The following is a 54,327-nucleotide window of genomic DNA, read 5'->3' as shown; positions in this document are numbered from 1 at the left end:
TGTTGGGCGACCAGATGCCGATGCGGTCGCCGCGGCGCAGGCCCAGCGCGAGCAGGCCGGCGGCGACGTCGTCCGCCGCGCGGTCGAACGCGGCATAGGTGAAGCGCTCGCCGCTTTCGCGCACCACCAGCGCCTCGCGGTCGGGTGGCGGCGGGCGGCCTCCGCCAGGGCGGCGCCGATGGTGATTCCGAGGCGCGGCGTGTCGCCCGGTCCCTGGACGTAGCTGGTGCTCGTCATGATTCGTTGTCTCCCTGCGGCCGAGCGTAATGCAGCCGCCGGACGGCGCAAGGGGGCGGGTGGCCGCGCGGCTGGAGCCGCTCTATAACGGGGCGATGGTTTTTCCCCCGCCGGACCGCGCCTGATGCACGCCCGCCCCAGCGCCACGATCGAACGCCGGCTGGACGAGGCCGCCGCCGCCTGTGCCGCCGCCGGCCGGCAGCTCACGCGGCAGCGCCGCGCCGTGCTCGGCCTGATCCTCGCCGCCGAGGGGCCGCTGACCGCCTACGAACTGCTCGACCGGCTGCGGCAGAGCCATCGCGGCGCCACGCCGGCGACGATCTATCGCGCGCTCGAATTCCTCATCGCTGCGGATCTCGTGCACAAGGTGGAGAGCCTGAGCGCCTATGTCTCCTGCGCCGACCCGGCGGGCGAGGCGCAGGGCCATACCCATGCGGCGCAGTTCTTCATCTGCCGCCAGTGCGGCGCGGTGGCCGAGCTGGAGGACGAGGCGGTGGCCGCCGCGCTGGAAGCCGCCGCGGCGCGGATCGGCTTCGCCCCGGGGGGCGCGATCGTCGAGGTCGGCGGGCTCTGCGCCGCCTGCGCCGCCGGCTAGTGTCCCGAATCTGAAATCCGATGGATTTCAGATGCAGGGCAGAGCACTCTATGACCCGCGCGGGGGCGTGCCGGCGCGGGCGATGGGGGCGACGAATTGCGGCTCGGTGTCCCAGGGGAACAGAATCCAGGTGTCCTGCGAGACCTCGGTGATGAAGGTATCGACCAGCGCCTTGCCGGCCGGCTTGGCGTAGACGGTGGCGAAATGGGCGCGGGGGAGCAGCTGGCGCACCTCGCGCGCGGTGGTGCCGGTATCGACCAGATCGTCGATGATGAGGAAGCCCGCGCCGTCGCCGGCGGCGGTGGGCGGCTTGGTGATGGTCGGCTTGCCGATCCGCTCCTCGTCATAGGTGACGATGCTGACGGTCTCGATCAGGCGGCATTCCAGCTCGCGGGCGACGATGGCGGCCGGGATGAGGCCGCCGCGGGTGATCGCGACGATGCCATCGAAGGGCGCCAGCGCGTTGAGCCGCCAGGCCAGCGCCTTGGAGTCGCGGTGAAGCTGGTCCCACGAGACGGTGTAGTAATGCGCGGCCATCAGAACAGGCGTCCTCCGTCGGGCACGGTGAAATCGGGGCGGATCAGCACGACCTCGCCGTTTTCGTCCGGCAGGCCGAGGGTGAGCACCTCGGACATGAAGGGGCCGATCTGGCGGGGCGGGAAATTGACCACGGCGCAGACCTGCCGGCCGATCAGCCGGTCCGGCGCGTAATGCACGGTGATCTGCGCCGAGGAGCGCTTCACGCCGAGCGCGTCGCCGAAATCGATCCACAGGCGGATGGCGGGCTTGCGGGCCTCGGGGAAGGGTTTCGCATCGACGATGGTGCCGACGCGGATGTCGATCCGGGCGAAATCGTCGTAGGTGATGGTCTGGGACGTGTTCTCGGCCATGAGGCTGCATTGGCCAGCGCGGGCGCATTGTCAATCCGGCGGCGGAATGCGATTGGATCGGCAAACCGTTACAGGAGTGTCCAGAGAATGCGCGATTTCGACTTTCCGGGCCGCAGCGCCGTCTATGCCGGGCGGGCGATGGCCGCGACCTCGATGCCGGCGGCGACCCTCGCCGCGCTCGACGCGCTGCGGGCGGGCGGCAACGCGCTCGATGCGGCGGTGACCGCGGCGGCGGTGCTCGGCGTGATCGAGCCGCACTCGACCGGCATCGGCGGCGATTGTTTCTGCCTCTACAAGAAGGCCGGCAGCCCCGAGGTGATCGCGATGAACGGCTCGGGCCGGGCGCCGGCGGGGGCGACGATCGACTATTTCGAGCGGCAGGGGATCGCCCAGCTCGACAATATCTCGCCGCACGCCGTGACCGTGCCGGGCGCGGTTTCCGCCTGGGAGACGCTGCTCGCGGCGCATGGCAGGCGCGGGCTCGACGCAGCCCTGGCGCCGGCGATCCGCTATGCCGAGGAGGGGCATCCGGTGCATCCGCGCGTCGCGTTCGACTGGAAGCTGGTCGAGGGCAAGCTGCGCCGCAGCGGCGCCGCCGCCCTGCTGCCGGGCGGGGCCGCGCCGGAAGCGGGGACGATGTTCCGCCAGCCCGAGCTTGCGCGCACGCTGAGGGCGATCGCGAAGGACGGGGCGAAGGGGTTCTACGAGGGGCCGGTCGCCGCCGGCATCGTCGCGGAGCTGCGGGCGCGCGGCGGCGTGCATACCGAGGCGGATTTCGCCGCCGGGCGGACCGCGGCGAAATTCGTCACCCCGATCCAGCGGGATTTCGACGGGCTGACGATCTGGGAATGCCCGCCGAACGGCTCGGGCCTGCTGGCGCTGATGCTGCTCGGCATTCTCGAAGGGTTCGGCCCGGCGCCGGACGGGCCGATGGGGCCGATCCGGCTGCACCGGCATATCGAGGCGGCGCGCCTCGTCTATCGCGATCGCGACGCGCTGCTCGCCGACCCGGACCAGGCGGAGGTGCCGGTCGCGCATCTGCTCAGCGACGACTATCTCGGCGGGCTGCGGGCGCTGATCCGCGACGACCGGGCGATGGTGGACCTGCCGCGCGCCGGCGAGACGGCGCTGCCGCTGCACCGCGACACCGTCTATCTCTGCGTGGTGGACGAGGACGGCAACGCCTGCTCGTTCATCAACTCGACCTATGAGAGCTTCGGCTCGGGGATTCTCGCCGGCGATACCGGCGTGGTGCTGCACAATCGCGGCATGGGCTTCCGCATCCAGCGCGGCCATCCGAACTGCATCGCGCCGGGCAAGCGGCCGATGCACACGATCATCCCCGGCATGGCGACGCAGGGCGGCGAGGCGGTGATGCCGTTCGGCGTGATGGGCGGGCACTACCAGCCGATGGGCCAGTCCTGGCTGGTGACCAACATGCGCCAGTACGGGCTCGACGTGCAGGAGGCGCTCGACCTGCCGCGGGTGTTTCCCTTCGCCGGACAGGTGGAGCTGGAGCGCTCGGTGCCGGCGGCGAGCCTCGAAGGGCTGGTCGCGCGCGGGCACAAGGTGGTGCGCGAGGACCGGCCGGACGCGCGGCCGCATGGCGGCGGCCAGGCGATCTGGATCGATCGCGGGCGCGGCGTGCTGATCGGCGGCTCCGACCCGCGCAAGGACGGCTGCGCGCTCGGCTATTGATCCCGCGCCGCGCCGCGCCGTGCCGCCCGTCCCGCGCGCGCGGGCGGGCGGGGCGGCGAAATTCGGGGGGTGAAAATTTCCGGTTCAAATCCGGGCGAAAAAGGCGAATACTGTCTCCCGTCGGGAGAGCAAGGCCATGGAAGACCCCGCCCACGCAGCGGCCCCGCACGGGCCGCGCGCCGTCGCCCTGGTAGGTCCGCAGGGCAGTGGCAAGAGCGCGCTGTTCGCAGCGCTGATCGACGCGGCCGGCGGCGGCGCCGCCGCGCGGCGCGGCGGGCGAGGGCGAAGTTCCACGCATGACATGCAGGTCGGCCACTGCGATTTCCTGGGCGAGCGCTGGGCGCTGCTGGATTGTCCCGGATCGGTGGAGTTCGTCCACGAGGCGGCGGCGGCGCTGGCGGTGGCGGATATCGCGGTGGTGGTGGCCGAGCCTGACCCTGCGCGGGCGATCGCGCTCAGGCCGGTGTTCCGCATGCTGGAGGACGCCGGCGTGCCGTTCCTCGTTTTCGTCAACAAGGTGGACACGCTGAGCGCGCCGGCCGAGGCGCTGGTGGCGGCGATGCAGGCGGAGACCGCGGTGCAGCTGGTGCCGCGGCAGATGCCGCTCCGCGAGGGCGAGCGGGTCATCGGCTATGTCGACCTGCTCTCGGAGCGGGCGTTCCGCTACCGGCCGGATGCGGCCTCGGAGCGGATCGGGCTGCCGGCGGGTGTGGCCGCCACCGAGCAGGCGGCGCATGACGCGCTCATCGACAGCCTGGCGGACCGGGACGACGAGCTGCTCGAACAGGTGATCGAGGGGGCGACACCCACGCCCGCCGAGCTTTACGGCCATTTCCGCAAGGACACGGAGGCGCGCAGCCTGGCCGGGGTGATGTTCGGCGCGGCCGAGCATGCGCATGGGGTGCTGCGGCTGTGGAAGGCGCTGCGGCACGACGCGCCGGAGGTGGGCGCGACGGCGGCGCGGCATGGGGTGGCGCCCGACGGGCCGGCGCTGGCGCAGGTGTTCCGCACGAGCTGGCGCGGGGCGGCGGGCAAGCTTTCATTCGCCAGGGTCTGGCGCGGGGCGCTGCGCGACGGGACGAGCCATGGCGGCGTGCGGATCGGCGGGATGATGCGCTTCGCCGAGGGCGAGTTGCAGCGCGTGGCCGAGGCGGAGGCGGGCGATGTGGTGGCACTCGGCCGGCTCGACGGGGTGGGCACCGGCGGCACGCTGGGCGAGGCGGCGCCGGCGATGGCCTTTCCCGCGCCGCCGCCGCCGCTGCACGAGGTCGCGATCGCCGCGGCGGAGCGGCGCGACGACGTGAAGCTCGCCAGCGGGCTGGACAAGCTGCTGGAGGAGGACCCGGCGCTGCGCCTCGCGCGCGACGCCGACAGCGGCGAGACGCGGTTGGCCGGGCTGGGCGAGATTCATCTCGGCGGCGCGGTGGAGCGGCTGGAGCTGCTTTCCGGCGTCGCGGTGCGGACGGCGCGGCCGCGCGTGGCCTTTCGCGAGACGATCCGCCGCCCGGTGCGCGAGCATGCGCGGCTGAAGCGGCAGACCGGCGGGCATGGCCAGTTCGCCGATGTGACGCTGGAGATCGCGCCGCGCGGGCGGGGCGAGGGATTCGCCTTTGCCGACCGCATCACGGGCGGCGCGGTGCCGAAACAGTATATCGCGGCGGTGGCCGACGCCGCCGAGGAGGCGACGCGGCGCGGGCCGTTCGGCCACCAGGTGGTGGATGTCGCGGTGACGCTGGTCGATGGCGGGTTTCACGCGGTGGACAGTTCGGACATGGCGTTCCGCGCGGCGACGCGGGCGGGCATGGCGGAGGGGCTGGCGAAGGCCGAGCCGGTGCTGCTGGAGCCGATCCACCGCATCACGATCAGCGCGCCGAACGCCTTCACCGCCGGAGTGCAGCGGCTGCTGAGCGGACGGCGCGGGCAGATTCTGGGCTATGCCGAGCGCGCCGGCTGGCCGGGCTGGGACGATACCGAGGCGCTGCTGCCGGCGGCGGAGCTGCACGGGCTCGCGGTCGAGCTGCGGTCGCAGACCGCGGGGCTTGGCAGCTTCGTCCACAGTTTCGCGCATCTGTCGGAAGCGCCGCCGCGGCTGGCCGAGAAGGTGGCGCAGGCGGCGGGCAGCTGATTTTACAGGCAAGGAGACGAGATGGACACGCAGGTTTCCGGCACGCTGGCCGCGCCGTTGCTGATCGGGCGGGATTCGCGGGGCGTGGTCACGCTCACGCTCAACCGGCCGGCGAGTTTCAACGCGCTGTCGGACGAATTGCTCGCCGCCCTCGATGCGGCGATCGGCGCGATCGCGGCGGATGCGGATGCGCGGGTGGTGGTGCTGGCGGCGGCGGGGCGGGCGTTCTGCGCCGGGCACGATTTGCGGGAGATGATCGCGCGCGAGGACGAGGCGGCGCATCGCGACCTCTTCGCCCGCTGCACCCGGGTGATGCTCGGCTTGCAGCACCTGAAGGTGCCGGTGATCGCGCGGGTGCAGGGGTGGCGACGGCGGCGGGCTGCCAGCTGGTGGCGAGCTGCGACCTCGCGGTGGCGGCGGCGAGCGCGCGCTTCGCGGTTTCGGGCATCAATCTCGGCCTGTTCTGCTCGACGCCGAGTGTGGCCCTCGCCCGCGCGGTGCCGCGCAAGGCGGCGCTGGAGATGCTGTTCACCGGCGCGATGATCGATGCCGAGGAGGCGGCGCGGCGCTTCCTGATCAACGAGGTCGCGCCGGATGACGGGCTGGATGACGCGGTGGCGCGGCTCGTGGAGCAGATTCTCGCCAAGCCGCGCGCCGCCCTTGCCATCGGCAAGGCGCAGTTCTACCGCCAGATCGAGCTGGGCATTGCCGAAGCGTATGACGTGGCGGGCGAGGCGATGGCCTGCAACATGCAGGACGCGGCGGCGCGGGAGGGGATTTCACGCTTTCTCGACCGTAGGAAATAATTCCAAACGGCGAGACATCATTCAGTAGGAAACAATTCAGTAGGATGAAATTCCCATCCGGCCCCGGAGGAAAAACCGGGGCCGGAGCAGAACGTCAGTACATGTGCTGGCCGCCGTTGATCGACAGGGTCGAGCCGGTGATGAAATCGGCCTCGTCGGCGGTGAGGAAAACGACGCCGCGGGCGATGTCCTCGGCGTGGCCGAGGCGGCCGACGGGGATTTTCGCGATGATCTTTTCAAGCACTTCCGGCGGCACGGCGCGCACCATGTCGGTATCGACATAGCCGGGGGCGATGGCGTTGACGGTGATGCCGAAGCGGGCACCTTCCTGCGCCAGCGCCTTGGTGAAGCCGTGGATGCCGGATTTCGCGGCGGCGTAGTTCACCTGGCCGTACTGGCCGGCCTGGCCATTGATCGAGCCGATGTTGACGATGCGGCCGAACTTGCGCTCCTTCATCCCATCGAAGGTCGCCTTGCAGAGATTGAAGCAGGAGCCGAGATTGGTGTCGATCACCGCGTCCCACATGTCGCGGGTCATGCGCGCGAGGGTGGCGTCGCGGGTGATGCCGGCATTGTTGACGAGGATCTCGATCGGGCCGAGGCGGCTGGTGAGGCGGGCGATCGCCTCGATGGTCTGCTCGAAATCGCCGACGTCGAATTTCACCGTCTCGATGCCGTGGACGGCGGTGAAATTCTCCGCCGCCGCCTGGTTGCCGGCATAGGTGGCGACGACGGTGCGGCCAGCGGCCTTCAGCGCGACGCTGATGGCCGCGCCGATGCCGCGCGTGCCGCCGGTGACGAGTGCGATTCGAGACATCCTGTTCTCCTCCCGTTTGATCTGGCGTCCGCCGATCAGTTTCGTCGGACAATCTGGACTGGATTGGCGAGTCTGTCCATGATCGAAATCAATCAGTTAGCGATGTTTCATGTCCGGAAGGCGGCGAGGCCGCGGCGCTGGCGGCCGGCCTGATCGAAATTGTCGGGCGCGAGCCATGCGGTGAGCGCCGCCCGCCGGTCGGGCCATTCGGAATCGAGGAGGGAGAACCAGGCGGTGTCGCGGTTGCGGCCCTGGGTGACGGCGTTCTGGCGGAAGACGCCCTCGAAGGTGAAGCCGAGGCGCAGGGCGGCGGCGCGGGAGGGCAGGTTCAGGCTGTTGCACTGCCATTCCACCCGCCGGTAGCCAAGGTCGTCGAAGGCGTGGCGGAGCATCAGGAACAGCGCCTCGGTGCCGGCGCGGTGGCGCCTGAGACGCGGGGTGAAGTTGATCGAGCCGAGTTCGAGCGCGCCGTTCGCCGCGGCGATGTTCATGAAGGCGGCGTGGCCGGCGGGTTCGCCGCTATCCGCCTCGATGATGGCGTAGGCCACGCGGCCGGGGGCGCTGGCCACGGACTCGACATAGGCGTGGAACGCGGGTTCGTCGGCCGGGCGGGCGGTACGCCACCAGGTCCAGTCCCGGTCGTCCGGCGCGGCGCGGAATCCGGCGATGAGGCCGGCGCCGTGGCGTGCGGGGTCGAGACGTTCCAGCCGGCAATAGCGCCCCGCGAAGCCGGCGGCGTCGGGGAGCGGGCGAGGCGTCCAGCCGGGGACGGGCGCGCCGACGATCTGGCCATAGGCGTTGGTTTCGGTCATGCGGTGCGGATCTCGGGTTCGTGGCGGACCGGGAAGTTCATCGACCGGGCGATGAAGCATTTTGCTCCGGCATCGCGGTGCAGGGCGGCGGCGCGGGCGGCGTCGTTGCCTGGCGCGATGGTGACGACGGGCCGCAGGATGGCCTCGATGAACTGGCCAGCGCCGGAGGCTTCCTCCTCCATCACCGCCTCGGCGCGATCCTCGTAGGCCAGCACGGCGATCCCGGCCTCGGCGCAGAGATGCAGATACCAGAGCTGGTGGCAGGAGGAGAGCGAGGCGAGCAGCAGCAGTTCGGGGTTCCAGCGCGCGGGATCGCCGCGGAAGGCGGGATCGGATGTCAGCGCGAGGTCCGGCCGGCCGTCGGCTTCCACCTCGTGGTCGCGGCCATAGGCGGCGTAGGCGCTGGTGCCGGCGCCGCGGTTGCCGGTCCAGCGCAGGGTGGTGGCGTAGCGGTGCAGCCGGCTCAAGCCTGTGTCCCTATTCGCTGTAGGCGCAGGATTCGCCTTCGGAATCGCGGAAGACGGCGACGCGGGCGAGGCCCGGGCAGGCAGGGGCGAGATGCGCCCAGATGAAGCAAGCGAGGTTTTCCAGCGTCGCCGGGCCGAGCCCCTCCACCTCGTCGAGGAAGCGGTGGTCGAGCGCCTCGCGCAGGGCGGCGAGGTGCTGGCCGAGCCTGCCGAAATCCATCAGCATGCCGCTCGCATCCGGCGTGCCGCGCAGCGTGACGGTGGCGCGGTAGGAATGGCCGTGGATGCGGCGGCTCGCCTCGGCGGCGATCTGGCGTTGCAGCGTGTGGGCCGCCTCGAAGCGGAATTCCTTGGTGATTTCGTGCATGGTCAGGGGATGCCGAGATATTTGTGGGTCTGCATCGACAGGCGCCATTGCGGATGGGCGAGGCAGTATTCGATGGCGGCGCGCGTGTTGGCCGCGCGGTCCGGCCCGTCCATCGGCTGGAGCAGGAAATGCGCGAAGTCGAGCCCGGCGAAGCGCTCGGGCGCGGCCTCCGGCTGCGGATAGACCAGCTTCAGCTCCGAACCCTGACGCACCACCAGCTCGGCCCCTTCCTTCGGGCTGACGCAGAGCCAGTCGATGCCCGGCGGCGGTTCGATCGTGCCGTTGGTCTCGACCGCGATCTCGAAGCCCGCTTCATGCACCGCTTCGATCAGCGGCGCATCGAGCTGGAGCAGGGGTTCGCCGCCGGTGAAGACGACGAGGGCATCGCGCGTGGTGGCGGCGGACCAGGTGGCGGCGATGGCGCGGGCGAGGCCGGCGGCATCGGCGAAGCGGCCGCCGCCCGGACCGTCGGTGCCGATGAAATCGGTGTCGCAGAAGCGGCAGGTCGCCGTTGCGCGGTCTTCTTCCCGGCCGGACCACAGGTTGCAGCCGGCGAAGCGGCAGAACACCGCGGCGCGGCCGGCGTTGCGCCCCTCGCCCTGCAGGGTGGGAAAGATTTCCTTTACACTATAGGCCATGATGGCGTGACCTACCGCAAAACGGCGCCGCTGGCGACGGGGGCGGCTTCATTGCCGCCATCCCGCGGCGGCGCGGCTTGATCGGACGGCGCAGTCCCGGCACGATCATGTGCATGAGCGAAACGAACCCGCCGAAACATCATCTGCTGATCGCCGGCACCGGGCGGAGCGGCACGTCCTTTCTCGTGCGTTGGCTGGCGGAGCTGGGGATGGAGACGCATTTCTCCCGCTTCGGCGAACACGCCGCGTGGAACGAGGAGGCCAATGCCGGGGCCGAGAACCTGCCGCTGCCGGCGCTGGACGCGGACATGCCCTATGTCGTCAAATCGCCGTGGGTGACGGAATTCATCGACCAGGTGCTGGCCGATCCGGGGATCGTGCTCGATGGCGTGATCGTGCCGATGCGCAACCTTGCCGACGCCGCCGCGAGCCGGACGATCAACGAGCTGCGGCAGGTGGCGGCCGAGCCCGACTGGCCGCTGGCGATGGAAAAGCCCTGGGCGCATCGGGGGGTGACGCCGGGCGGGGTGGTGTATTCGCTGCATCCGCTCGACCAGGCGCGGGTGCTGGCGCTCGGCTTTCATCATCTGCTGGAGCGGCTGGTGGCGGCGGAGGTGAAGGTGGTGATGGTGTCGTTCCCGCGGCTGATCGAGGATGCGGCCTATCTCTACCGGACGCTGGCGCCGCTGCTGCCGCCGGAGCTGGACGAGGCGGCGGCGGCGGCGGCGCATGCGCGCATCGCCGATCCGGCGAAGGTGCGGGTGGGCGCGGGCGGGCATGACGCGACGCTGGAACGGCTCGACCGGGTGGCGCTGAACCGCGAGATCGGCCGGTTGCGGCGCGAGATGGCGGCGCTGGAGGACCGGGCGGCGGCGGACGAGACGGCGGCGGCGGCGCGGCGCCATGCCGAGACGATCGAGCGCAGCCGGATGTGGCGCGCGCTCGGGCCGCTGCGGCGGGCGCTGCACGGGCTGCGCGGCGGCGGGCGATGACAGCGCTTTCTTTTTCGTGAGAACTGCCCCATATTGTAAAGAGAATGTTACACAACGCGTCCGCCGCACGGAACGGCGGGGGCAGAACAGGGGTTTCGCGCAGATGCGGGGCAGGCTTGTGCCGGACGATCGGGAGGCCTGCGTCCTTCATCCCGGATCCATTTACGGAACATTGATCTTTTCGGCGCCAGAGTGGCGTGACGAGAAAGGCGGTTTGCGCCCATGATGTATGATATCTACCAGACCCAGGACGATTTCCTGGCCCCGTTCAGGATGGCGGCGCGCACCATGCTGCCGCTGTTCGAGCTGATGGAGCCGCCCTTCGGCGTTCCCACCCTGCCGGTGGCCGCCCGCGCGGCGCTGGAGATTTTCGGCAATAGCGGCATTTCCCACAAGCGGCCGGAATTCGGCATCGGCCGCGTGCGCTCGGGCGGGCGGGATGTCGCCGTCAGCGAGACGGTGGTGACCGGCACGCCGTTCGGCGACCTGCTGCATTTCCGCAAGGACATGGCCGAACCCGGCCCGCGCGTGCTGGTCGCCGCCCCGCTCTCGGGCCATTTCGCGACATTGCTGCGCAACACCGTCGAGGTGATGCTCCAGGACCACGACGTGTACATCACCGACTGGAAGAACGCACGCGACGTGCCGGTGAGCGCCGGGCGCTTCGGCTTCGATGACTATGTGGCGCATATCATGGATTTCCTGCGCGAGCTGGGGCCGGGCGCGCATGTGGTCGCGGTGTGCCAGCCGGCGGTGGCGGTGTTCGCCGCGACCGCGCTGATGGCCGAGGCCGGCGATCCGGCGGCGCCGCGCAGCATGACGCTGATGGGCGGGCCGATCGACACCAGGCGCAACCCCTCGAAGGTCAACGACCTCGCCAAGACGCGCGACATCGCCTGGTTCCGCAAGAACCTGATCACCACCGTGCCGGGCCGCTTCGCCGGGGCGGGCCGCGCCGTCTATCCCGGGTTCGTGCAGCTCGCCTCGTTCGTGTCGATGAATCTCGACCGGCATATCGGCGCGCATCTGCGCCAGTTCCGCGCCATCGTCACCGAGGATGACGCGAGCGAGGCGGCGCACCGCAAGTTCTACGACGAATACCAGTCGGTGATGGATCTGACGGCGGAATTCTATCTCGAAACCGTCGAGCGCGTGTTCCAGCGGCACGACCTGCCGCGCGGCCAGCTGAGCTGGCGCGGCCAGATGGTGCGGCCGGCGGCGATCGGCCAGACATCGGTCTTCACCGTCGAGGGCGAGCGGGACGATATCTGCCCGCCCGGCCAGTCGGTCGCGGCGCTCGATCTGTGCACCGGGCTGAAACCGGCGCAGAAGCGCAACCATCTTCAGCTCGGCGTCGGCCATTACGGCGTGTTCTCCGGCTCGCGCTGGGCGAACGAGATCTATCCGCGGCTGCGCGAGGTGATCGCCGCCGCCGGCTGACCGGCGGCGGGCGCAAGGCGGGCGGCTGGCGGAAACACATGCGCCGCCATCAGCCGCCGCACCGCGCGCAGCGTGTGATGGCGCGACAGGCCGGTGGCGATCACCGCATCGGCGCGGCGGCGTTTTTCGGTATCCGGCATCTGCAGGGCGATGATCCGCTCGATCTCGGCGCGGGGCAGGCCGCGGCGCAGCACCCGCGCGATTTGCACCGCGCGCGGGGCGGAGACGGTGAGCGCGAGATCGACCCGCGCCTCGCCGCCGGTTTCGAACAGCAGCGGAATGTCGAGCAGCACGGCGCGGGCGCCGCGCCTTCGGGCGGCGGCGAGGAATTTTGTCTCCGCCGCCCGCACCATGCGGTGCATGATCGCTTCCAGACGGCGCCGCGCGACGGGATCGGCGAGAACTTGTGCGCGCAGGGCGGCGCGGTCGAGCACGCCGGCGCGCACCACGCCGGGGAACGACGCGGCGAGTATGGGAATCGCCGCCCCGCCCGGCGCCTGCAGCGCGCGCACCGTGGCATCGGCATCGAACACCGGCACGTGGCGGCGGCGGAAGATCCCGGCGACGGTGGATTTTCCCATGCCGATCCCGCCGGTGAGGCCGATGATCTTCATCCCATGAGGTCGGCCGCGACGGCGCGGTAGAGCGCATCGTCCACCGCCGGGGTGACGCCGAACCACGCGGCGAAGCCCGGCACCGCCTGGTGCAGCAGCATCCCCAGCCCCTCGACCGCGACGAGGCCGCGCGCCCGGGCCTCGGCCAGCAGCCCGGTTTCCAGCGGGACATAGACGATGTCCGCCACCGCCATACCGGGGGCGGCGCGGGCGAGATCGAGATCGAGCGACTGATGCCCGGCCATGCCGAGCGAGGTGGTGTTGACCACCAGCGCGTGATCCGCCAGCGCGTCCGCCCGCGCCTCCCACGGGATGTGGGCGAGGCCGAAATCCCGCGCCAGCGCCGCCGCGCGCGCGGGCGAGCGGTTGCAGAGGGTGACCTGAGCGCCGGCATCCTGCAACGCGGTGGCGATGGCCCGCGCGGCCCCTCCGGCGCCGAGCACCAGCGCGGGGCCGGCTGCGGGATCGACGCCATGGGCGCGCAGATTGGCGAGAAAGCCCGATCCGTCGGTGTTCGCGCCCTCGATCCCCGTCGGCGTGAAGACGAGCGTGTTCACCGCGCCGGCGCGCCGCGCGCTGTCGGCCACGCGGTCGCACACGGCGAAGGCGGCCTCCTTGTGCGGGATCGTCACGTTGGCGCCGGCGAAGCCCATTTTCGCCAGCGCTGCGACGCAGGCGGCGAAATCGTCCGGGGCGATGGCGAGCGGGAGATAGGCGCCGTCGATCCCGTGGCGTTCCAGCCAGGTGCCGTGCAGGCGGGGCGAGCGGGAATGGGCGACCGGATAGCCGATCACCCCGGCGAGGCGTGCGTGGCCGGAAAGGATCATGACCTGTTTCGATCATGAAGCGGCGCCGGCGGCAAGGGGCGGTTTCGCGCCGGCGGTTCCGCGCCATATCCACGACAGAGCGGAGGGATGTCATGGACGGAACGGGACGGGATGACGTGGCGGTGGTGTTCGGCGCGGGCGGCGGCATCGGCGGCGCGCTGGTGGCAGCACTTGCGGGCGATCCGCGCTTCGCCGCGGTGGTCGGGCTCGGGCGGGGCAGCGCGCCGCGCTTCGACCTGCTCGATGAGGCCAGCATTGCCGACGCGGTGCGGGCGGTGGCGGCGCGGGGCGCCATTCGCCTCGCGATCGATGCGACCGGCTTCCTGCACGATGCGGCACAGATGCCGGAGAAGAGCCTGCGCGAGCTGGATGCGGGCCGCCTCGCCCGCAGTTTCGCGCTGAACGCGATCGGCCCGGCGCTGCTGATGAAGCATCTGCTGCCGGCCTTGCCGCGCGAGGGGCGGGCGGTGTTCGCCACGCTGTCGGCGCGGGTCGGCAGTATCGGCGATAACCGGCTCGGCGGGTGGTATGGCTATCGCGCGTCGAAGGCGGCGCTGAACCAGTTCGTGCGGACGGCCGCGGTGGAGCTGGCGCGGCGGTCGCAGGCGGCGATCTGCGTCGCGCTGCATCCGGGCACGGTGGCGACGGGGCTTTCGTCCCCTTTCGCCGCCACCGGGCTCGACGTGCAGGCGCCGGAGGTGGCGGCGGCGCGGCTGCTCGCGGTGATCGACCGGCTTACCCCAGCCGAGAGCGGCGGGTTTTTCGACCATCGCGGCGAGGCGGTGCCGTGGTAGATGACGGCACCGGCATTTCAGGCGGTGCCGTGGTAGATCAGGCCGTATAGGCCGCGCGGCGGGTGGCCAGCGCGTCGTCCAGCAGGTCGAGCCGGTCCTGGCCCCAGAACAGCTCGCCGTTCAGGATGTAGGAGGGCGCGCCGAACACGCCGGCGGCCTCGGCCATCTCGCGGTTGCGCTGATAGGCGGCTTCGATCTCGGGCGCGGCGGCGCGGGCCTGGAGGTCGGGCGCGATGCCGGATGCGGCGGCGAGATCGGCGATGGTCGCGGGATCGGCGAGGTTGCGCTCCTCGGCCCAGACCGCGGCGAAGACGCGGCGGAGGAACGGGTCGGGGTCGCCGCCGGCGTCCACGATGGCGATCGCCAGACGATCCGCCAGCGCCGGGTCCACCGGGAAGAATCGCGGATGCAAATTGAGCGCGAGGCCGCGGCGGGCGCGCCAGCGTTGCAGCTCGACCAGACGGTAGTGCTGGCGGACCGGGTGGCGTTTGGCCAGCGGCTGGCCGCCGGTTTCGGCGAAGATCGCGCCGAGCGGCACCGGGCGGTACTCGACCGCGGCGCCGTGGCGGCGGGCGATGTCGAGAAAGGCGGCGTGGCCGAGATAGGTCCAGGGCGAGTGGCTGGTGAAGACATAGGTGATGGTGGCGGCCATGGGCGATTTCCTCCGCGCTGCTTGCGTGCTGCGCCCATGTTGATAGGGAAGGAGCGTGCCGGCGCCAAGGGCGGCCCGGCGGCGACCACCGCACTCCGGAGAGACCGAACCGCATGAGTTCCATCCTGACCCTTTCCTGCCGCAACCGGCCCGGCATTGTCGGCGCCGTCGGCCATTTCCTGCACGCGCACGGGCAGGACATCCGCGAGGCGCAGCAATTCGACGACCGGGCGAGCGGGCGCTTCTTCATGCGTGTGGTTTTCGCGCCGGTGGGCGACGCGCCTTCCTCCGGGCTGGAGGCGGAATTCGCCGCGGTGGGACGCGAATTCGGGATGGAGTGGGAAATCATTCCCAGCGGGCACCGGATGCGGACGATGATCCTGGTTTCGCGCTTCGATCACTGCCTGGTCGACCTGGTCTATCGCCAGCGGATCGGCGAGCTGCCGATGGACATTGTCGGCGTGATCGCCAACCATCCGCGCGAGAGCTACGCCCATCTCGATCTCGACGGGATTCCCTTCCACCATCTGCCGATCGCGCCGGACACCAAGATGGAGCAGGAGGCCGAGGTGTGGCGGCTGATGCGCGAGAGCGGCACCGAACTCGCCATCCTCGCGCGCTACATGCAGGTGCTGTCGGACGGGCTGGTGGCGAAGCTGGCCGGGCGCTGCATCAACATCCACCATTCCTTCCTGCCCGGCTTCAAGGGGGCGAAGCCCTATCATCAGGCCTATGCGCGCGGGGTGAAGCTGATCGGCGCGACGGCGCATTACGTCACCACCGCGCTCGACGAGGGGCCGATCATCGAGCAGGATGTCGAGCGCATCTCGCATGGCGACACGCCGGAGGCGCTGGTGCGCAAGGGGCGCGACATCGAGCGCCGGGTGCTGGCGCGCGCCGTGCTCGGGCATCTGGAGCGGCGGGTGTTCATCAGCGGCAGCAAGACGGTGGTGTTCGCCGGCTAGAGCACGTTCCGATCCTTTCGGATCGGATGTCGTGCTTCATCTTGTTGATGCTCTGGAGCCAAAAAGGGGGCGGCGATGTCGCGCGCGGTGCTGTTCGATACGGAAACGACGGGGCTGGAGCCGCTGGGCGGCGACCGGGTGATCGAGGTCGCGGCGATCGAGCTGTGGAACGACCTGCCGACGGGCAGGGTGTTTCACACGCTGATCGACCCCGAGCGCGACATTCCCGCCGAGGCGAGCCGGGTGCATGGCATGACCGGCGCGGATGTCGCCGGCAAGCCGAAATTCGCCGAGATCGCCGCCGAGTTGCTGGAGTTCTTCGCTGGAGATCCGCTGGTCGCGCATAACGCGCCGTTCGATTTCGGCTTTCTCGACGCCGAGTTCGCCCGCATCGGCCAGGCGGCGCTGGACCGGGCGCGGATGATCGACACGCTGGCGCTGGCCAAGCAGCGGTTTCCGGGCATGCCCAACTCGCTCGACGCGCTGTGCCGGCGCTTCGGCATCGACCTGTCCGCCCGCACCACGCATAACGCGCTGCTCGACTGCAAGCTGCTCGCGGAGGTTTACGTCGAGCTGACCGGCGGGCGGCAACGCGGGCTCGACCTCGCCGCCGAGAGCGCGATCCGGCTCGTGGAATATCGCAGCGAGGGGCCGCGCACGCCGCGCCCGATCGCGGTGAGTGCTGAGGAGATGGCGGCGCACGAGGCGTTCATCGACAAGCTGAAGGAGCCGGTCTGGCGGCTGGAGCGGTAGCCGATCCTTTCGGATCGGATGATGCTCTGAATCAGGCGGCGCCGATCGTCCCCGCGCGGCTCACGCCGCGACCGACCAGAGCGCGAAGGCGTAGTTCAGCGCGGTCTGTTTCAGCGCGTCGAACCGGCCGGCGGCGCCGGCATGGCCGGCCTCCATGTCGATTTTCAGCAGTGCCGGCGCGGGGCCGGTGGCAAGCGCGCGCAGCCGGGCGACGAATTTCGCCGGCTCCCAGTAGGTCACCCGCGGGTCGGACAGGCCGCCGGTGCACAGGATCGGCGGATAGGCGCGCGCCGCCAGATTGTCGTAGGGCGAGTAGGCGGCGATGGTGTCGTAGGCGGCGGGGTCGGTGATCGGGTTGCCCCATTCCGGCCATTCCGGCGGGGTGAGGGGCAGGGTATCGTCGGAGATGGTGTTCAGCACGTCGACGAAGGGCACCTCGGCGATCACCCCGGCCCAGAGATCCGGCCGCAGGGTGAAGGCGGCGCCGACCAGCAGCCCGCCGGCCGAGCCGCCCTGGGCGACGATGTTGCCGGCGCGCGCATAGCCGCCGCCGATCAGCGCCTCGGCGGCGGCGATGAAATCGGTGAAGCTGTTCATCTTGTGCGCGGCGCGGCCGCCGAGGAACCAGTTCCACCCCTTCTCGGTGCCGCCGCGGACATGGGCGATGGCGAAGATCCAGCCGCGATCGACCAGCGAGAGGATCGAGGTGCGGAACCACGGCTCCATCGGGATGCCATAGGCGCCGTAGCCATAGAGCAGCAGCGGAGCCGCGCCGTCCAGTGCCTGGAAGCGGCGCATCAGCACCGTCACCGGGACCGACGCGCCATCGGCCGCCATGGCGTCGATGCGCCGTGTTTCGTAGCGCGCGGGGTCGTGGCCGGAGGGGATGTCCTGGGTCTTGCGCAGGATCGCCGTGCGGGTGGCCAGATCGTAGTCGAAGGTCTGGCGCGGGGTGGTGGGCGAGGAATAGACGTAGCGGATCGTCCCGCTGTCGTATTCGAGGCCGGGCTCGGCGCGCAGCACATAGGCCGGCTCGTCCTGCGCGATCTCCCATGCGGCGCCGCCATCGCGCGGGGCGACGATGATGCGGGTGTTCGCCTCGATGCGTTCGAGCCGGACGATGTGGTGTTTCAGCGCGAAGGCGCCGACGAGGTAGCGGCCCGGCCGGTGCGGCACGAGGTCGCGCCAGTAGGCGCGGCCCGGGGCATCGAGCGGCGCCTCGACCAGCTTGAAATCCACCGCGCCGTCGGCATTGGTGCGGATGACCAGACGGTCGCCGGCGTCCTCGACATCGTAGCGCAGGCCCGGCTCGCGCGGGGCGATGAGCGCGGGCGGCGCGGTCGGGTCGTTGCCGGGGATGCGCCAGACCTCGCTGGAGTCCTGGTTGCCGGCGGAGACGAAAATGGAGCCGCCGGACAGGCTGGTCTCGACGCCGAGGAAGAAGCCGGGATCGGGCTCGGCATAGACCAGCGTGTCGCTGCCATCGGCGAGGGCGCGGCGGAACACCTTGGTCGGCCGGCCGTGATCGTCGCGGAACACCCAGAAGATGAAGCGCGCGCAGGGCGAGAAGGTGAAATCGCCGCTGCAGGATTCGATCGGCGGGGTCGTCTCGGCGCCGGTTTCGATCTCGCGGACATGGATGCAATAGACTTCCGACCCTTGCGTGTCTTCCGCCCAGGCGAGCAGGCGGTGATCGGCGCTATGCGCGACTGCCGGGGCGGAGAAGAAGGCGTGGCCCTTCGCGCGCGCCGGCAGGTCGAGCAGGATTTGTTCGGCACCGCCGGCACGCGGCGTGCGGGCAATGACCGGGTGCTCGGCGCCGGGATCGTAGCGGCGGTAATAGGCGTACGCGCCGTGCGGCGCGGGGACGGTGGAGTCGTCGTCGCGGATCCGGCCCTTCATTTCGGCGAGCAGCGTCGCCTGCAGGTCCCTGGTGCCGGCGAGCACGGCGTCGGTATAGGCGTTCTCGGCGAGGAGATGGGCGCGGATCTCGGGATCGAGGGCGGCGGGGTCGCGCAGCACCGCCTGCCAGTTGGCATCGCGCAGCCAGGCGTAGTCATCGGTCCGCACCCGGCCGAGCTGCTCGATGCGGACCGGCTTGCGCGTGGCGGCTGGCGGGGTGGGGTGGGGCGCGTTCTGCTCGTTCATGGGGGCGCTATGCTCTGGTTATCAACAAGATGGAGCACGACATCCGATCCTGATGGATCGGAACATGCTCTAGAAAAGCCCGTGGATCGCGCCATCGGGGTCGAGCCCGATCGCCTCGGCGGCGGGGATGCGCGGCAGGCCGGGCATGGTCATGATGTCGCCGGCGAGCGCGACCACGAAGCCGGCGCCGGCCGAGAGGCGGGCGTCGCGCACCGGCAGGGTGAAGCCGGTGGGCGCGCCGCGACGGTCGGGGTCGGCGGTGAAGCTGTATTGCGTCTTGGCGACGCAGACCGGCAGGTGGCCGTATCCCTGCGCCTCGAACCGGGCCAGGCGCTTGGCCGCCAGCGGCGACAGTTCGATGTCGTCGGCGCCGTAGATGCGCTGGGCGATGGTGCGCAGCTTGTGCGGCAGCTTCATGTCGTCCGGGTAGAGCGGCGCGAAGCGGGCGGATTTCGCCGCGATTGCCTCCATCACCGCCTGGGCGAGATCGGCCGCGCCGGCGCTGCCATCGGCCCAATGGGTGCAGAAGCAGACCCGCGCGCCGCCATCCTCGTCGAGGGCGGTGCGCAGGGCCTCGCGCTCGGCCTCGGTATCGGTGACGAAGCCGTTGATCGCGACGATCACCGGCAGGCCGAAGGCGCGCATGGCGGCGACGTGGCGGCGCAGATTGGCCGCACCGCGGGCGACCGCGCCGGGATTCTCGGCGCCGAGATCGGCCTTGGCCACGCCGGCATGCATTTTCAGCGCCCGGATCGTCGCGACGACGACGGCGCAGGAGGGGGCGAGCCCGGCCTGCCGGCACTTGATGTCGAGGAATTTCTCGCCGCCGAGATCGGCGCCGAACCCGGCCTCGGTCACCACGATGTCCGCCAGCTTGAGCGCGGTGCGGGTGGCGATGACCGAGTTGCAGCCATGGGCGATGTTGGCGAAGGGCCCGCCATGGACCAGCGCGGGCGTGCCTTCCAGCGTTTGTACCAGGTTGGGTTGCAGCGCGTCGCGCAGCAGGGCGGCCATCGCGCCCACCGCCTTGAGATCGGCCGGGGTGACGGCCGAGCCGTCCCGCCGCTCGGCGACGACGATGCGGGCGAGGCGGCGTTGCAGGTCGTCGAGATCGCGGGCGAGGCAGAAGATCGCCATCACCTCGGAGGCGACGGTGATGTCGAATTTCTGCTCGCGGGCGGCGCCGTTCGCGCCGTCGCCGAGGCCGAGAACGGTCTGGCGCAGCGCGCGGTCGTTCATGTCGATGGCGCGGCGGAAGGCGATCCGGCGGGGGTCGATGCCCAGCTCGTTGCCCCAGTAGACATGGTTGTCGAGCAGGGCGGCGAGCAGGTTGTTGGCGCTGGTGATGGCGTGGAAATCGCCGGTGAAATGCAGGTTGATCTCCTCCATCGGCCCGATCTGGGCGCGGCCGCCGCCGGTCGCCCCGCCCTTCTGGCCGAAGCATGGGCCGAGCGAGGGTTCGCGCAGCGCGATCATCGTGCGCGCGCCCGCGGCGCGCAGCGCATCGCCGAGGCCGATCGAGGTCGTCGTCTTGCCCTCGCCCGCCGGTGTCGGGCTGATGCCGGCGACGAGGACCAGCGCGCCGTCCGGCCGGTCTTCGAGCGAGCGGATGAAGCCGGCATCCACCTTGCCCTTGTGGCGGCCATAGGGGATGAGCGCCTCCGCCGGAATGCCGGCGGCGGCGGCGATGTCGCCGATCGGGCGCAGGCTTGCAGCGCGCGCGATGTCCAGATCCGAGGCCATGAACCCTCCCGTTTTGTAATCTTCAGTTATGTCCGCGCGGCGGGGGGCAGGCAAGGCTCCCGCCGCGCGCCGCGGCAAGGCTTTCACCCCGCGGCACGCGGCAAGGCTTGCGAGCAGGGGGCAGGCGCCGGTAAATAGCGGCCATGACATTGCCGTTCTCCCTGCCGGCCTGGATGCCGTCCTGGCTCGGGCTCGTGCTGCTGCTGGTCGGCCTGCTCTATGCGCTGGCGATGCTGGCCATGCCGTTCTCGGTGTTCGGCGTGAAATCGCGGCTGGAGGCGATCGAGGAGCAGCTTGAGCAGGTGCAGGAGGAGCTGCGCATCCTGACCATGCGCCTGCCCGAGCCGCTGCGCGGCGTCACGGTGGACGAGGGGCTCTACGATCCGCTGCCGCGCGCCGCCGCCGGCCAGGAGCGCGTGGCGCGCCGCCCGACCGCCGCCGCGCCGCCGCCCGAGACGGTGCGGCCGGCGCCGCGCGCGCCGATCGGGCGTGAGATTCCGCCGCCGCCGCGCGCCGCCGCGCCGCGCGGCACCCCGCCACGGCGGATCGAACCGCGGCTCGACTAGGCCGCGAGCCGGCTGCTAGCCTCCGCCCATGAGCCAGTTTCAGGGCGGCGACGCGCCGACATTCGCGACTTTTCCCACCTTTCTCGGAACCGGGCGCCGCGCGCCTGACGCGGCCCATGTGGTGGCGGGGATTCCGCTCGATCTCGGCGTGACCAACCGGGCCGGCGCGCGGTCCGGCCCGGCGGCCATCCGTGTCGCCTCGCGCATGCTGGCGGGGAACCATCATCCGCACTACCGCGTCATGGTCGATGAGATGGACCTTGCCGATGCCGGGGATTTCGCCATCGCCCTCGGCGACCTGAAGGAAAGCCTCGCGCTGATCGAGGCGCAGGCGGCGGGGATCGGCCATCTGATCGCGCTCGGCGGCGAGCACGGCATCACCCTGCCGCTGCTGCGCGCGCTGGCGACGGCGCGCGGCGGACCCGTCGGGCTCGTGCATTTCGACGCCCATGCCGATACCTGGGCGGAGAATTTCGGCCAGGCCTACAGCCACGGCTCGGTGTTCTACCACGCGCTGAGGGAGGGGCTGGTCGATCCGCGGCGGATGATCCAGATCGGCATCCGCTCGCCCCTGCTCAACGAGGCGCAGGACTGGACGCTGGCGCAGGGGGTGACGGTCCTTTCGGCGCAGGACGTGCACGAGCAGGGGGTGGAGCGCGTCGCCGAACGCATCCGCGCGGTGGCGGGGACGGGGGCGACCTATCTCAGCTTCGATATCGACTGCCTCGATCCCGCTTTCGCGCCGGGCACCGGCACGCCGGAAATCGGCGGGCTGGCGTCGTGGCAGGCGCAGGCGCTGCTGCGCCGGCTCGGCGGGATCGATTTCGTCGGCATGGATCTCGTCGAGGTCGCGCCGGCCCATGACGTCAGCGAGATCACCGCGCTCGCCGGGGCGACGATGGTGTGGGAGTATCTCGCGCTGCTCGCCTCCCAGGGGCGCTGAGGCGAAAGGCCCGGCATCGGGCGATGCCGGGCCTGGAAGGTCGGGCGTTCAGACGCGCGGGACTACCAGTTGTTGTCGGGGTCGAAATCGCCGCCGCCGGCATCGCCGCCGTCCCAGCCGGGATTGCCGAGCAGGCCGTCGTCACGATCCGGCGGCATGCCGCCCGGATCGCCGCCATTGGGGTCGATCATCGGCGCGCCGCCATGGCCGCCGGCCAGACCGTCGATGATGCGTTCGCCGGCGGCGAAGCCGGCGCCGGCGGCAAGGCCGGTCATCAGCGAGCTGCCGAGTCCGCCGCCGCCGAAGCCGCCGCCCATGCCGCCACCGGGTGCGCCATAGGGCGGGGCACCGTTCGGCGGCATGCCGCCGGGTCCATAGCCGGGCGCGCCGGGCCACGGGGCCTGCATCGCGCGGCGGCGGCTGTTGCCGAGCCAGCGGACCAGCAGGAACAGCACCACCAGCCCGCCGATCACCAGCACCGCCGGATGGATATGCGCGCCGCCGCGCACGGCGGCGGGCGCGGCCGGGGCGGCGGCGAGATGCGCCTTCAGCGCGGCGACGCGGCCGGGATCGGCGAAGGGCAGGCCGGGCGCGTAGGTTTCGGCGCGGGCGAGCGAGGCGCGCGCGGCGGCGATGCGGCCGGTCGCGTCCTCCGCCTCGGCCTTCAGATACCAGGCGACGCCGCTTTGCGGGTGGGCGCGCAGCGCGCCGCGCAGGTCGGCCAGCGCCGTGTCGGCATGGCCGCCGGCGATCAGCGCCTGGATTTGCTGCGGCGTGGGCGATGCGGCATGCGCCGGGGCGAGGGACAGGCCAGTGCCCGCGAACAGGAGCGCGGCGAGCAGGATGGTGCGAACGATCTTCAACCCCTTCATAGGGACCTCCGCGGGCCGGTGGTGATGGAGGAGATGCGCCAGCCCGTATGGCCGATATAGGCAAAGGCGGCGGCGAATCACAGATCCGTGCGCCGGCTCTCGACAGCGCCGCGGCGGGCGGCGAGACTGGCGCCGACCCGCAGAGGAGAGCCGACCCCGATGACCGACCACGCGCCAGCCCCGCCCACGCTCGACACGCTCGCCCGCGACCTCGCGGCGGGGCGCACCACCGCTGCCGCCCTGGTCGAGGACTGCCTCGCCGCGATCGCCGATCCGGCGGGGGACGGGGCGCTGGCGTTCATTTCGGTCGATGCGGCGGGGGCGCGGGCGGCGGCTTCGGCGTTCGACGCGATGCGCGGCACCGGCATGGCGCCCTCGCCCTGGGCCGGCATCCCGATCGCGGTGAAGGACCTGTTCGACGTCGAAGGCCAGGAGACCCGCGCCGGCTCGAAGGTGCTGGCCGGAAGCGGGCCGGCGGCGCGGGATGCGCCGGCCATCGCCCGGCTGCGGCGGATGGGGTTCGTGCCGATCGGCCGCACCAACATGACCGAGTTCGCCTATTCCGGCATCGGCACCAACCCGCATCACGGCACGCCGTCGGCGCGCTGGCGGCGCGAGGGGAAGCGGATTCCGGGCGGCTCGTCCTCGGGCTCGGCGGTCGCGGTGGCGGCGGGGATGGCGCATGCCGGCATCGGCACCGATACTGGCGGGTCGTGCCGGATTCCGGCCGTGTTCAACGATCTCGTCGGGTTCAAGCCGACGGCGCGGCGGATTCCGCGCGAGGGGGTGGTGCCGCTGTCCTCCTCGCTCGATTCGGTGGGGCCGCTGGCGCGCTCGGTGGGCTGCTGCGCGCTGCTCGATTCGATCATGGCGGGCGCGCCGGAGGCCCCGCCGGCGCCGGCGTCGTTGGCCGGGCTGCGGCTCGCTGTGCCGGGCGATGTCGCGCTCGATGCGCTGGACGATGTGGTCGCCGCCGGGTTCGACGCGGCGCTGCGCCGGCTTTCGGCGGCCGGGGCGCGGATCGAGACCATCGCGATGCCGGAATTCGCCGAGGTCGCGACGCTGAATGCGCGCGGCGGGCTGACGGCGGCCGAAAGCCATGCCTGGCACCGCGCGCTGCTGGAGCGCGGGGCGGATGCGTATGACCCGAGGGTGCTGGCGCGGCTGCGCCGGGGGGCGGAGCTTTCGGCGGCGGATTACATCGACCTGCTTTCCGGCCGCGCCGATCTGGTGGCGCGGGCGCGGGCGCGGCTCGCCCCGCATGACGCGCTGCTGATGCCGACCGTCGCCATCCTGCCGCCGACGATCGCGGAGATGGACGACGATGCGGCCTTCACCGCCGCCAATCTGCGGGTGTTGCGCAACCCGACGCTGATCAACATGATCGATGGCTGCGCGATCTCGCTGCCGCTCAACGCGCCGGGTGAGGCGCCGGTGGGGCTGATGGTCTGCGGCGCGGCGGAGACCGACCGGCGGATTTTCGCCATCGCCGCCGCGATCGAGGCGCTCGGCCTGAACCAGCAATAAGACGGGAACCATGGGGGAGATGACGAGGATGACCGACGCGATCCGTGTGGATGACGTGCTGCCCGAGGATGCCGGGCGGGCGACCCTTGCCGGCCGCGCCTTTCTGCCCGGCGCGGGGCCGGTGGTGGTGGCGGTGCGCGGCGCCGAGCTGGTCGACATCACCAGCCGCGCGGTGCCGACCGCCTCGGCGCTGTTCGCGCTCGACGATCCCGCCGGGCACGCAAGCGCCGCGGCGGGGCGGACGATCGGGCGGGTGGATGAAATTCTCGCCAACAGCGACGAGGCGCGGCGCGATCCGTCACGCCCCTGGTTGCTCGCGCCGGTTGATTTGCAGGCGGTCAAGGCGGCGGGGGTGACGTTCGTGGTCAGCCTGCTGGAGCGGGTGATCGAGGAACAGGCGCGCGGCGCGCCGGAGAAGGCGCGGGAGATCCGCGCCGATCTCGACCGGCTGATCGGCGCCGACCTGCGCGCGCTGCGCCCTGGCTCGGCGCAGGCGATGGCGGTGAAGGCGGCGCTGATCGAGCGCGGCCTGTGGTCGCAATATCTGGAGGTCGGCATCGGGCCGGACGCCGAGATCTTTACCAAGGGCCAGCCGATGAGCGCGGTGGGGTTCGGCGCGCATGTCGGCGTCCATCCGCGTTCCACGTGGAACAATCCGGAGCCGGAGGTCGTCGTCGCGGTGTCGCCAGCGGGGCGGATCGTGGGGGCGGCGCTCGGCAACGACGTCAATCTGCGCGATTTCGAGGGCCGCTCGGCGCTGCTGCTCGGCAAGGCGAAGGACAACAACGCGAGCTGTGGCCTCGGCCCGTTCGTGCGGCTGTTCGATGACGGGTTCACGATCGAGGATGTCCGCCGCGCCCGGCTCGACCTGACGGTGGAGGGGGCGGACGGGTTCCGGCTCGAGGGGATGAGCTCGATGACCGAGATCAGCCGCGACCCGGTCGAGCTGGTCGAGGCCGCCGCCGGGCCGCATCACCAGTATCCGGACGGGTTCGTGCTGATGCTGGGGACGATGTTCGCGCCGATCCAGGACCGCGACCGGCCGGGCGAGGGCTTCACCCACAAGGATGGCGATCTCGTCACCATCGCCTCTTCCCGGCTGGGGCGGCTGCGCAACCGGGTGCGGCCGTGCCCGGACTGCGCCCCCTGGAGCTTCGGCGCGCTTGAGCTGATGCGCAGCCTCGCCGCCCGCGGGCTGCTCTGATCGGCGCCAGGCGGCCGGTTCAGCGCGGCCGGTTCAGCGGCCGAAGCGGCGGTCGCGGCGCTGGAAGGCGCGGATCGCCCGCAGGTAGTCGATCCGGCGGAAGGCGGGCCAGGTGGCGTCGCAGAAATGCAGCTCGCTGTGAACGCTCTGCCAGAGCATGAAGCCGGAGAGGCGGATCTCGCCGCTGGTGCGGATGATGAGGTCGGGGTCGGGCATGCCGGCGAGGTAGAGATGGCGGCGGATCGCCTCCGGGCTCACGGCGGCGGCGGCCTCGGCGCAGCCCATCCCGGCGGCGGCGCATTCGGCGAGCAGGGCGCGCACCGCGTCGGCGATTTCCTCCCGCCCGCCATAGCCGATGGCGAGGGTGACCGTCATGCCGTCATTGCCGCTGGTCGCATCCTCGGCGGCGTCGATCGCTTCGAGCAGGGCGGGGGCAGGATGTCGCGCCGGCCGATCGCGGCGAGGCGGACGCCGCGGCGGCTGATGTGCGGATCGGCGACGAGGGCGCGCATCTTGGCCTCGACGGCGCCGAGAATGCCGCCCACCTCGGCCTCCGGCCGGCCGAGATTGGCCGGGGAGAACACCCAGAGCGTGATCATCGGAATGCCCAGCTCGGCGCTCCAGGCGAGGATTTCGTCGAGCTTGGCCGCACCCCGGCGATAGATCTCGCCGGGATCGTTCAGCCCGGCGCGGCGGGCGTGGCGGCGGTTGCCATCGAGGATGATGCCGACATGGCGCGGCAGCGCGCCGGCGGCGACCTCGCGGGTGAGCCGCGCCTCGTACAGCCGGTAGACAAGGCCCCAGCCGAGCCGCCGCATCGCCCCGGTCAGCCTGGCGCGGCGGCGGGCGGATGGCCCCGGCGCTCCGGCCCGATCGTCTGACATGCGGGGTTTGTGGGCCGGGCGGGGGCGGAATGCAAGCGCTCGGGACGGCACCGCAACGAAACGCCCGGCCCGGCGGTTGACATTTCCGGCGGGAGCGGGAAGCTGCCGCGACCTTCACGCACAGGATCGACCATGACCGGGATGCAGACCAGGCCGCGCCACCAGGGCGTCTTTCCCGTGGTGCCGACGATTTTCGACGCGGCCGGCCGGCTCGATCTCGAAGGCCAGTGCCGCGCGGTGGATTTCATGATCGACGCCGGCGCGGACGGGTTGTGCCTGCTCGCCAATTTCTCCGAGCAGTTCGTCCTCGCCGACGAGGAGCGCGAGATCCTGATGCGGCGGATGCTCGAACATGTCGCCGGACGGGTGCCGGTGATCGTGACGACGAGCCATTTCAGCACCGATCTCTGCATCGAGCGCAGCCGCCGCGCCGAGGCGATGGGGGCGGCGATGGTGATGGTGATGCCGCCCTATCATGGCGCGACCATCCGCGTCGGCGCCGCCGGGTTGTGGGAATTCTTCCAGCGCCTGTCGGATGCGATCCGGATTCCGGTGATGATCCAGGACGCGCCGGTGGCCGGCACGCCGCTGCCGGCCGAGCTGCTCGCCGAGATGGCGCGCGAGATCGCGCAGATCGCCTATTTCAAGATCGAGACGCCGCAGGCGGCGGCGAAGCTGCGCCGGCTGATCGAGCTGGGCGGCGCCGCGATCGAGGGGCCGTGGGACGGTGAGGAGGCGATCACCCTGCTCGCCGATCTCGACGCGGGGGCCACCGGGGCGATGACCGGGGGCGGCTATCCCGACCTGATCGGCCCGATCGTGCATGCCTATCTGGCCGGGCGGCGCGGCGAGGCGGTGGCCGGCTACGAGCGCATCCTGCCGCTGATCAATTACGAGAACCGCCAGTGCGGGCTGATCGCGGCGAAGGCGCTGATGCGCGAGGGCGGGGTGATCCGCAGCGAGGCGGTGCGCCATCCGCTGGCAGCGCTGCACCCGGCGACGCGCGAGGGGCTGCTGGAGGTCGCCCGCCGGCTCGATCCGCTGGTGTTGCGTTGGGGGTGAAGGCCGGGGCGGCTTCGCGCCCGGCTGGCGGTTGTGCGGGTGGCGGGCGGTGGCGCGGGCTTGCCGGGGCGGCGCTGCTGCTCGCGCTGGCGGGCTGCGCGCCCTATCGTCCGGCGCCGATCGACCCGGCGGTGACGGCGACGGCGCTGACCGCGCGGCGGCTGGACCAGACGGGGCTGCTGCGCTTTCTCCGCGCCATGGGCGCGCGGCCGGAGCGCGGGTTCGGGCTGCGGGCGCTGACGCTGGTCGCGGTTTATGAACGCCCGGCGCTGAAGCTCGCCACCGCCGAGGCCGGCGCGGCCGCGGCGGGCGTGGTGCTGGCGCGGCAGGTGCCGAACCCGACCCTGTCGCTGTCGCCGACTCTCAACGCGACGCAGGCCAGCCCCTCGCCGATCCGGATCGGGCCCGCAATCAGCTTTCTGGTGGCGAATTTCGGCGCCCGGCAGGCCGGCATCGCCGCCGCCGAGGCGCGGGTGGCCGCCGCGCGCGACATGATCGCCGCCACCGCCTGGCAGGAGCGCGGCGCGGTGCGCGCGGCGCTGCTCGCCCTGTTCATCGATCGCCGCGCCCTGCGGCTCAGCCGGCGGCTGGCCGGTGCGGCGGGGGAGATCGAGACGGTGATCGCCGGGCGGGCGGCGCGCGGGATGTTGGCGGCGAGCGCTCTCGCCGGCGCCGCGCAGGCGGCGGACCAGGCGCGGCTCGCGGTGGCGCGGGACGAGGCGCGTCTTGACGCCGACCGCGCCCGGCTCGCCGCCGCGATCGGCATGCCGGCGGCGGCGCTGCGCCATGCGCGCCTGTCCTTCGCCGCCTTCGCCCATCCGGTCGCGCCGCGCGATCTGCCGGCGCTGGTCCGTCGCGCGCTGATCGCGCGGCCCGAGATCGAAGCCGCGCTGGCCCGCTATCGCGCCGCCGACGCCGCGCTGCGCCAGGCGGTGGACAGCCGCTTCCCCGGGCTGCGGATCGGGCCGGGGTATGAATACGACCAGGGGGACAACAAGTTCGCGCTCTCGCTGTCGCTGCCGCTGCCGGTGTTCAACCAGCACCAGGGGCAGATCGCGGTGGCGCGGGCGCGGCGCCGCGTGGCCGCCGCCGCGTTCGAGCGGGCGCAGGCGCGGGCGCTGGGGCGGATCGACGCCGCCGCCGCCGTGTGGCGGGGCAGCCGCGCGGTGCTGCGGGCGGCGCGGCGGCTGGAGGCGGTGGCCGAGCGGCGGGCGGCGCAGGCGGCGGCGGCCTATCGGCTCGGCGCCACCGGGCGGCTGCGGCTGGTCGAGGCGCGGCGCGCGGCGCTGCTCGCCCGCAGCCAGCGCCTTGCCGCCGAGGCGGCGGCGCTGCGCGCCCTCGCCGGGCTTGGCGATGCGCTGGAGATGCCGGTTTTCAGGGAGACGCCCGCATGAGGCAGGGACGATATCGCGCGGCGGTGGCGTTGGCGGCGGCGTTGGCGGCGGCGCTGCTGCCGCCGCTGGCCGGCGGCGCCGCGCGCGCGGCGGGTGTGACGGTCGGCAAGGCGACGCTGGCGAGCGGGCTGATCGGCACGATGACGCCGAAGCTGCGCACCGAGGCGCCGCAGCTTCATGCCGAGGGGCGGGTGCTCGACCCGGCCCCGGCGATCGCCCTGCACGGCCGGATCGTGGCGGCGCAGGTGGCGGCGACGCTGGATGCCGCCACGCTCGCGCGCACCCGCAGCCTCTATCATGCGGCGGGCAATGTGTCGCGGGCCAGTCTCGAACAGGCCGAGGCGGCGGCGCGCGGCAGTGCCGCGCGGCTCGCGACCTTGCGGGCGGAGGCGATCGCGCGGTTTGGCGTGAAGCTCGGCCGCGCCATCGCGCAGGATGGGCCCGCGTTCCGCGCCATCGCCGCCGGCGGCGCGCTGGTGCTGGCGGTGCGGGCGGGGCCCGCGCTGAAGCCGGCGCCCGCCCGCGCCACGGCGCGGCTGCCCGACGGGACGGCGGCGGCGCTGCGGGCCATCGGGCCGGCGGGGGTTCTGCCGCCGGGGCTGGTGGGCCAGGCGCTGCTGTTCACCGGCCCGTCGCTGCCGGTGGGCACGCCGCTCGACGTGTCGCTGCCGGCGGGGCGGAAGATCGCGGGATATGACGTGCCGGCGGCCGCGCTGGTCTGGCATCGCGGCCGGGCCTTCGTGTTCGTGCGGACGGCGCCGGGGCGGTTCGCCGCGATCGCGGTCGGCGGCGCGTCATCGGCGGCGGCCGGCGGTGCTGCCACGCGGTTCGTGCCGGCGCAGGCGCTGCCGCCCGCGCCGGCGATCGTCGTTCGCGGCGCCGGGCTGCTGAATTCGATGCTGGCCGGCGGTGGCGATGCCGCCGATCAGGATTGAGACAGCCCGCATGCTCCCCGCCATCGTCCGCATCGCGCTGCGCTATCGTCTCGTCGTCGTGCTCGTGGTCGCGGGGCTCGCCGCGATCCAGATCGCGCGGCTGCCGGGGGCGCGGTATGACGTGTTTCCCGAATTCACCGCGCCGACCGTTCTGATCGAGTCGGCGACGCCGGGGTTCAGCGCGGTGCAGACCGAGCAGCTGGTGACCGACCGGCTGGAGCGGCGGCTGACCGGCCTGCCGGGCCTCGCGCGGATGCGCTCGACCTCGGAGGCCGGGCTGTCGGTGGTGCATCTGGTGTTTCACGGCGGCACCGACCCCTATGCCGACCGCCAGCGCGTCGCCGGGCGGCTCGCCGAGCTGGGCGCGATCCTGCCCGCCGGGGTCGTGCCGCGTCTCGCGCCGATGCAGTCCTCGACCGGGACGGCGCTGGAGATCGGGCTGTATCCGCGGGCCGGCATGTCGCTCGAACGGCTGACGGCGATCGCCGAGACCGAGCTGCGCCCGGCGCTGCTGGCGGTGCCGGGGGTGGCGAAGATCGTGATATTCGGCGCCCGGCCGCCGCAATTCGACATCGCGCTGCGGCCGGGGCGGCTGCTGGCGACCGGATTCACCGCCGCCGACGTGGCGCGGGCGGCGCATGCGGCGAGTGCGGTGATCGGCGCCGGGTTCATCGATACCGGCGCGCAGCGCCTGGTGCTGGCGCCGGAAGGCCAGGCGCGCGACGCGGCGGCGCTGGCGCAGAGCTGGCTCGGGACGCGGGGCGGCCTGCCGGTGAGCATCGGCGATGTCGCCCGGGTGCGGGTCGGCGCGCCGCCGGGCTTCGGGGCGGCGCTGATTCATGACCGGCCGGGGCTGCTGCTGCTGGTCTCATCGCTCTACGGCGCCAACACGCTGAAGGTCGCCGACCAGGCGGGGCGGGTGGTGGCCCGGCTCACGCCGGGGCTGCTGGCGCAGGGCGTCGGCGTCGATCCGCGCGCCTTCACCCCGGCGGCGTTCATCCGCATCGCGCTGCTCGATCTCGGCCATGTGCTGCTGATCGGCGCGGGGCTGATCCTGCTGGTGCTGCTCGCCGCCCTGCGCGACTGGCGGGCGGCGCTGATCTCGTTCATCGCCATTCCGGTTTCGCTGCTGGCGGCGGTGGGGGTGATCACGGCGCTCGGCGTCACGCTCAACACCATGGCGCTGGCGGGGCTGGCGATCGCGCTCGGCGAGCTGGTGGACGACGCGGTGGTGGATGTCGAGAACATCACCCGGCGGCTGCGGGAGAACCGGGCGCGGGCGGCGCCGGAGCCGATGCTGCCCGTCATCCTGCGCGCCTCGCTGGAGGTGCGCAGCGCGATCGTCTTCGCCAGCGCCGCGGTGATCGCCGCCTTCACCCCGGTGATCATGCTCGGCGGCGTGGCCGGGCGGCTCTTCGCGCCGCTCGGTATCGCCTATATTGCGGCGATCGCCGCCTCGCTCGCGGTGGCGCTGGTGGTGACGCCGGCGCTGGCGGCGCTGCTGCTCGGGCGCGGCGGCGGGCGGGCGCGGACCCCGCCGATCGTGCTGCTGCAACCGGCCTATCAGCGGCTGCTGGCCGGGCTGGAGCGCGCGGGCGGGATGGCGGCGGCGCTGGCGCTGGTGGCCGTGCTGGCGGCCGCGGCGAGCGTGCCGCTGCTCCAGGCGCGCTTCCTGCCGCGGTTTCGCGAGAACGACGTGATCGTTCACTATCTCGCCGCCCCCGGCATGTCGGTCGATGCGATGCTGGCGATCGGCCGGCAGGTGGTCGGCACGATCGACCGCCTGCCCGAGGTGGCCAACGCGGTGATGCATATCGGCCGCGCCTCGATGAGCAACGGCCATGCCGGGGTGAACAAGGCCGAGATCGACATCACGCTGAGCCGGCGCGGGAACCGGCACGCGGCGCGCTCGGCGCGGCGAATCCTCGATGCGGTGCGCGGCATCGAGGGCCTGTCGTGGTGGAGCCGGACATTCCTCTCCGAGCGAATTGATGAAAGCGTGTCCGGCGATACCGCGCCGGTGACGGTGGCGGTGTTCGGGCCGGATCTCGCGCGGATCGACGCGGCGGCGCGGCGCATCGCCGCCGTGGCGCGGCGCCTGCCCGGCGTGAGCGCCGCAGCACCGGTGGCGAGCGCCGCCGAGCCGACCCTCGCCATCACGCTCGACCGCGCGGCGATGCTGCGCTTCGGCGTCAGCGCGCGGGCGGCGCTCGACGCGCTGCGGCTGGCCTATGCGGGGCAGATTGTCGGGCATGTCTATCTCGGCACGCTGGTTCAGCCGGTGGTGGTGACGCTGCCGCGCGCGCTGCGCCGGGCGCCGGACGGGGTGGGCGACCTGCCGGTGGCGGCGGCGGGCGGCCGGGTGGTGACGCTAGGGATGATCGCGGCGATCCGGCAGACGCGCTCGCCGGCGCAGATCCTGCACGAGGAGGGACGGCGGGTGCAGGTCGTCGCGGTGCAGACCCGGCACGGCGGGGCGGCCGCGGCGATCGCGGCGCTGCGCCGGCGGCTCGGGCGGATGCGGCTGGGGGCGGGCGTTTACGTGGAGTATGGCGGCACGGCGGTGGCCGGCGGGGCGGCGCGGCGCGCGCTCATCGCCGATGCGGGGATCGCGCTCGCGGTCATTCTCGCGCTGATCGCGCTGGCGCTGCGCGACGCGCGGGCGGTGGCGCTGGTGGTGGGCATCCTGCCGGTCGCCTTCGCCGGCGGGGTGGCGACGGTGTGGATTTTTCTCGCCGGCCATCTCGGCCTCGGCGCGATGGTGGGGCTGGCGACGCTGTTCGGCCTGACGCTGCGCAACGGGCTGCTGTTGCTGATCCACATGCGCCGGCTGGCGACCGAGGAGGGGCTGGCGTGGTCGGCGGCGACGGCGCGGATGGCGGCGGCGGACCGGCTGCCGGCGATCGTGATCACCGCCATCGTCACCGCGCTGGGGCTGCTGCCGCTCGCCATCGCCTCCGGCTCGCCGGGCGATGCGATCGAGGGGCCGATGGCGATCGTGATCCTGGGCGGGCTGCTGACGGCGACGCTGCTGTCGTTGTTCGTGCTGCCGGTGCTCGCGCCGCGCCTCGCCCGGTTTCGCCCGCGCCGGGACGACGGGCTGGGCTGACGCCCCGATATGCGGCGGCTTCCCGCGGGCAAGAAAAATCCCGGCGCATGGGGATGCGCCGGGATGTCTGGCCCCTGGCGCATATGGATGCGCCGGGATTGCTGGCCTTGGCGTGATCAGGGAGTCGGGTTGGTGCTCGGCAGCGGGTTGAAGTCGGCCGGGATCGTGGTGGCGATGCCCTTGGCGACGTCGGTCGGCACGATGTGGTCGGCCCGGCAGCCATTGCCGCCATAGTGCGGCAGCGACATGATCACCTTGTTGGGGATCATCGCGTAGCTGGCCGGCAGCGGCGCCGCCCGGCCGGTGAGGCGGGCCGGATCGAAAGCGCCCATCAGGTCGCCGACATAGGGGGTCAGCGCGTCGGACGGGCCGATATTCGCCTCGCCGAACTCGCTCTCGCCATCGGCGCGGCCCTTCAGCTCATCCGGCAGCAAGGCGAGCGGCGTCAGGCCGAACACCTCGTCGACGAACTTCACCACCGAGGACTGGCTGCCGTCCTGGTGATCGACCTGATGCGTCTTCGCATAGGGCGAGATCAGGATCATCGGCACGCGCGGGCCGAACTTGAAGACCTCCTTGTCCGGGCCGTTGACGATGACCGGCGGCGGCACATGGTCGTAATCGCCCTCGGAATCGTCCCAGGTGATGATGATCGCGGCGTGCTTCCAGTATTTGCTGCTGGCGATCGCGTTCACCGCCTTGGCCACCATCGCCTCGCTGATCTGCGCATCCGAGTAGGCGGGGTGGTCGTCATCGCCGAGGAAGTTGGTCTGCGCCTTGGCGACCGGGTTGACCGGCTTCAGGCCGAAGATGTTCTGAAATCCGCCCTTGACGTAGAACACGCCGCCGGCGGCCGGCAGGGTGCCGCCCTTGAGCGCCGTGAACAGGTCGCCGAGCCCGTGCAGGTTGGCGCGCTCGTCGGGGTTGTTGGCGACATAGCCGAAATATTGCGGGCCGTTATGGTGGGTGATGTAGGAGGCGTGGGTGCCGTTGGCATCGACCGGGTTGGCCGGGTCGGTCGGCTCGTGGTCGTAGCCTTCCTCGTACCAGCCCCAGTTGACCTGCTTGTGGCCGGACTGGGTGAGGTAGGCGATGTCGTCGTTGATGTCGGCGAGGTCGCCGGCGGCGTCGCTGTCGTGCTGCGTGATCGCGGCGGCGTTGCGGCCCATCGTGTTGATCGCGATGGAGGCGTAGGTCTGGTTGAGCTGCACGCCGTAGGTGAAGGCGGAGCCGCCGAAATCGCCCGGATTGACCGGCACGTTGGCGTTCTTGCTGGGGTCGAGCGGCGAGCCCCAGAAGGGATCGTTGTCGTCCATCACCGGCTCGCCGGCGCCGGATTCGCTCACCTTGAGGCCGTACGGGTTGGTCGCGGTCGGCCCGGTCGTCGGGTCGAAGGTGTTGAACGCCTCGTTCGGGTGCAGTGCCCACTGGGTCAGGCCGGTCTGGGCGGCGAAGATCGACAGGTTGCCCGGCGTCGAGGGGCCGGTGATGTTCTGGAAGACATGGTCGAACAACACGAAGCGGCTGGCGTAGCGCCACAGGAAGGGCACCGTTTCGCAATCCTCGTAGGCCATCGCGAGTTCGCCGAACTGCTTCGCCTTGAGCGAGGGATTGCCGGACGGCGAGTATTTCAGCTCCTCGGTGACGGCGAACTTGTCCATCAGCGGCTTGCCGGCGACGACATCCATCTTGGCGGCGATGCGGGCGTGGGAATGGTCGATGTCGTCGGTATCCCAGGCATATTGCTTCGGCCCGATGCGGAAGGGCGAGATCGTCGTCGTGCTGCCATCGGTGTTGACCAGCTCCTGCACGAAGCCGGGGGTCTTGGCGGCCGGCTGCGAATAGAGCCCGTCCGCGCCGGGGAAGGTGCCGAAATAGGAGTCGAACGAGCGGTTCTCCTGATACAGCACGAAGACGTATTTGATCTTCTGGCGCACGAGCTGGACGAGCTGCGCGTGGGTGAGATGGAAGCGGTGGTGCCGGTGTTCGCCGTGTTCGCCCTGCTCCCAGCCGCCATTGTGCCAGGCCTCGCGGTCCATCAGCCCGGCGACGAAGGCATGGGCGTCGTCCGGACGGTTGAAGGCAAGGCGCCCATCCTGCTCGGCCAGCGCCGGTTGAATGGTCATGCTCAGCGCGCAGAGCGCTGAACAAGCCATTGCCAAAGCTCGTCTCATGATTGTCTCCAAAATTAATTATTAACCTAGGTTAAAAATATACAGATCAAATTTCCTTGTGCTGTGATGTTTCCGTTGCAAAACTGTGAAATTATTTGACACGAAACATCCGGCTGGCCATGGCCAGGGCGCGCGCGCGATAGGCGGCGTTGAGTGCCGGGGTGGCCGAATGATAGTCGCCGATGCCGCGCATCAGCGTGCCGGCGCGGTCGATATCGGCGCGCAGGATGAAGGCGGCGGCGGCGATGCTGAAACACGGATCGTCGATCAGGCGGCGCCGCGTCTCGCCCCGGCCGAGGCGGGCGCGGCGGGCGATGGCGTCGAGCCAGACGCTGTTGACCTGCATCAGCCCGTAATCGGCGGTGCCGTTGGAATCCGGCCGGACCAGCCCGGGATGCCCGCCCTCCAGCCGGGCGATGACCGGCAGCACCCGCGGCGGCAGGTGATAGACCGCGGCGGCGAGGAGCATGCAGCGCAGCAAGCCGGTCATCGTGACGTCTCCGTGAAATCGCGCGCGGGGGGAAAGCCGGCGCTGGCGCCGCGGCCGGCGGGTCGGATATCCAGTGAGGCATGTGTGAAACCAAAGCTCAGGCGCGGCGCGACGCGGGCTATACGCTGCTCGAATTGCTGGTCGTCATCGTCATTCTCGGCCTGCTGATCGCCCTGGTCGGGCCGGCGCTGCTCAGCCAGCTCGGGCGGGCCAAGGCGAGCATCGCCGAGCAGTCGATCGAGCGGATCGGCTCGGTGCTCGACCTGTTCAAGCTCGATGTCGGCAGCTACCCGACGACGGATGAAGGCTTGCAGGCGCTCATCAGCAAGCCCGCCGGGGTGAGCGGCTGGCACGGGCCGTATCTCAAGCAGACCACGCTGCCGCGCGACCCGTGGGGGCATGGGTTCGTCTATCAGGCGCCCTCGGCGCGGCCGGGGCTTGCCTATGATCTGTGCTCCAAAGGGCCGAAGGACGTGACCGCGGCGCCGGGAGCGCCGGGGATGATCTGCAACCGCTGAGGGTGGCGGGTTACTCGCAGCGCGCATCCGACCAGTCCAGCACGATATAGGGCGCATCGACATTGGCCGGTGTCAGGCGGATGGTCGCGCAGCGCGCCGCGCGGGCCACGCCCGGCCCGGTGGCGATGGCCTCGATCCGCATCACCGGCGGGCCGCCGACATGCCCGCCCGGCAGGTCTATCCGCCCGGCCAGCCCCACCGCCGCGCGCACCGCCGCATCCGCCGCCGCGAGGTTGGGCAAGGCGGGGGCGTAGAGCGAGAGATGCGGGCGCAGCCAGGCGAGCAGGCCGGGAATCATGCCCGGCAGGCTGGCGAGGTCGGCCAGGCTGCGGAACGGCGCCTGCGGCGGGCCATAGGCGCTGCCGGCGGCGCGGTAGCGGGCGCGGAGAGCGGCGAGGCGGGCTGGCGCAAGCGCCGGGTCGCGCGCCTCGGTCAGGGTTTCGGCAAGGCTTTGCGCGGGTGCTGCGGCCATGCCGCCGACGCGGAACAGCGCGGCCAGCAGGGGGGCGGGGGCGGTGTCGGGGTTGATCCGCCCGGCGACGAAGCTGGTGGTGAGCCGGACATGCGAGGCACCCATCCGCACCTCTGCCGGCGCCACGCCGCCGGCATCGAGCCGGGCGACGGCGAGCCACACGCCGCCCTCGGCCGCCGCCGCCGCCACCGCGGCGTCGCGCAGGTTGCCGGCGATCGCCATCTGCTGGCGGGCGGCGACCAGCAGCCGGGTGACGAGGAAGCCGAACAGCACCAGCACCGCCAGCACGATCAGCAGCGCGAAGCCCCGCTCGTCGCGCCGGCGGGGCCGCGCCATGCTCAGTGCAGCCCGAGATGCCGGCGCAGCGCCGCTTGCGGATCGGCCGATCCGTCCATCGGCAGGCCGTTCAGCTCGGCCGGCACATTGGCGGCGTTGGGCAGCGCCTGTTCGAGGTCGCTTGTCAGCGCCGCGGCGTCGGTCGCGTCGTGGACGACATGCGGGGTGATCAGCACCAGCAGCTCCTGGCGCGCGCGGTTGTTGTCCTGCGTGCCGAAGAGCGGGCCGAGCAACGGCACGTCCTTGAGGAAGGGCAGGCCGGAATTGCCGCGCTGGACATTGTCGGTGATCAGGCCGGCGAGGCCGATCGTCTGCCCGTCATGCACGACGACGCTGGAGGAGACGGCGCGCTCGGAGAAGGTGGGCGAGTTGAGCCCCTGGGTGGTGACCGAGGGGGCGACGTTGCTCACCTGCTGCGAGACCGTGAGCGCCACCAGACCGTCGCTGGAGATATGCGGGGTGATTTGCAGGATCACGCCGGTTTCCTGGTAGTTCACCGAGTTGATGACCGGCGCGCCGGTGGTCAGCGTGCTCTGCGAGGTCTGCGAGAGATAGGGCACGAGGTTGCCGACCAGCAGGTTCGCGGTGCGGCCGTTCTGCACGAGGAGCTGCGGCGAGGAGAGCACCTGCACCTGGGTCACCGATTGCAGCGCCGAGATCGCGAGCGGCGCGCCGTCGCTGCCATGGCCGGCGAGGACAAAGCCGGGGAAGCTCTGGTTCAGCGCGGCACTGGTGCCGGTGCTCAGCACCGCGTTGATGCCGCCGGACTTGAAGAAGAACTGGGTGCCGTATTTGAGCGCGCCGTTGAGATCGACCTCGGCGATCGTCGCGTCGATCTCGACTTCCAGCGGCTCGATGTCGAGCTTGCGGAGCATCGCCTCGACCGAGGCGTTTTCCGAGGCGTCCGCCCGCACCAGGATCGCGTTCTGCCGGGAATCGGCGAGGATGCGCAGGCCGCTGGAATCGCCGCCGCCGCCCGCGCCGCCGCCGAGCGGGCCGAGCAGCGGATTGCTCGCCGCCGCGTGGTCCGATGCGGGGGCTGCGGCCGGTGCCGCGGCGGGAGTGGCGAGGCCGGCGCCGAGCCCGGAGGCGGTGCCGGTGCCGGTGCCCGTGCCGCTGCCGGGGGGGGCGCCGAGCCCGCCGGTGGCGCCGCCGGCCGCGTTGCCCACCAGCCCGCCCGAGCCCATCAGCGTCTGCGCCGAGACGCCGGGGGCGGTGTTGCCGGTGGTGTCGGGCCCGGAGGGCTGGGCCGTCACGTCGTTGGGGGTGAAGGCTTCCTGCAACACCTGGGCGACGTCCTCGGCGCGGCTGTTGCGCAGGTAATAGACGTGCCAGGCGCGGCGCGTCGCCGCTTCCTGCCGCGCGAGGGTGCGGTAGACCCGGTCCGCCGCGCGCACGGCCGCGCCGGAGGGGGCGATCACCAGCACCGCGCCGATGCGCACCAGCGGCACCACCTTGACCACGCCGCCCGCCTTGCCGGCGTGCAGCGCCTGGGTGAGGGCGGCGGCGAAATCGCGGGCGTTGGGGCCGGTCGCGGGGTAGAGCGCGTAGGACTGGCCGGCGAGGGCATCGACGTCGAAGGCGCGGATCAGCGCGAGCAGGGTGGCGCGGACCTGCGGGTTGCCCTCGACGATGAGGGCGTTGCGGTCGGGCTCGGCGATCACTCTTCCGCCCTTGCCGACATAGGGTTGCAGCACGGCGGCGAGATGCGCCGCGCTGACATGGGTGAGGGCGACGACGCTCGACCCGTCGAGCCCCGGCGCGGTGGCGAGGGCGGCGGCCGCCTTGTCGGCCGGGACCACCTGGTAGAGCCCGTTGCTGCGGATGAGGGCGGCGTGGTTCTGCGCGAGCAGGGTTTGCAGCGTCGGGATCAGGGCGGAGGCGGGGATGTCGTGCGCGGTGCGCAGCGTCGCCTTGCCCTGCACCGCCGGGTCGATCGTGTAGGTGACGTGCAGCATGTTGCCGAGGATTTGCGCGACGACGGCGCGGATGTCGGTGTCGGCGAAGTCGAGCGAGACATCGCCGCTGCCGGCGGGCAGCGGGGCGCCGGGGACGCTGGCGGGCGGCGCGTGGCCGGGGCTCGCGGTGATCGCGCCGGTGACGGGCGGGGTGGCGATCACGGCGTCGGCGCGGGCTGGTGGCGCGGCGGTCGATGATGCGGCGGGTGCGGGGGCGAGCAGGCGGGTGGCGTTGGGCGGCTGCGGCCGCGGGGTGCACCCGGCGAGCAGGGCGGCGGCGGCGAGAACGCCGGCATGGACACGGGCGCGCATGGTTTCGCTCGATCTCCTGAGACTTATCGGGGGCCGGGATGGACAAGGATGCCGGCCTCGGCGGCCGGCTTCGGCGGGGTGGCGTGCGGTGCGGCGCCGGCCGCGTGGGCGAAGCGCGGCACGAGGCGGAGGCGCCGCGCGGGCCGTCGAGCAGCACCGCGCGGCGGCCGATCCGCACGATGCGATAGCCGCCGAGCTGCGCGCCCTCGCCGAGCAGGACCGGCTTGCCGGAGGGGCGGGCGAAGATCGCCAGCCGCACCGCATCGCCGCGCAGGATGCCGGACAGGCGGGGCATCAAGGCGGCGTCCGCGCTGGCGGCGGCGGCGACCGGCCGGCGGTCGGGGCGGAACAGCGGACGGGCGAGAATCCGTGCCGTGGCGGCGGCGGATGAAGCGGGCTGGGGGGACGCCGTCGGGGTCGGGCGCGCCGCCACGGGGGGAGTGGCGGTGCCGGCATCGGCGCGAGCGCCAGCAGGGCGACGGTGGCGGCCAGCGCCAGAACGAGAGCGCCGAGGCCGAGCCGCGCGCCGATCATCGCGCCGCCTTCGCGATGCGGAAGCCAGAGACGGTGAAGCTCGCATGCAGCGGCAGGGCGGCGCCGGCGGCGGGCACGCCGGTTGCGTGCAGGTCGAGCCGGTTGACCAGCATCCGCGGCGATGCCGCGCCGAGCGCGTCGAGAAAGCCGATCAGCGCGGGGTAGGAGGCCGTCATCGAGATTCGCAGGCGAACCCGCTCGACGCCGCCGAGGCTGACCGGCGGGAGCAGTTCGGCGCTGTCGAGCCCGATCCGGTGGGTCGCGGCGAGGGACTGCACCGCGCCCTGCAAACGGGCGCCGGCGATGGAAGCCGAGCCGCCGGGAAGATAGGCGTCGCGCCCGGCGCCGGGTCGGCCCTGTGTGGCCAGGCGCCGCAGCGATGGCAGGTTGGCGACCAGCATCCGCTCATGCGCGAGCAGCGTGCGGGAGGCGGTGACGCGGGCGCGCAGGTCGCGATACCAGGCGAGGCCGGGGCGGATGATGCCGAAGCCGACAAGGGCGAGCAGCGCCGCCGAGATCGCGAGCGCGAGCGCCTGCCCGGCGCGGCCCTCCGGCAGGTCGCGCGGGAGGCGGGTCATCGCGTCAGCCCGCTTCATCGTCGCGCAGCCGCACGCGGATCGAGAACACGTCGCCATTGCCGTTGAGCGAGCGGGTGACCGGGGCGGCGAAGGCCGGATCGGCGAAATGCGGATCGGCGGCGAGCCGGGCGATCAGCCCGGCGGCGTTGGGCGACTCGCCATCGAGCGTCGCCACCCGGTCGCGCAGGGAGAGATCGGTCAGGTAGCTGCGGTCCGGCAGGGCGCTTGTGAGGGCGGCGAGCATGCGCAGCATGTCACCCTCGCGCGCTGCCTCGGCACCGAGTGCCGCGCGGAAGCGGTCTTCGGCGGCAAGCCTCGCGCGCAGCGCCTCGGCCAGCCGGACCTGCGGGGCGATCGCGTCCCGCGCCGTGGCGAGCCGGTGCAGGGCGAGCGCCTGGCGCGCCGGCGGAATGGCGAGGCAGAGCCCGGCGAGGGCTGCCGCGAGCAGCGCCAGCGCCGGGGGGACGCGGCTTTGCCGCCGGGCGCCGGGCAGCGCGAAGACGGCCTCTCCCTCCGTGCCCGCGGCCTCGATCCGCACGGCGGCGAACCCGGCCTCGCCCAGTGCGGCGAGGAGGCCGGCGATCCAGGCACGGGGGAGCACGGCGAGGCGAACGTGGAGCAGGCCCTGCGCGGGGTCGCGCGCGACGATCTCGTGGGCGACGAGCACCTCCTCGGCGGTGAAGGGGGTCAGCCGGTCGATCTCGAAGGCGAGGGCTGCCGCAAGGTCGCGCCGCGCGGCGGCGGGAAGGGTGACGCGGCGGATCAGCGCGCCGGCGCCGCGCAGCCGCAGCACCACCGGCCGGATGACGGCGCTGCGCCGCATCTGTCCCAGCCGGCCGAGCGCGCTCCCGCCGCCGCGGCCTTCCTGCGTGACCTCGGCCGCCGCGGGGGGCGCGCCGGCGGCGGCGGTGACGGTCACCGCCGCATCCCGCCCGCCCGGCCGCCGCAGGGCGCCGGGCACCAGCGACCGCAGGGTCGCGATGTACCAATGAATGAAATCCATTAATATTCTGGTTACGCGACTAAAGAAAAATTGAAAATTAAGGTTTTGTGTCACTCGATCGCGGCGCAGCGGCGCAGCGGCGCGGGCGGGGGCGCGTGGCTATCCGCCGGCGGCGAAGGGGGCGCGCCAGGGGGCGGCGATCAGGTCGGGCCAGGGGCGCTGTCCGGCGGCGGGGACGATGCGCAGCCGGATCAGGCGCGGCAGCGCGCCGGCCGGGCCGGCCGCGTGCCAGGCGGGTGCCGCGTCCGGCCGGTCGGCCCACCAGTAGCGCAGCTCGATCGCCCGGATATGGCGGGCGAGGATTTCGACATGGGCCTCGCCGGCCGGCGCCGGCCGTGGGCCGAGCGGCGGGCCGGGCGGCGCCGGCCGCCAGGCGAGCACCAGATCGCCGCCGCCGGTGACGCCGATCTCGGCGAAGACGAGGCGGCTCGACAGCGCCGCGGCGCGTGGCAGGGTGGTGACGAGGGCGAGGTTGTGCGCGGCGCCGGCGGGCTGGCCGGGCCGGGCCTGCGCGATCAGCCGGCGCAGGGCGCGGAAGGTGGCGAGCCGGTCGGCCTCGGCGCCGATCGTCCCGGTGGTGCGGCGATAGGTGGCGATGCCGAAATGGCTGGCCTGGGCGAGCCCGGCGAGCAGCAGGCCGAGCACCACCAGCGCGACCAGCATTTCCAGCAAAGTGAAGCCGCTATCCCGCCTCATGGTGGTGCGACGCGGATGGTCACCAGCGTCACCGCCCGGCCGGCGCCGCCCCAGCGCTCGCTCACCGACAGGCGCAGCGCCCGCAGCGGCGCGCCCTTCGCGACCGGCAGCGGCGTGGCCTCCTCGCGGAAGCGGAAGCCGCCGCCATCGCGCCCGGTGCGGACGTAGTGGCCGCGCGGCGCGAAGGCGGCGAGGGCGGCGAGGCGGGACTGGGCGCGTTCCACCGCCGCCGCCTCGCGCCCGCCGATGGCGACGCCCGCCGCGCCATCGAAGGCGGCGCGGTACAGCACCGCGACCGCCAGCGCCGCGATGACGAAGGCGACCAGGGTTTCCAGCAGGATGAACCCGCTATCGCGGCGGGGCATCGGTGCTGATCCGCCCGGTCAGCCAGTCCACCGTCACAAGCGCTCGCGCGGCGCCGCGCGAGAGCAGGATCCGCCCGCCGGTCGCGCTGCCATCGGGGGAGAAGACGATCCGCCCCCAGCCGCGCGCGGCCGGGCCGTGAAACGCGATGGCGATTCCGCGCGGCAGGCTGCCCCGCTCGCCCGGGCCGACCCAGTTTCCATCCGCCGGCGCGATCGCGAAGGTGCTGCGCCGGCCGGTCGTGATCGCCACGGCGCGCGCGGTGCGCAGCGCCCCGACGAGGGTGGCGGCGGCGGTCGCGGGGTCGTGGCCGATGCGCCGCCAGGGCGCCGCGGTGGCGGCGAGCGTCAGCGCGAGGCCGAGAATGACGACGACGACGAGCAGTTCGAGCAGCGTGTAGCCGCGATCGTCCGCCGCGAGCTCAGTGGGCGCGGGCTCAGTGGGCGAGGGCATCGAGACCGAGCATGGCCAGCAGCAGCGAGGCGACGATGAAGCCGATCGCGCCGCCCATCACGATGGTGATGGCGGGGACCAGCAGCGAGACGAGTTTCTGCACGCCGAGCCGCGCGCGCTCCTCGTGGATTGCGGCGGCCCGCAGCGCCATGCGGCCGAGCTGGCCGGTTTCCTCGCCGAGGCGGAGGAGCTGCACCGTCCGCTCCGGCAGCAATCGCGCGGCGGCGAGCCCGGCGGCGAGCCCCTTGCCGCGCCGCGCCGCGTCCGCCGCGGCGGCGATGGCGAGGGCGGCGGCGCGATTGCCGATCACGTTCTGCACGATCGCCATGGCCGGCACGAGGGCGACGCCGTTGCCGAGCAGCGTGCCGAGCGTGCGGGTGAAGCGCGCCGCCAGCGCCTCGCGCAGCAGGAAGCCGACCAGCGGCAGGCGCAGGACCAGCCGGTCGAACCGCAGGCGCGGGGCGGGGCGGGCGAGCAGCAGGCGGGTGCCGGGGATGGCGAGGGCGAGCAGCGCCAGCGCATAGGGCCAGAGCGTGGCGCAGGTTTGCCCGATCGCGAGCAGCAGGCGGGTGGTGGCGGGCAGGGGGACGCCGTTTTCGGCGAAGATCGGCACGAATTCCGGCAGCACGTTGGTCAGCAGAAACACGATCGCGCCGGTCGCGGCGAAAGCGAGCAGGGCGGGATAGGTGAGGCCGGCGATCATCGCCGCGCGCAGCGAGCGGTTGCGCTCCAGCAGTTCGGCGAGGTCTTCGAGCGTCGCGGCGAGGGCGCCGGAGTCCTCGCCGGCGCGCACCAGCCCGACATAAAAGGGCGGGAAGCTGCGGGGCTCCTGGCCGAGCGCGCGCCAGAGCGCGGCGCCGTCGCGCACCTTGTCGCAGATCGCGAGGATGATGGCGCGGGCGCGCGGGGTGGCGGCGGCGGCGGCGGTGAAGCGCAGGGCGCGTTCGAGGTCGAGCCCGGCGCCGAGCATCGAGGCCAGTTCGCGGGTGAAATCGGCCAGCGCGTCGGCGCCGAGGCGGGGGGCGCCGCCGATGTCGCGGTTGAGCAGGGCGAGCAGGCCGGCGCCGTGGCGCGGGGCGGCGCCGAGCAGGATCAGGCCGCGGCGCTTGACCGCCTCGATCGCCTCGGCCTCGTTCGCCGCCTCGATGGCGAGGCGGGCGGGCGCGCCGGCGCGGTCGATCACCCGGAAGACGAAATCAGGCATCGCGCCGCTTCGTCATGCGAGCAGGCTTTCGGCGAGCGAGGTTTCGCCGGCCAGCACCGCATCGCGCGCGGCGCTGGCGAGGCTGCGCAGGCCGGCGGCGCGGGACAGCTCGTCCTCGCCGGCGCCGGCGGCGAGGCGGGCGGCGAGTTCGGCGGTGGGGGTGAGGAACTCGGCGACCGCCATGCGGCCGCGAAAGCCGGTGTCGCGGCATTCGGGGCAGCCGCGCGGGTGGTTGAGCGGCGTGCCCGCGGCGATTCCGAGCTGCGCCGCCTCGGCCGGGGTCGCCGGCGCCGCCTGCCGGCAGGCGGGGCAGAGCCGGCGGATCAGCCGCTGGGCGAGCACGCCGCGCAGCACCGAGGCGACGAGATAGGGTTCGAGCCCCATGTCGCGCAGGCGGGTCATGGTGGCGACCGCCGAGTTGGTGTGCAGCGTCGAGAGCACGAGATGGCCGGTGAGCGCGGCGCGGGCGGCGATTTCGGCGGTTTCGAGGTCGCGGATCTCGCCGACCATGATCACGTTCGGGTCCTGCCGGAGGATGGCGCGGAGGAGCTGGGCGAAATCCAGCCCGATCTGCGGCTTGACCTGGCTCTGGCTGATGCCGGCGAGGCGGTATTCGATCGGGTCCTCGATGGTGACGATCTTGCGGCGCGCGCGGTCGAGGCCGAGCAGGGCGGTGTAGAGCGTCGTCGTCTTGCCGCTGCCGGTCGGGCCTGTGACGAGGACGATGCCGTTGGGTGCTGCGAGGGCGGCGCGGAAGGCGGCGACGATCGCCGGGTCGAGGCCGAGGGCGCCGAATTCGAAGGTCATCGCGCTGCGGTCGAGCACGCGGATGGCGATGGTCTCGCCGTGCATCGTCGGGATCGAGGAGACGCGGAAATCGACCTCGTGGCCGCGCACCGGCAGGCGGATGCGGCCATCCTGCGGCAGGCGGCGCTCGCCGATATCGAGCCGCGCCATGATCTTCACGCGCGAGACGATGGCCGGGGCCATCGCCGCCGGGTGGACCTCCGCCTCGACCAGCGCGCCGTCATGGCGGTAGCGGATGCGCAGCCGGTCTTCCTCGGGCTCGATATGGATGTCCGACGCGCGGGTTTCGACCGCGCGGGCGATGATCTGGTTGACCAGGCGGATCACCGGCGCCTCGCTGGCGAGATCGCGCAGGCGCTCGGCATCCGCCTCGCTCGGCCCGGACTCCTCGGCCGCCTCCGCCGCGGCCCCGGCATCGCCGGTTTCGGGGTAGAGACGGTCGAGCGCGGCGTCGAGGTCGATCGGCACGGCGACGGCGCGGCGCACCGCGCAGCCGGTGGCCGCGGCCACCGCGCCGGCGGCGAAGCCATCGAACGGATCGACCATCGCGAGGTCGAGCAGCCCATCGGCCATCGCCAGCGGCAGCACCCGGGCATCGCGCAGGAAGCGCGGGCGGAGCCGCGCGGGCAGGACTGGTTCCGCCGGATAGGCTTCCGGCGCGAGCAGGGCGAGGCCGAGAGCGGCGGCGGCGGCCTCGGCCAGGCTGCGCTCGCCGATCAGCCCGAGGCGGACCAGCGCCGCGGCGAGGCCGAGCCCGGTTTCCGCCGCCAGCGCCCGCGCCCGCGCGATGCCGAGGGAATCGACCAGCCCGGCCTCCAGCAGGAGTGTGCCGATGGCTGAACTGTCCTCATCCGGGCGCAAGGCGGCGTGATCGAGCATCGGATATGTCTCGCGGAAACGATTTTTTTACCTTATGCCCCGAGGACGCTGCCGCCGGAGCCGAAACCATATGACAGTTCAGGGAAATATTCTGGTTGCGGGCACGATCCTGGCCGCGCCCTTCATCGGCTCGTTCATCGGCACGCTGGTGGAGGACCTGCCGCGCGGCCGGCTGTTCGCGCGGGGCCGCTCGCGCTGCGATGCCTGCGCCGCCACGCTCGGCCCGGGCGACCTCGTGCCGCTGGCCAGTTTCCTGCTGCGGCGGGGCCGCTGCGTGCATTGTGGCGCAGCGATCCCGCGCCGGCTGCTGCTGATCGAGCTGGCGGCGCTGCTGCTGGCGATCGGCATTGCCGCGCTGGACCCGGCGGGGCCGCGCGTGCCGCTCGATTTCGCCTTCGCGGCGACGCTGCTGGCGGTGGCGCTGATCGATCTCGACTGTCTGCGGCTGCCGGACGCGCTGACCCTGCCGCTGCTGCTGGCCGGGCTGCTCGCGACCGCGCTGCGCCAGCCGGCGGCGCTGGGGGCGCACGCGGCGGGCGCGGCGCTGGGCTATCTCGGCTTTACCGGGCTGCGCCTGCTTTGGCGGCTGCTGCGCGGGATCGACGCGTTGGGGCGGGGGATGCGAAACTGCTCGCCGCCGGCGGGGCCTGGCTGCCGCCGGCCGCCCTGCCCTGGGCGGTGGTGATCGCCGGGCTTGCGGGGCTTGCCGGGGTCGCGCTCTGGGCGGTGCTGCGCGCCGAGGCTGGCGGCGGGAGGCTGATGCGGCAAAGACTGCCGTTCGGCCCGGCGCTGGCGGTCGGCCTGCTGGCGATGAGACTTGCGACATGAACTGTCATCAAAACAACATTAATTAATAACACACAAAGATTTTATTACACGTAAAGTTGAATGTGTCGGACGGTAACCACGTTGTCCGCCGTTCGCGCTGACGTTCATTCTCAAAAATGGAGACGACCGATGCACGCCAGAAGGGCGGCCACGGCTTTGCGTACTCTTTTGCTTGCGGGTTCGGCGATCATCGCCGTCGCGGCGACCACGGGGGCGGGGCAAGCCGCCCCGGCAACCATCACCTCCAGCGGCCAGTATCTCACGCCGACGGCCACCCCTGGCGCGGTGTTCACCCGGCTCAATCCCGGCCTCGCCGACAACCCTTCCTATGTCGCCGGGCAGGCGATCAGCACCGCCGTCAGCCCGGATGGCAAGACGCTGCTGGTGCTGACGAGCGGCTACAACCTGGTGAACGACGCGAACGGCAAGGTCATTCCGGGCGATTCGGAAGAGTATGTGTTTGTCTATGACATCTCGAACGACACGCCGGTGCAGAAGCAGGTCATCAAGGTGCCGAACACCTGGGCCGGCATTTCGTTCAGCCCGGACGGGCAGCATTTCTATGTCTCGGGCGGCGTCGACGACGACGTTCACACCTATGCGCAGGGCGCCAGCGGCTGGGCCGAAATCGGCACGCCGTTCGCGCTCGGCCATGCGGCGGTCGCGGGCAATCCGCTGAGCAGCGGCGGCGTCGGCTTTCTCGTGAAGCCGCAGGCGGCTGGCCTTGCCACCACGGCGGATGGCTCGTCGCTGCTGGTCGCCAATTTCTATAACGACAGCCTGTCGATCGTGAAGCTGTCGGGCGGCGTTCCGAGCGGGAGCGCGACCGAGGTGCAGCTGCGCCCCGGCGTGATCAACGCCGCGCAGGATGGCGTTGCGGGCGGCGAATATCCGTTCTGGGTCGTCGCCAATGGCAACTCGACCGCCTATGTCTCCAGCGAGCGGGATCGCGAGATCGATGTCGTCTCGCTGACCGGCACGCCGCAGGTGACCGCGCGCATCAAGGTCGCGGGCAATCCGAACCGGATGGTGCTGAGCGCCGATGGCAAGTATCTCTATGTCGCGTGCGACAACGAGGCGGATGTCGAGGTGATTTCCACCGCGTCGAACACGGTGGTGGACACGATCCACACCACCGCGCCGGCCTCCTTTGTCGGCATGCCGAAATATTTCCACGGCACCGCGCCCAATTCGCTCGCGCTGTCGCAGGACGGCACGCGGCTCTATGTGACCAATGGCGGCACCAACTCGGTCGCGGTGATCGCGCTGAACACGGCGAAGCCGGAGGTGATCGGCCTGCTGCCGACCGGGTATTATCCGAACAGCGTCAGCGTCAGCCCGGATGGCAAGATGCTGTATGTGGTGAACGGCAAGAGCATGCCGGGGCCGAACCCGTGCAACGAGAAGCTGGCGGCCGACGTGCCGGCGAGCTGCACCGCGCTCCAGCACAACAACCAGTATATTCTCCAGCTCTCGAAGGCCGGCTTCCTGACGATGCCGGTGCCAGCGACCAACGAGCTGGACGCGCTGACGCATCTCGTTGCGCACAACAACCATTTCTCGTTCCACGAGAGCGCGCGCGACCGCTCGATGATGGCGTTCCTGCACCGCCACATCAAGCACATCATCTACATCATCCGCGAGAACCGCACCTATGACCAGATCCTCGGCGATCTCGGCGAGGGCAACGGCGATCCGGCGCTGGCCGAGTTCGGCAAGACCTATACGCCGAATGTTCACCGCCTCGCCTGGAACTTCGTCGATCTCGACAATTTCTACGATACCGCCGAGGTGAGCGGCAATGGCTGGCCCTGGAGCACCTCGGCCCGCGAGTCCGACTATGGCACCAAGGCGCTGCCGGTGAACTATGCCGGGCGCGGCCTGTCCTATGACTGGGAAGGCACCAACCGCAACGTCAATGTCGGCATCGGCTCGCTCGCCGGCCGCAAGGCCGCCAACCCGCTCTATCCCGCCGACTCGAACCTGCTGCCCGGCACCGGCAACGTCGCAGCACCGGACGGACCGCACGGCCAGGTGCAGCGGGGCTATCTGTGGGACGCGGCGCTGCGCGCGGGGCTGAGCATCCGCAATTACGGCTTCTTCATCGATCTCGGCCGCTACAACCTCTCGGGCGCGCTGGCGAAATACGGCATTCCCGAGATCACCGACGCCTACGCCCAGAAGATCAAGGTCTCGTATTCCACCAACCCCGATCTCGCGCCCTATACCGATCCGTATTTCCGCGGGTTCGACAACACGATCGCCGATTACTACCGCGAGCAGGAATGGAGCCGCGAGTTCACCAACTATGTGCGCCACCACGACCTGCCCTCGCTCGAACTGGTGCGGCTGATGCACGACCACACCGGCAATTTCACCACCGCGCAGAACGGCGTGAACACGCCGGGCCTGCAGATCGCCGACAACGACTATGCGGTGGGCAAGCTGATCCAGACCGTCGCGCATTCCCCCTATGCCTCATCGACCCTGATCTTCATCGTCGAGGACGACGCGCAGGACGGGCCGGATCATGTCGACGGGCATCGCAGCGAGGCCTTCGTGGTCGGGCCCTATGTGCGCCATCATGCCGTGGTTTCGGCGCGCTACAGCACGGTGAACATGATCCGCACGATGGAGGACATTCTCGGCATCGGGCCGATGACGCTGAACGACGCCTACGAACGGCCGATGACGGCGGTCTTCAGCCGCGACGACCGGAAGTGGACGTTCAACGCCGCCGTGCCGCAGCCGCTGACCGCGACGACGCTGCCGATCACGACGCAGCCGCAGCAGGACGAGCCGGAGTGGCAGCCGCTCCACAACGCCGCCTGGTGGGCGAAGAAGACCAGGGGGTATGACTGGCGCAAGGAAGACGCCATTCCCGCGGTCGCCTACGACCACATCCTCTGGGAGGGCATGATGCCCGGCAAGCCCTACCCGACCGAGCGCAACGGCCGCGATTACGCGCGGTAACGCCTGATGGATACCGGGCGGCGGCACCGCCGCCCCGGCCCCGCGACAAGGGAAACCGGCCGGAGCGGCGTGCTCCGGCCGGTTTTTTCATGGCAGTCGCGCGGGGCGTTGCGAGGCTGCGCGCCGGATCAGAATGTCATCCTGACGCCGCCATAGCCGGCGATTGGGCGGCCGGGATTGGCGGTGCGCGGATCGGTCACGCCGCCGGGGACGAAATTCCACGGCACGTCGGCGACCGGGCCGAACCCGCCATAGGTCTGATACGACAGGTTGGTCACGTTATCGACCATCGCGAAGACGGTGAGCCGCGGGGTGAGCTTGTAGGAGGCATAGACGTTGAACACCGCGTAGCCGCCGACGGGCTTGGTCAGGTTCGCCTCGTCGCCGAAGCGGTACTGGCTCGATTGCAGGATGGCGGTGGTGCCGAGCAGCAGCCGCTCGGTGAGCTTGTATGAAAGGTCGATCGTGCCGCGATTGGCGGGGATGCCGGGGATGCGGTCGCCGGGGACGACGTGGATCTGGCCGTTGGCATCGGCGGCGGGGTTGGAGGGGCTGTTGAGCGTCAGCGCGTTCTGGAACGTCGCGTCGATATGCGCGAAGCCGAGGCGCAGGCCGAGCCGGGGGCCGGCATAGGCGAGGTCCGCCTCGATCCCCTGGCGGCGGGTGGTGCCGCTGTTGGTGTAGAATTGCAGGTTCGGGTTGTAGAGGGTGGACTGGTAGATGATGTCGTCGTGCACATCGGTGCGGAACAGGTCGACATTCCAGCGCAGCGTGCCGCCGGCGAAGCGGGGGAGATGGCCGCGCGCGCCGAATTCGAAGGTGCGGGCGACGACCTGTTTCAGGTTCGGATCGCCGACGAAGAAGTTCAGCAGCGAGCACGGGTTGGCCGCGCTGGCGCAGGAGAGTTCGGTCGGCGTCGGGTTGCGGTTGGTTTCGTCGACGCTGCCATAAAGGTCGAGCGTCTTCAGCGCGTGCCAGGTCAGGCCGAGCTGCGGGTTGAACCGGTCATAGGCGTGATGGCCGGAAACCGGGCCGCCGAGCTTGTCCGCGAGGTCGATCTCGGCATTGTTGAACCGCCCGGCGAGGGTGAGGTCGAGCCGCGGGGCGAGGGTGAACACGTCGTTGAAGAACAGGCCGAAATAACGAGTCGTCGTCGCCACCTGCACCGGGTTGACGCCGTATGCCGGCTGGTCGACCGTTACACCCGGGCCGATGAAGAGATGCGTGACCGGCGTGATCCCGCCGATCTGGGTGAAGGCGTTGAACATGGTGTTGGAGCCGTCGAAGCTCGCGCCGATGGTCAGGTGGTTGGGGTGGCGCAGCAGCCGGCTGTCGTTGATGAGCTGGACCGAGGCGCCATAAGCCTGCTGGTCGATGCCCTCGTTGACGAGGCCGGAATAGATCCCGCCATTGAGGAAGTCGGGCACCGCGGCGCCGCCGCGCGTCGTCACCACCTCGCTGGTGCCGGCGTTGCAGAGGGTGCCGGGCTGGCCGGGGCAGGCGGCGAGTTCCTGGGTCACGCCGTTCGGCAGGCGCTGCGAGAGATCGGCGAAATAGGCCAGGGCGTCGAGCGCGGTATCGCCGTCGAGCGCGTAGCGCGCGGTGGCGCGGGTGGCGATGTATTTGTTGTAGACGGTGTTGGGGCCGGAGAAGATGCTGGCGATGTCGTAATTCAGCGCCTGCACCGGGGTGGCGCCGGGATTGCCGATCGCGTTGTCGGCGGCGATGACGCCGAGATGCAGCTCGGCGCGCGCGTTGCGCCAGCCGAGATCGGCATAGACCCGGGCGAGGCGGGAGGATTGGGTCTGGCGGAAACCCGCATCGTGGACGACGTCGGCGGCGAGATAGGCGGCGGTGCCGGCGCGGTGCGCGCCATATTGCAGGCTGCCGCCGGCGCGGCCGTAGGAGCCGCCATAGACCGAAACCTCGCCGCCAGGTGCAGTGAATCCGTTCTTGAGCGTGACATCGAGCGCGCCGCCGAGCGCGTTGAGCCCGAAGGCGGGATTGGCCGGCTGGAGGCTCGCGCTGCGGATCGCCTCCGGCGGGATCAGGTCCCAGTTCACGGTGTCGCCGAACGGGTCATTGAAGCGCATTCCGTCGAGATAGACGGCGACGCCCTCGGCCGTGCCGGTGACCGGCGAGGCGGTGAAGCCGTGGAAGTTGATGTCCGGCTGGAACGAATTGCCGTCGACATCGCTGATCGAGGCGCTGGGCACCGCGGCGAGAATGGCGTCGGTCAGGCTTGGAATCCCGGTGCGGTCGATCTCGGCCGCGCCGAGGACGTGGGTGGCCTGGGGCAGCCTGTCGCGCCCGATCGCCGAGCCGGGCAGCGGGGTTGTGGCGATGACGTCGACCTGCGGCACCTGGACGATGGCGGCGGCCGGCACGAGCGACGCGGCCGGCACGGCCTGGGCGCGGGCGGTCGGCGCGAGGGCGCCCATCGAGAGGAGACAGGCGGTCAGGCGGCGGAACATGCGGTGACACTCCTGGGTCTGCGGCAATCCCTTCGGTCCGGAAGCCTTGGCGCCGGTCGGTCAGGATGGCGATGGGACGATGACGCCGCGCATCGCCCTTGCTCCGGGCGGGTCGGCGCGCCGGTCAATTTTTAGTTATCGTTCGGCGACCCCGCCAGCGCCGCTCGCATCGCGCGCGACGGATATAATCAATTCTTCATTTTAGTTGTCGATGTGATAATTTTTAACAAAATGAACGAACGATCCGTCGATTACGCACCGAAACGGCCTTCCCGCCGCTTCCGTCACCGACGGGGCAGTTTCGAAAAGCAACACTCCGGCCAGGGTGGCCAGGGTTGCGGCGTGGACGCAGACCGGCTTTTCGATCTAGCCTCCTCGCCAGCGGTGCGCGTTCGGGACGCCGCAAGTCAAGCCCGGCCGCAAGACGGGCGACAAAGGAGGAAAACAGTGCAGTACAGCCGCGAGTTTCTGCTCGACAGCTACCGGACGATGGCGACCATCCGGCGCTTCGAGGATCGGGTTCATGATGAGTTCGCGACGGGAAAAATCCCCGGCTTCGTGCATCTCTATGCCGGCGAGGAAGCCTCCGCCGTCGGCGTCTGCTCGCATCTCGACGAGCGCGACGTGATCGCCTCGACCCATCGCGGGCATGGCCACTGCATCGCCAAGGGGTGCGACGTCACCGGCATGATGAAGGAGATTTACGGCCGCCGGGGCGGGCTGTGCGCGGGCAAGGGCGGGTCGATGCACATCGCCGATCTCTCGAAGGGCATGCTGGGCGCCAACGGCATCGTCGGCGGCGGGCCGCCGCTGGTCTGCGGCGCGGCGCTGACCGCGAAGACGCTCAAGACCGGGGGCGTCGCGGTCGCTTTCGTCGGCGATGGCGGCTCCAACCAGGGCACCACGCTCGAATCCTACAACCTCGCCAAGGTGTGGAACCTGCCGGTGCTGTTCGTGGTGGAAGACAACGGCTACGCGGAATCGACGGCCAGCGGCTGGTCGGTCGGCGGCACCCAGGCGGGCCGCGCCGCCGGGTTCGGGATTCCCTGTGTCGAGGTGGACGGGTTCGATTTCTTCGCCGTCTACGAGGCGGCGCGCGACCTCATCGCCCGCGCGCGCAATGGCGGCGGGCCCGGCATGCTGCATGCGACGCTGACCCGCTTCTATGGCCATTTCGAGGGCGATGCGATGACCTATCGCGCCGCCGACGAGATTGCCCGGCTGCGCGCCGAGAAGGACAGTCTCAAGATTTTCCGCGCCAAGGTCGGGCCTGGCGGCACCGCCTCGCCGGGGGATTTCGACGCCGTCGACGCCGAGGTGACGGCCGCGATCGACGCCGCGGTGCTCGCCGCCGAGACCGACGCGCCGCCGACCGAGGCGGACCTGCTCACCGACGTCTATGTCAGCTACTGACCAAATCGACCGGGGAAACACACCATGGCCAAGAAAACCTATCGCCAGGCGATCAACGAGGCGATTGCCAGCGAGATGCGGCGCGACCCGCGCGTGATCGTGATGGGTGAGGACAATGCCGGCGGCGCCGGCGCGCCGGGCGAGCAGGATGCCTGGGGCGGCGTGCTCGGCGTCACCAAGGGGCTGATCGGCGAGTTCGGCGCCGAGCGCGTGCTCGACACGCCGATTACCGAGAGCGCCTTCATCGGTGCGGCCGCCGGGGCGGCCGCGACCGGGCTGCGGCCGGTGGCCGAGCTGATGTTCATCGATTTCATGGGCGTCTGCTTCGACCAGATCTTCAACCAGGCCGCCAAGTTCCGCTACATGTTCGGCGGCCGCGCCGTCACCCCGCTGGTGATCCGCACCATGTATGGCGCGGGGTTCCGCGCCGCCTCGCAGCACAGCCAGTCACTCTACCCGATCTTTACCCATATTCCGGGGCTCAAGGTGGTGCTGCCCTCTTCGCCCTATGACGCGAAGGGGCTGCTGATCCAGGCGATCCGCGACGACGACCCGGTGATCTTCTGCGAGCACAAGGTGCTCTACGACGAGACCGGCGAGGTGCCGGACGAGGCCTATACGATCCCGTTCGGCGAGGCGAACCTGACCCGCGAGGGCAAGGACCTGACCATCGTCGCCTTCGGGCGGATGGTGAATTTCGCCAACCAGGCGGCCGACCAGCTCCGCCGCGACGGGATTTCCGCCACCGTGATCGACCCGCGCACCACCTCGCCGCTCGATTCCGAGACCATTCTCGACTGCGTCGCCGAGACCGGCCGGCTGGTGGTGGTGGACGAGGCCAGCCCCCGCTGCTCGATGGCGGCGGATATCTCCCGCCTCGTCGCCGAGGAGGCGTTCTCCCACCTCAAGGCGCCGATCCGCACGATCACGCCGCCGCACACGCCGGTGCCCTTCTCGCCGCAGCTCGAGGATCTCTACGTGCCCGG

49 protein-coding genes and 2 pseudogenes (1 of these 51 only partly in view) are annotated in these 54,327 nt (G+C 71.5%); 24 read left to right on the top strand and 27 right to left on the bottom strand.

Annotated features, from left to right (window positions below):
- Positions 1-127, bottom strand: partial view of an AMP-binding protein gene (locus tag ACIDOCELLA78_RS000000106775; RefSeq protein ID WP_283770840.1) — the beginning only. 1,403 nt of this gene lie to the left of the window's left edge; the window shows 127 of its 1,530 coding nt (coding positions 1-127); its start codon is at positions 125-127; the stop codon falls past the left edge of the window.
- Between the two features lie 234 nt (positions 128-361).
- Here ACIDOCELLA78_RS000000106775 and ACIDOCELLA78_RS000000106770 point away from each other — a divergent pair, with 234 nt between their 5' ends.
- On the top strand, positions 362-832 hold the full coding sequence (locus ACIDOCELLA78_RS000000106770; RefSeq protein ID WP_201728940.1) for a Fur family transcriptional regulator: 471 nt from the start codon (positions 362-364) through the stop codon (positions 830-832).
- Between the two features lie 48 nt (positions 833-880).
- Here the strand turns inward: ACIDOCELLA78_RS000000106770 and gpt are convergent, their stop codons facing one another.
- Both gpt and ACIDOCELLA78_RS000000106760 read right to left on the bottom strand, forming a co-directional pair.
- Entirely contained in the window at positions 881-1,369 is a 489-nt protein-coding gene (gene gpt / locus ACIDOCELLA78_RS000000106765) for a xanthine phosphoribosyltransferase (protein ID WP_201728939.1), read from the bottom strand.
- Positions 1,369-1,722 carry a tRNA-binding protein gene (locus tag ACIDOCELLA78_RS000000106760; RefSeq protein ID WP_201728938.1) on the bottom strand — a complete coding sequence of 118 codons (354 nt, stop codon included), beginning with the start codon at positions 1,720-1,722 and terminating at the stop codon, positions 1,369-1,371. Before ACIDOCELLA78_RS000000106760 ends, gpt begins: the two co-directional genes overlap by 1 nt.
- Before the next feature lie 87 nt (positions 1,723-1,809).
- Between ACIDOCELLA78_RS000000106760 and ACIDOCELLA78_RS000000106755 the strand changes: the two genes are divergently transcribed.
- From ACIDOCELLA78_RS000000106755 to ACIDOCELLA78_RS000000106745, 3 genes and pseudogenes are all read left to right on the top strand, one after another.
- Entirely contained in the window at positions 1,810-3,420 is a 1,611-nt protein-coding gene (locus ACIDOCELLA78_RS000000106755) for a gamma-glutamyltransferase family protein (protein ID WP_201728937.1), read from the top strand.
- Positions 3,421-3,556: 136 nt separating this feature from the next.
- Positions 3,557-5,545, top strand: a complete 1,989-nt coding sequence (locus ACIDOCELLA78_RS000000106750) for an elongation factor G (protein WP_201728936.1) — start codon at positions 3,557-3,559, stop codon at positions 5,543-5,545.
- 21 nt (positions 5,546-5,566) lie between these two features.
- Positions 5,567-6,351: pseudogene (locus ACIDOCELLA78_RS000000106745) on the top strand (enoyl-CoA hydratase).
- Positions 6,352-6,445: 94 nt separating this feature from the next.
- On the opposite strand, the gene phbB reads toward ACIDOCELLA78_RS000000106745, so the two are convergent.
- The 5 genes from phbB to queE all read right to left on the bottom strand — a co-directional run bounded on the left by phbB (position 6,446) and on the right by queE (position 9,452).
- Entirely contained in the window at positions 6,446-7,168 is a 723-nt protein-coding gene (phbB, locus tag ACIDOCELLA78_RS000000106740; RefSeq protein ID WP_201728935.1) for an acetoacetyl-CoA reductase, read from the bottom strand.
- A gap of 107 nt (positions 7,169-7,275) precedes the next feature.
- The gene (locus tag ACIDOCELLA78_RS000000106735) at positions 7,276-7,980 is read right to left on the bottom strand and encodes a GNAT family N-acetyltransferase (protein ID WP_201728934.1); all 705 of its coding nucleotides are present in this window, start codon (positions 7,978-7,980) and stop codon (positions 7,276-7,278) included.
- A complete protein-coding gene (locus ACIDOCELLA78_RS000000106730) occupies positions 7,977-8,447 on the bottom strand; it encodes an OsmC family protein (RefSeq protein ID WP_201728933.1) in 471 nt (156 codons plus the stop codon). Before ACIDOCELLA78_RS000000106730 ends, ACIDOCELLA78_RS000000106735 begins: the two co-directional genes overlap by 4 nt.
- Before the next feature lie 10 nt (positions 8,448-8,457).
- A complete protein-coding gene (locus tag ACIDOCELLA78_RS000000106725; RefSeq protein WP_201728932.1) occupies positions 8,458-8,814 on the bottom strand; it encodes a 6-carboxytetrahydropterin synthase in 357 nt (118 codons plus the stop codon).
- Between the two features lie 2 nt (positions 8,815-8,816).
- Positions 8,817-9,452 carry a 7-carboxy-7-deazaguanine synthase gene (queE, locus tag ACIDOCELLA78_RS000000106720; protein WP_201728931.1) on the bottom strand — a complete coding sequence of 212 codons (636 nt, stop codon included), beginning with the start codon at positions 9,450-9,452 and terminating at the stop codon, positions 8,817-8,819.
- Positions 9,453-9,565: 113 nt separating this feature from the next.
- On the opposite strand from queE, the gene ACIDOCELLA78_RS000000106715 reads away from it, so the two are divergent.
- Positions 9,566-10,444: a hypothetical protein gene (locus ACIDOCELLA78_RS000000106715; protein WP_249676002.1), complete on the top strand. Its 879-nt coding sequence runs from the start codon at positions 9,566-9,568 to the stop codon at positions 10,442-10,444.
- Positions 10,445-10,666: 222 nt separating this feature from the next.
- Complete coding sequence (locus ACIDOCELLA78_RS000000106710) at positions 10,667-11,884, top strand: polyhydroxyalkanoate depolymerase (protein ID WP_201728929.1); 1,218 nt, start codon at positions 10,667-10,669, stop codon at positions 11,882-11,884.
- Here the strand turns inward: ACIDOCELLA78_RS000000106710 and coaE are convergent.
- The gene (coaE, locus tag ACIDOCELLA78_RS000000106705; RefSeq protein ID WP_249675998.1) at positions 11,845-12,498 is read right to left on the bottom strand and encodes a dephospho-CoA kinase; all 654 of its coding nucleotides are present in this window, start codon (positions 12,496-12,498) and stop codon (positions 11,845-11,847) included. The genes ACIDOCELLA78_RS000000106710 and coaE overlap by 40 nt on opposite strands.
- Complete coding sequence (locus tag ACIDOCELLA78_RS000000106700) at positions 12,495-13,325, bottom strand: shikimate dehydrogenase (protein ID WP_201728928.1); 831 nt, start codon at positions 13,323-13,325, stop codon at positions 12,495-12,497. The genes coaE and ACIDOCELLA78_RS000000106700 overlap by 4 nt, the downstream gene beginning before the upstream one ends.
- Positions 13,326-13,417: 92 nt before the next feature.
- Here ACIDOCELLA78_RS000000106700 and ACIDOCELLA78_RS000000106695 point away from each other — a divergent pair, with 92 nt between their 5' ends.
- A complete protein-coding gene (locus tag ACIDOCELLA78_RS000000106695; protein WP_201728927.1) occupies positions 13,418-14,119 on the top strand; it encodes an SDR family NAD(P)-dependent oxidoreductase in 702 nt (233 codons plus the stop codon).
- Between the two features lie 37 nt (positions 14,120-14,156).
- Here the strand turns inward: ACIDOCELLA78_RS000000106695 and ACIDOCELLA78_RS000000106690 are convergent, their stop codons facing one another.
- On the bottom strand, positions 14,157-14,771 hold the full coding sequence (locus ACIDOCELLA78_RS000000106690) for a 2-hydroxychromene-2-carboxylate isomerase (RefSeq protein ID WP_201728926.1): 615 nt from the start codon (positions 14,769-14,771) through the stop codon (positions 14,157-14,159).
- Positions 14,772-14,884: 113 nt separating this feature from the next.
- On the opposite strand from ACIDOCELLA78_RS000000106690, the gene purU reads away from it, so the two are divergent.
- Positions 14,885-15,736 carry a formyltetrahydrofolate deformylase gene (purU, locus tag ACIDOCELLA78_RS000000106685; protein ID WP_201728925.1) on the top strand — a complete coding sequence of 284 codons (852 nt, stop codon included), beginning with the start codon at positions 14,885-14,887 and terminating at the stop codon, positions 15,734-15,736.
- A gap of 75 nt (positions 15,737-15,811) precedes the next feature.
- A complete protein-coding gene (dnaQ, locus tag ACIDOCELLA78_RS000000106680; RefSeq protein ID WP_201728924.1) occupies positions 15,812-16,489 on the top strand; it encodes a DNA polymerase III subunit epsilon in 678 nt (225 codons plus the stop codon).
- Between the two features lie 60 nt (positions 16,490-16,549).
- Here dnaQ and ACIDOCELLA78_RS000000106675 read toward each other — a convergent pair whose 3' ends face one another.
- A complete protein-coding gene (locus ACIDOCELLA78_RS000000106675; RefSeq protein WP_201728923.1) occupies positions 16,550-18,637 on the bottom strand; it encodes a S9 family peptidase in 2,088 nt (695 codons plus the stop codon).
- 69 nt (positions 18,638-18,706) lie between these two features.
- Complete coding sequence (locus ACIDOCELLA78_RS000000106670) at positions 18,707-20,380, bottom strand: formate--tetrahydrofolate ligase (RefSeq protein WP_201728922.1); 1,674 nt, start codon at positions 20,378-20,380, stop codon at positions 18,707-18,709.
- Between the two features lie 143 nt (positions 20,381-20,523).
- Here ACIDOCELLA78_RS000000106670 and ACIDOCELLA78_RS000000106665 point away from each other — a divergent pair, with 143 nt between their 5' ends.
- Together ACIDOCELLA78_RS000000106665 and speB are read left to right on the top strand one after the other, a co-directional pair.
- Entirely contained in the window at positions 20,524-20,946 is a 423-nt protein-coding gene (locus tag ACIDOCELLA78_RS000000106665) for a hypothetical protein (RefSeq protein ID WP_201728921.1), read from the top strand.
- Positions 20,947-20,974: 28 nt separating this feature from the next.
- Entirely contained in the window at positions 20,975-21,889 is a 915-nt protein-coding gene (speB, locus tag ACIDOCELLA78_RS000000106660; RefSeq protein WP_201728920.1) for an agmatinase, read from the top strand.
- A gap of 62 nt (positions 21,890-21,951) precedes the next feature.
- Here the strand turns inward: speB and ACIDOCELLA78_RS000000106655 are convergent, their stop codons facing one another.
- Positions 21,952-22,761, bottom strand: a complete 810-nt coding sequence (locus ACIDOCELLA78_RS000000106655) for a tetratricopeptide repeat protein (protein WP_201728919.1) — start codon at positions 22,759-22,761, stop codon at positions 21,952-21,954.
- Positions 22,762-22,920: 159 nt separating this feature from the next.
- On the opposite strand from ACIDOCELLA78_RS000000106655, the gene ACIDOCELLA78_RS000000106650 reads away from it, so the two are divergent.
- Together ACIDOCELLA78_RS000000106650 and ACIDOCELLA78_RS000000106645 are read left to right on the top strand one after the other, a co-directional pair.
- The gene (locus tag ACIDOCELLA78_RS000000106650; protein ID WP_201728918.1) at positions 22,921-24,288 is read left to right on the top strand and encodes an amidase; all 1,368 of its coding nucleotides are present in this window, start codon (positions 22,921-22,923) and stop codon (positions 24,286-24,288) included.
- 28 nt (positions 24,289-24,316) lie between these two features.
- Complete coding sequence (locus ACIDOCELLA78_RS000000106645; protein ID WP_201728917.1) at positions 24,317-25,492, top strand: fumarylacetoacetate hydrolase family protein; 1,176 nt, start codon at positions 24,317-24,319, stop codon at positions 25,490-25,492.
- Positions 25,493-25,525: 33 nt separating this feature from the next.
- On the opposite strand, the pseudogene uppS reads toward ACIDOCELLA78_RS000000106645, so the two are convergent.
- Positions 25,526-26,310 (bottom strand): annotated as a pseudogene (uppS, locus tag ACIDOCELLA78_RS000000106640) (polyprenyl diphosphate synthase).
- A gap of 198 nt (positions 26,311-26,508) precedes the next feature.
- Between uppS and ACIDOCELLA78_RS000000106635 the strand changes: the two are divergent.
- From ACIDOCELLA78_RS000000106635 to ACIDOCELLA78_RS000000106620, 4 genes are read left to right on the top strand one after another with little or no spacing between them, the layout of a single operon-like run.
- Positions 26,509-27,438, top strand: a complete 930-nt coding sequence (locus ACIDOCELLA78_RS000000106635; RefSeq protein WP_201728916.1) for a dihydrodipicolinate synthase family protein — start codon at positions 26,509-26,511, stop codon at positions 27,436-27,438.
- Positions 27,435-28,832, top strand: a complete 1,398-nt coding sequence (locus ACIDOCELLA78_RS000000106630) for a TolC family protein (protein ID WP_201728915.1) — start codon at positions 27,435-27,437, stop codon at positions 28,830-28,832. Before ACIDOCELLA78_RS000000106635 ends, ACIDOCELLA78_RS000000106630 begins: the two co-directional genes overlap by 4 nt.
- Positions 28,829-29,767 (top strand): hypothetical protein, encoded by a 939-nt coding sequence (locus tag ACIDOCELLA78_RS000000106625; protein ID WP_249675994.1) that lies wholly within the window; start codon positions 28,829-28,831, stop codon positions 29,765-29,767. The genes ACIDOCELLA78_RS000000106630 and ACIDOCELLA78_RS000000106625 overlap by 4 nt, the downstream gene beginning before the upstream one ends.
- Positions 29,768-29,777: 10 nt before the next feature.
- A complete protein-coding gene (locus ACIDOCELLA78_RS000000106620; protein WP_201728914.1) occupies positions 29,778-32,876 on the top strand; it encodes an efflux RND transporter permease subunit in 3,099 nt (1,032 codons plus the stop codon).
- 116 nt (positions 32,877-32,992) lie between these two features.
- On the opposite strand, the gene ACIDOCELLA78_RS000000106615 is transcribed toward ACIDOCELLA78_RS000000106620, so the two are convergent.
- Both ACIDOCELLA78_RS000000106615 and ACIDOCELLA78_RS000000106610 read right to left on the bottom strand, forming a co-directional pair.
- The gene (locus ACIDOCELLA78_RS000000106615) at positions 32,993-35,002 is read right to left on the bottom strand and encodes a phospholipase C (RefSeq protein ID WP_249675991.1); all 2,010 of its coding nucleotides are present in this window, start codon (positions 35,000-35,002) and stop codon (positions 32,993-32,995) included.
- A 139-nt stretch (positions 35,003-35,141) separates the two neighbouring features.
- Entirely contained in the window at positions 35,142-35,540 is a 399-nt protein-coding gene (locus ACIDOCELLA78_RS000000106610) for a lytic transglycosylase domain-containing protein (protein WP_201728912.1), read from the bottom strand.
- Positions 35,541-35,620: 80 nt separating this feature from the next.
- Between ACIDOCELLA78_RS000000106610 and gspG the strand changes: the two genes are divergently transcribed.
- Positions 35,621-36,058, top strand: a complete 438-nt coding sequence (gene gspG / locus ACIDOCELLA78_RS000000106605) for a type II secretion system major pseudopilin GspG (RefSeq protein WP_201728911.1) — start codon at positions 35,621-35,623, stop codon at positions 36,056-36,058.
- Between the two features lie 10 nt (positions 36,059-36,068).
- Here the strand turns inward: gspG and ACIDOCELLA78_RS000000106600 are convergent, their stop codons facing one another.
- Both ACIDOCELLA78_RS000000106600 and gspD read right to left on the bottom strand, forming a co-directional pair.
- Positions 36,069-36,866, bottom strand: coding sequence for a type II secretion system protein GspK (locus tag ACIDOCELLA78_RS000000106600; protein WP_201728910.1), 798 nt, complete (start codon positions 36,864-36,866; stop codon positions 36,069-36,071).
- A gap of 2 nt (positions 36,867-36,868) precedes the next feature.
- Complete coding sequence (gene gspD, locus ACIDOCELLA78_RS000000106595; RefSeq protein ID WP_201728909.1) at positions 36,869-39,136, bottom strand: type II secretion system secretin GspD; 2,268 nt, start codon at positions 39,134-39,136, stop codon at positions 36,869-36,871.
- Between the two features lie 88 nt (positions 39,137-39,224).
- Here gspD and ACIDOCELLA78_RS000000106590 point away from each other — a divergent pair, with 88 nt between their 5' ends.
- A complete protein-coding gene (locus tag ACIDOCELLA78_RS000000106590; protein WP_201728908.1) occupies positions 39,225-39,527 on the top strand; it encodes a hypothetical protein in 303 nt (100 codons plus the stop codon).
- Positions 39,528-39,666: 139 nt separating this feature from the next.
- On the opposite strand, the gene gspM is transcribed toward ACIDOCELLA78_RS000000106590, so the two are convergent.
- From gspM to ACIDOCELLA78_RS000000106555, 7 genes are all read right to left on the bottom strand, one after another.
- Positions 39,667-40,266: a type II secretion system protein GspM gene (gene gspM / locus ACIDOCELLA78_RS000000106585; protein WP_201728907.1), complete on the bottom strand. Its 600-nt coding sequence runs from the start codon at positions 40,264-40,266 to the stop codon at positions 39,667-39,669.
- Positions 40,253-41,251: a PilN domain-containing protein gene (locus tag ACIDOCELLA78_RS000000106580; RefSeq protein ID WP_201728906.1), complete on the bottom strand. Its 999-nt coding sequence runs from the start codon at positions 41,249-41,251 to the stop codon at positions 40,253-40,255. The genes gspM and ACIDOCELLA78_RS000000106580 overlap by 14 nt, the downstream gene beginning before the upstream one ends.
- 99 nt (positions 41,252-41,350) lie before the next feature.
- A complete protein-coding gene (locus tag ACIDOCELLA78_RS000000106575; RefSeq protein ID WP_201728905.1) occupies positions 41,351-41,947 on the bottom strand; it encodes a prepilin-type N-terminal cleavage/methylation domain-containing protein in 597 nt (198 codons plus the stop codon).
- Positions 41,944-42,312 carry a type II secretion system protein gene (locus ACIDOCELLA78_RS000000106570; RefSeq protein ID WP_201728904.1) on the bottom strand — a complete coding sequence of 123 codons (369 nt, stop codon included), beginning with the start codon at positions 42,310-42,312 and terminating at the stop codon, positions 41,944-41,946. The genes ACIDOCELLA78_RS000000106575 and ACIDOCELLA78_RS000000106570 overlap by 4 nt, the downstream gene beginning before the upstream one ends.
- Positions 42,296-42,763, bottom strand: coding sequence for a GspH/FimT family protein (locus tag ACIDOCELLA78_RS000000106565; RefSeq protein WP_201728903.1), 468 nt, complete (start codon positions 42,761-42,763; stop codon positions 42,296-42,298). Before ACIDOCELLA78_RS000000106565 ends, ACIDOCELLA78_RS000000106570 begins: the two co-directional genes overlap by 17 nt.
- Positions 42,747-43,967: a type II secretion system F family protein gene (locus ACIDOCELLA78_RS000000106560; RefSeq protein ID WP_201728902.1), complete on the bottom strand. Its 1,221-nt coding sequence runs from the start codon at positions 43,965-43,967 to the stop codon at positions 42,747-42,749. Before ACIDOCELLA78_RS000000106560 ends, ACIDOCELLA78_RS000000106565 begins: the two co-directional genes overlap by 17 nt.
- A gap of 12 nt (positions 43,968-43,979) precedes the next feature.
- Positions 43,980-45,653 carry a GspE/PulE family protein gene (locus tag ACIDOCELLA78_RS000000106555; RefSeq protein WP_201728901.1) on the bottom strand — a complete coding sequence of 558 codons (1,674 nt, stop codon included), beginning with the start codon at positions 45,651-45,653 and terminating at the stop codon, positions 43,980-43,982.
- A gap of 70 nt (positions 45,654-45,723) precedes the next feature.
- Between ACIDOCELLA78_RS000000106555 and ACIDOCELLA78_RS000000106550 the strand changes: the two genes are divergently transcribed.
- The 3 genes from ACIDOCELLA78_RS000000106550 (at position 45,724) to ACIDOCELLA78_RS000000106540 (ending at position 49,454) form a co-directional block, all read left to right on the top strand.
- Positions 45,724-46,338, top strand: coding sequence for a prepilin peptidase (locus tag ACIDOCELLA78_RS000000106550; RefSeq protein ID WP_249675988.1), 615 nt, complete (start codon positions 45,724-45,726; stop codon positions 46,336-46,338).
- Positions 46,332-46,481 (top strand): hypothetical protein, encoded by a 150-nt coding sequence (locus ACIDOCELLA78_RS000000106545; protein WP_249675986.1) that lies wholly within the window; start codon positions 46,332-46,334, stop codon positions 46,479-46,481. The genes ACIDOCELLA78_RS000000106550 and ACIDOCELLA78_RS000000106545 overlap by 7 nt, the downstream gene beginning before the upstream one ends.
- A 129-nt stretch (positions 46,482-46,610) precedes the next feature.
- Complete coding sequence (locus ACIDOCELLA78_RS000000106540; protein WP_249675984.1) at positions 46,611-49,454, top strand: beta-propeller fold lactonase family protein; 2,844 nt, start codon at positions 46,611-46,613, stop codon at positions 49,452-49,454.
- Positions 49,455-49,582: 128 nt separating this feature from the next.
- On the opposite strand, the gene ACIDOCELLA78_RS000000106535 is transcribed toward ACIDOCELLA78_RS000000106540, so the two are convergent.
- Positions 49,583-51,928 (bottom strand): TonB-dependent receptor, encoded by a 2,346-nt coding sequence (locus tag ACIDOCELLA78_RS000000106535; RefSeq protein ID WP_201728900.1) that lies wholly within the window; start codon positions 51,926-51,928, stop codon positions 49,583-49,585.
- 447 nt (positions 51,929-52,375) lie between these two features.
- Here ACIDOCELLA78_RS000000106535 and ACIDOCELLA78_RS000000106530 point away from each other — a divergent pair, with 447 nt between their 5' ends.
- Both ACIDOCELLA78_RS000000106530 and ACIDOCELLA78_RS000000106525 read left to right on the top strand, forming a co-directional pair.
- A complete protein-coding gene (locus tag ACIDOCELLA78_RS000000106530; RefSeq protein WP_283770839.1) occupies positions 52,376-53,341 on the top strand; it encodes a thiamine pyrophosphate-dependent dehydrogenase E1 component subunit alpha in 966 nt (321 codons plus the stop codon).
- Positions 53,342-53,365: 24 nt separating this feature from the next.
- Positions 53,366-54,327, top strand: a 962-nt coding sequence (locus ACIDOCELLA78_RS000000106525; RefSeq protein WP_201728899.1) for an alpha-ketoacid dehydrogenase subunit beta, incomplete at its 3' end; no start/stop codon positions are given.

It is taken from the genome of Acidocella sp. C78 (genome assembly GCF_907164655.1).
Note: the sequence above shows the minus strand (reverse complement) of the source record. Positions and strands in the feature narration are given on the sequence as shown.

Excerpts from the sequence above, each read along its gene's own strand:
- ACIDOCELLA78_RS000000106770 (WP_201728940.1), top strand. The coding sequence starts at position 362 with ATGCACGCCCGCCCCAGCGCCACGATCGAACGCCGGCTGGACGAGGCC.
- gpt (WP_201728939.1), bottom strand. The coding sequence starts at position 1,369 with ATGGCCGCGCATTACTACACCGTCTCGTGGGACCAGCTTCACCGCGAC.
- ACIDOCELLA78_RS000000106760 (WP_201728938.1), bottom strand. The coding sequence starts at position 1,722 with ATGGCCGAGAACACGTCCCAGACCATCACCTACGACGATTTCGCCCGG.
- ACIDOCELLA78_RS000000106755 (WP_201728937.1), top strand. The coding sequence starts at position 1,810 with ATGCGCGATTTCGACTTTCCGGGCCGCAGCGCCGTCTATGCCGGGCGG.
- ACIDOCELLA78_RS000000106750 (WP_201728936.1), top strand. The coding sequence starts at position 3,557 with ATGGAAGACCCCGCCCACGCAGCGGCCCCGCACGGGCCGCGCGCCGTC.
- phbB (WP_201728935.1), bottom strand. The coding sequence starts at position 7,168 with ATGTCTCGAATCGCACTCGTCACCGGCGGCACGCGCGGCATCGGCGCG.
- ACIDOCELLA78_RS000000106735 (WP_201728934.1), bottom strand. The coding sequence starts at position 7,980 with ATGACCGAAACCAACGCCTATGGCCAGATCGTCGGCGCGCCCGTCCCC.
- ACIDOCELLA78_RS000000106725 (WP_201728932.1), bottom strand. The coding sequence starts at position 8,814 with ATGCACGAAATCACCAAGGAATTCCGCTTCGAGGCGGCCCACACGCTG.
- queE (WP_201728931.1), bottom strand. The coding sequence starts at position 9,452 with ATGGCCTATAGTGTAAAGGAAATCTTTCCCACCCTGCAGGGCGAGGGG.
- ACIDOCELLA78_RS000000106715 (WP_249676002.1), top strand. The coding sequence starts at position 9,566 with ATGAGCGAAACGAACCCGCCGAAACATCATCTGCTGATCGCCGGCACC.
- ACIDOCELLA78_RS000000106710 (WP_201728929.1), top strand. The coding sequence starts at position 10,667 with ATGATGTATGATATCTACCAGACCCAGGACGATTTCCTGGCCCCGTTC.
- coaE (WP_249675998.1), bottom strand. The coding sequence starts at position 12,498 with ATGAAGATCATCGGCCTCACCGGCGGGATCGGCATGGGAAAATCCACC.
- ACIDOCELLA78_RS000000106700 (WP_201728928.1), bottom strand. The coding sequence starts at position 13,325 with ATGATCCTTTCCGGCCACGCACGCCTCGCCGGGGTGATCGGCTATCCG.
- ACIDOCELLA78_RS000000106695 (WP_201728927.1), top strand. The coding sequence starts at position 13,418 with ATGGACGGAACGGGACGGGATGACGTGGCGGTGGTGTTCGGCGCGGGC.
- ACIDOCELLA78_RS000000106690 (WP_201728926.1), bottom strand. The coding sequence starts at position 14,771 with ATGGCCGCCACCATCACCTATGTCTTCACCAGCCACTCGCCCTGGACC.
- purU (WP_201728925.1), top strand. The coding sequence starts at position 14,885 with ATGAGTTCCATCCTGACCCTTTCCTGCCGCAACCGGCCCGGCATTGTC.
- dnaQ (WP_201728924.1), top strand. The coding sequence starts at position 15,812 with ATGTCGCGCGCGGTGCTGTTCGATACGGAAACGACGGGGCTGGAGCCG.
- ACIDOCELLA78_RS000000106675 (WP_201728923.1), bottom strand. The coding sequence starts at position 18,637 with ATGAACGAGCAGAACGCGCCCCACCCCACCCCGCCAGCCGCCACGCGC.
- ACIDOCELLA78_RS000000106670 (WP_201728922.1), bottom strand. The coding sequence starts at position 20,380 with ATGGCCTCGGATCTGGACATCGCGCGCGCTGCAAGCCTGCGCCCGATC.
- ACIDOCELLA78_RS000000106665 (WP_201728921.1), top strand. The coding sequence starts at position 20,524 with ATGACATTGCCGTTCTCCCTGCCGGCCTGGATGCCGTCCTGGCTCGGG.
- speB (WP_201728920.1), top strand. The coding sequence starts at position 20,975 with ATGAGCCAGTTTCAGGGCGGCGACGCGCCGACATTCGCGACTTTTCCC.
- ACIDOCELLA78_RS000000106655 (WP_201728919.1), bottom strand. The coding sequence starts at position 22,761 with ATGAAGGGGTTGAAGATCGTTCGCACCATCCTGCTCGCCGCGCTCCTG.
- ACIDOCELLA78_RS000000106650 (WP_201728918.1), top strand. The coding sequence starts at position 22,921 with ATGACCGACCACGCGCCAGCCCCGCCCACGCTCGACACGCTCGCCCGC.
- ACIDOCELLA78_RS000000106645 (WP_201728917.1), top strand. The coding sequence starts at position 24,317 with ATGACCGACGCGATCCGTGTGGATGACGTGCTGCCCGAGGATGCCGGG.
- ACIDOCELLA78_RS000000106635 (WP_201728916.1), top strand. The coding sequence starts at position 26,509 with ATGACCGGGATGCAGACCAGGCCGCGCCACCAGGGCGTCTTTCCCGTG.
- ACIDOCELLA78_RS000000106625 (WP_249675994.1), top strand. The coding sequence starts at position 28,829 with ATGAGGCAGGGACGATATCGCGCGGCGGTGGCGTTGGCGGCGGCGTTG.
- ACIDOCELLA78_RS000000106620 (WP_201728914.1), top strand. The coding sequence starts at position 29,778 with ATGCTCCCCGCCATCGTCCGCATCGCGCTGCGCTATCGTCTCGTCGTC.
- ACIDOCELLA78_RS000000106615 (WP_249675991.1), bottom strand. The coding sequence starts at position 35,002 with ATGACCATTCAACCGGCGCTGGCCGAGCAGGATGGGCGCCTTGCCTTC.
- ACIDOCELLA78_RS000000106610 (WP_201728912.1), bottom strand. The coding sequence starts at position 35,540 with ATGACCGGCTTGCTGCGCTGCATGCTCCTCGCCGCCGCGGTCTATCAC.
- gspG (WP_201728911.1), top strand. The coding sequence starts at position 35,621 with ATGTGTGAAACCAAAGCTCAGGCGCGGCGCGACGCGGGCTATACGCTG.
- ACIDOCELLA78_RS000000106600 (WP_201728910.1), bottom strand. The coding sequence starts at position 36,866 with ATGGCGCGGCCCCGCCGGCGCGACGAGCGGGGCTTCGCGCTGCTGATC.
- gspD (WP_201728909.1), bottom strand. The coding sequence starts at position 39,136 with ATGCGCGCCCGTGTCCATGCCGGCGTTCTCGCCGCCGCCGCCCTGCTC.
- gspM (WP_201728907.1), bottom strand. The coding sequence starts at position 40,266 with ATGAAGCGGGCTGACGCGATGACCCGCCTCCCGCGCGACCTGCCGGAG.
- ACIDOCELLA78_RS000000106580 (WP_201728906.1), bottom strand. The coding sequence starts at position 41,251 with ATGGATTTCATTCATTGGTACATCGCGACCCTGCGGTCGCTGGTGCCC.
- ACIDOCELLA78_RS000000106575 (WP_201728905.1), bottom strand. The coding sequence starts at position 41,947 with ATGAGGCGGGATAGCGGCTTCACTTTGCTGGAAATGCTGGTCGCGCTG.
- ACIDOCELLA78_RS000000106570 (WP_201728904.1), bottom strand. The coding sequence starts at position 42,312 with ATGCCCCGCCGCGATAGCGGGTTCATCCTGCTGGAAACCCTGGTCGCC.
- ACIDOCELLA78_RS000000106565 (WP_201728903.1), bottom strand. The coding sequence starts at position 42,763 with ATGCCCTCGCCCACTGAGCCCGCGCCCACTGAGCTCGCGGCGGACGAT.
- ACIDOCELLA78_RS000000106560 (WP_201728902.1), bottom strand. The coding sequence starts at position 43,967 with ATGCCTGATTTCGTCTTCCGGGTGATCGACCGCGCCGGCGCGCCCGCC.
- ACIDOCELLA78_RS000000106555 (WP_201728901.1), bottom strand. The coding sequence starts at position 45,653 with ATGCTCGATCACGCCGCCTTGCGCCCGGATGAGGACAGTTCAGCCATC.
- ACIDOCELLA78_RS000000106550 (WP_249675988.1), top strand. The coding sequence starts at position 45,724 with ATGACAGTTCAGGGAAATATTCTGGTTGCGGGCACGATCCTGGCCGCG.
- ACIDOCELLA78_RS000000106540 (WP_249675984.1), top strand. The coding sequence starts at position 46,611 with ATGCACGCCAGAAGGGCGGCCACGGCTTTGCGTACTCTTTTGCTTGCG.
- ACIDOCELLA78_RS000000106535 (WP_201728900.1), bottom strand. The coding sequence starts at position 51,928 with ATGTTCCGCCGCCTGACCGCCTGTCTCCTCTCGATGGGCGCCCTCGCG.